Source organism: Streptomyces changchenzhani, from assembly GCF_039766235.1.
In the GTDB taxonomy this organism is placed as follows: domain Bacteria; phylum Actinomycetota; class Actinomycetes; order Streptomycetales; family Streptomycetaceae; genus Streptomyces.
Genome location: NZ_JBDHNH010000010.1, coordinates 171525 through 228989, shown reverse-complemented (window position 1 = coordinate 228989; position 57465 = coordinate 171525). Strand labels below are relative to the sequence as shown.

The following is a 57465-nucleotide window of genomic DNA, read 5'->3' as shown; positions in this document are numbered from 1 at the left end:
CCATGGACGTACGCGAGGGGCCGGTCGCCGTCTTCGAGCAGGTGCTCGCGATGGCGGCCAAGCTCAAGGCGTCCGGCCTCGCGGAAGGCTTCGACGGAGCCGGCATCGGAGTGCCGGGCCCGGTCCGCTTCCCCGAGGGCGTGCCGGTCGCACCCCCGATCATGCCGGGCTGGGACGGCTTCCCCGTACGTGAGGCACTCAGCCAGGACCTGGGCTGTCCCGTCATGGTCGACAACGATGTGAACCTGATGGCTATGGGGGAGCAGCACGCGGGCGTCGCCCGCTCCGTGGGCGACTTCCTCTGCATCAAGATCGGTACCGGCATCGGCTGCGGCATCGTCGTCGGCGGCGAGGTCTACCGCGGTACGACGGGCAGCGCCGGCGACATCGGCCACATCCAGGTCGAACCGGACGGCCGGGCCTGCGCCTGCGGCAACCGGGGCTGCCTGGAGGCCCACTTCAGCGGCGCCGCGCTCGCCCGTGACGCCGAAGAAGCGGCCCGCGCGGGCCACTCCGTCGAACTGGCCGCCCGGCTCGACGCGTCCGGACGCCTCACGGCCGCCGACGTCGCCGCCGCCGCGGCGGCCGGCGACGCCACCTCCCTCGACCTCATCCGGGAAGGCGGCAACCGCGTCGGCCAGGTCATCGCCGGCCTCGTCAGCTTCTTCAACCCCGGGCTCGTGGTGATCGGCGGGGGAGTGACCGGCCTCGGCCACACACTCCTGGCCAGCGTCAGAACCCAGGTCTACCGACGGTCACTTCCCCTCGCGACCGGCAATCTGCCCATCGTCCTGGGCGAGTTGGGGCCCGCCGCCGGAGCGATCGGCGCGGCCCGGCTCATCAGTGACCACCTGTTCTCGCCGGCCTGACCCCAACAGGCCGACGACGTAACGCCGAAAGGCGCGCACCGCCCCGCACCACCGCACCCTGCTTTGCCCTGCCCGCCCACAGTCCGGCCTCACCCGCCCGCAGCCGACCAGGCGACGGCGCGAGGCCGGCACCGCCCGGCCGCACCCGCCGAGGGGATCCGTCATGGCACCGACGCAAGCAGCTCCACCTTCTCCACCGTCACTTCTCACGATGTCCGCCATCACCAAGTCGTTCCCGGGCGTGCGCGCCCTCGACGGCGTCGACCTGGAGGTCAGGGCGGGCGAAGTCCACTGCCTGCTCGGTCAGAACGGCGCCGGCAAGTCCACCCTCATCAAGGTGCTCGCCGGAGTCCACCAGCCCGACGACGGCGAAATCACCTGGCAGGACAGGGCAGTGACGCTCAAGTCGCCGATCGCCGCCATGCGTCTGGGCATCGCCACCATCTACCAGGAGCTCGACCTGGTGGAGGGGCTTTCGGTGGCCGAGAACATCTTCCTCGGACACGAGCCGACCGTCGCGGGCTTTGTCGTGAAGGGCCGGACGGCCAGGACCTCGGCCACCGCCCTGCTGAAGCGCCTCGGCCACCCCGAGATCGACGCGGCCGGCCTGGTCGGATCGCTCTCCGCCGCCCAGCAGCAGATCGTCTCGATGGCGCGAGCGCTCTCCCACGACGTACGTCTGATCGTGATGGACGAGCCGTCCGCCGCCCTGGACCCCGACGAGGTCGACAACCTCTTCCGGATCGTGGCGACACTCACCGCCGACGGGGTCGCTGTCGTCTACATCTCCCACCGGCTTGAGGAGATCCGCCGCATCGGTGACCGGGTGACCGTCATCAAGGACGGCCGCACCGTCGCGGTCGGACTGCCGGCCAAGGACACCCCCACCCGCGAGATCGTGGCCTTGATGACCGGCCGCGACGTCGAGCATGTCTTTCCCCAACGGCCCTCCGAAAGCGTCTCGTTGAGCGAGCCGGTGCTGCGCGTCGAAGGCCTCTCCCGGGACGGCGAGTTCGCGCCGCTGGACCTGGAGATCCGCGCCGGGGAGATCGTCGGCCTCGCCGGACTCGTGGGGTCGGGGCGCTCCGAGATCCTGGAGACCATCTACGGCGCACGCAAGGCGACCACCGGCCAGGTCATCGTCGCCGGGACCCGGCTGCGTACCGGCAGCGTCCGCGCCGCGGTCCGGGCCGGCGTCGGGCTCGCCCCCGAGGAGCGCAAGGCCCAGGCCCTGCTGATGCTCGAATCCGTCACCCGCAATGTGTCGGTCTCGACCCTGTCGCGTTTCTCGCGCGGCGGCTGGCTGGACCGCGGGAAGGAGCGCGCCGCCGCCCAGGCCGCGACCCGCGAACTCTCCCTGCGCCCCGACAACCCCGAAGCCCGCGTCCGCACCCTCTCCGGGGGCAACCAGCAAAAGGCCGTGCTGGCCCGGTGGTTGCTGCGCGGCTGCCGCGTCCTGCTGCTCGACGAGCCGACCCGCGGCGTCGACGTCGGGGCGCGCGCCGAGCTGTACGCCGTGATCCGCCGGCTGGCCGACGAAGGCCTCGCCGTACTGCTGGTATCCAGCGAAGTCCCGGAAGTCCTGGGCCTCGCCGACCGGGTGCTCGTACTCAGGGAGGGGCGCGTCGTACACACGGCGCCTGCCCAGGAGCTGGACGAGCACCGTGTACTCGACCTTGTGATGGAAGGGAGCCCGACGCCATGACGCAGTCCTCAACCCCGGCGCAGCACAGTGGGCCGGAGCCCACGGCTGCGCGTCCCCCCGGCAAACAGCGACAGGGGATACGGCCTCCGAAACTGAGACTCGGGCTGCGCGCCGACATCAGGACCCTGTCGCTGGTCGGTGTCCTCGCCGTACTCATCCTGATCGGCGGTATCACAAAGCCGGACGAGTTCCTGGCGACCAGCAACCTCCAACTGGTCCTGATCCAGGCGTCCACCATCGGTGTGGTCACCGTGGGCATGACGTTCGTCATCACCAGCGGCGGCATCGACCTCTCGGTCGGCGCGATCGTCGCGCTGGCCTCCGTCTGGGCCACGACGGTCGCCACCCAGCAGTACGGCTTCGCCGGCATCCTGTTCACCGCCGTGGTTGTCGGTCTGGCCTGCGGTCTGGTCAACGGGGTGCTGATCGCGTACGGCGGCATGGTGCCGTTCATCGCGACGCTCGCGATGCTCGCGGCGGGACGCGGCCTCGCCCTGCAGATCACCGAGGGCAGGACACAGTCCTTGGACCCCGAGTGCTGCTCGTCGGTCCTCGACCTCGGCGGCCGGGACGCGTACATCCTGGGCATCCCGCCCCTCGCCATCATCTTCGTGGTGGTCGCGGCCATCGGCTGGCTGCTGCTGAACCGCACGACGTTCGGCCGCCGCACGGTCGCTGTCGGCGGCAACCCCGAGGCGACCCGGCTCGCGGGCATCGACGTACGCAGGCAGCGGCTCTACCTCTACCTGCTGTCCGGCCTGTGCTGCGGCATCGCCGCCTTCATGCTGATCGTCCTGTCCGGCTCCGGCCAGAACACCAACGGCAACCTCTACGAACTCGACGCCATCGCCGCCGCCATCATCGGCGGGACCCTGCTGAGCGGCGGTCGCGGAACCATCGTCGGCTCGGTGCTCGGTGTCCTCATCTTCACCACGATCACCAACATCTTCATCCTCAACAACCTACAGAGCGCCACTCAGCAGATAGCGAAGGGCGCGATCATCGTCGCCGCGGTGCTCGTCCAGCGCCGCACCGCGTCCTCCGAGCATTAGCTGAGCACCAGCTCAGCACTCGGACAGACCTGCCTGCGCAGAAATACCTGACGACACAGACAAAGGGGTCACTGTCATGCCAGAAATCTCCCGAACCAGTCGCAGAGGACTGCTCTTCGGCACCGCGGCCGTATCCGCCGGCGCCCTCCTCACCGCCTGCACGAGCAACGAGCCGGCCGAGAAGGACAAGGCCGCGGCGAACGACCAGCCCGTCTCCGACGACAAGCCCGGCAAGCAGGTCACCATCGGGTTCGCAGGACCGCAGGCCGACCACGGCTGGCTCAACGCCATCAACGTCAACGCCCGCGAGCGCGCCAAGCAGTACAAGGACGTGACGCTGGACATCACCGAGGGCTCCAACGACACCGCGGCCCAGATAGGCCAGATCGACACCCTGATCAACAAGAAGGTCGACGTACTGGTCATCCTGCCCGCCGACGGCAAGGCCATGACGCAGGCCGGTCTGAAGGCGATGCGGGCCGGCATCCCGGTGGTCAACCTCGACCGCATCTTCTCCTCCCCGCAGGCGTACCGCTGCTGGATCGGCGGCGACAACTACGGCATGGGGCTCAGCGCCGGGAACTACATCGGCGAGCAGCTCAAGGGCAAGGCCGACGCGAAGGTCGTCGAGCTCGCGGGCCTGGACAACCTGGAACTGACCAAGCAGCGCAGCCAGGGCTTCGCGGACGCCCTCAAGAACTACCCGAACATCAAGCTGGTGGCCCGTCAGGCAGCCGACTTCACCGTCGAGTCGGGACAGTCGAAGATGGCCTCGCTGCTCCAGGCGCAGAAGAGCTTCGACGCGCTGTGGAACCACGACGACGACCAGGGAGTCGGCGCGCTGCGGGCCATCGAGCAGGCCGGGCGTGACGAGTTCCTGATGGTGGGCGGCGCTGGCGCGCTCTCCGCCTTCAAGGCGATCAAGTCCGGCAAGGGCGTACTGAAGGCCACCGTCCTCTACCCGCCCACCATGGCCGCCTCCGCGATCGACCTGGCGCGCGCCCTTGGCCAGGGCAAGGGCGTCGGGGGCCTGTCGGAGTTCGAGATCCCGGTCTCCTTGACGCTCTACTCGGCCGTCGTCACCAAGGAGAACGTCGACGAGTACATGCCCACGGGCTTCAGCTGACCGCCCCACCCCCGCCGACCGCCGCACCCCGCCCCCCACCGAGTACTCGACGCGTTCGAGTCCGACAAGGAGGACCCGTATGGCCCGCAGGGAAGAGACCCGGACGGAGCAGGAGGCCGGCGCACCGCCGACGCTCGGCGTCGGGATGGTCGGATACTCGTTCATGGGCGCCGCCCACTCGCAGGGGTGGCGCACCGCGGGCCGGGTCTTCGACCTGCCGGTGCAACCCGTCATGGCGGCCGTCTGCGGCCGTGATCCGCAGGCGGTACGGGCCGCGGCGGACCGGCACGGCTGGGCCGCCGCGGAGACCGACTGGCGGGACCTCATCGCCCGCGACGACGTACAGATCGTCGACATCTGCACGCCGGGCGACAGCCATGCCGAGATCGCCATCGCGGCGCTGGAGGCAGGCAAGCACGTGCTGTGCGAGAAGCCACTCGCCAACTCCGTCGCGGAGGCGGAAGCCATGGCGGCGGCGGCCGAACGGGCGCGCGCCCGCGGCCAGGTGGCGATGGTCGGGTTCAACTACCGCCGGGTGCCCGCCATCGCGTACGCCCGCCGCATGATCGAGGAGGGCAGGCTGGGGGCCCTGCGGCACGTCCGCGTCACCTACCTCCAGGACTGGCTGGTCGACCCGGACTTCCCGCTCACCTGGCGCCTGGAGCGCGAGCACGCCGGGTCCGGGGCGCTCGGTGACCTGGGGGCGCACATCGTCGACCTCGCGCAGTACCTGGCGGGGGAGCCGCTTGCGGGGGTGTCGGGGATGACCGAGACGTTCGTACGGTCGCGTCCGCTCCTCGCCGAGGCGTCCGCCGGGCTGTCCGGCTCGGGGCGGGCGGCCGAGCGCGGAGAGGTGACCGTCGACGACGCGGCGCTGTTCACCGGCAGGCTCGCGTCCGGGGCGCTCGCGTCCTTCGAGGCGACCCGTACCGCCGCCGGCCGCAAGAACGCGCTCAGCCTTGAACTCAATGGCGAGCGCGGCTCGTTGGCCTTCAACCTGGAGCGGCTCAACGAGCTGTCGTTCCACGACCACACCGAGCCCGCCGTCACCGCCGGATTCCGGCGGATCCTGGTGACCGAGGCCGAGCACCCGTATCTGGAGGCGTGGTGGCCGCCCGGCCACGCCCTCGGCTACGAGCACACCTTCGTCCACCAGGCGCGCGACCTGATCCACACCATCGCCAACGGCACCGACCCGGCGCCGTCCTTCGCCGACGGGCTCCAGGTGCAGCGGGTGCTGGCGGCGGTGGAGGAGAGCGCCGAGAAGGACGCCGTGTACACCCCCGTACTCCCCGTACGCCCGTAGGAGGTCGTCAGGTATGGCACGTCCCTTCACCCTCTTCACCGGCCAGTGGGCCGACCTGCCGCTGGAGGAGGTCTGCCGCCTCGCCCGCGACTTCGGCTACGACGGCCTCGAACTCGCCTGCTGGGGTGACCACTTCGAGGTCGACAAGGCCATCAGCGATCCCGGCTATCTCGACTCCCGGCACCAACTGCTCGACAAGTACGGCCTGAAATGCTTCGCCATCTCCAACCATCTGGTGGGCCAGGCCGTCTGCGACAACCCGATCGACGAGCGGCACCAGGCCATCCTGCCCGCCCGCATCTGGGGCGACGGTGAGCCCGAGGGCGTTCGGCAGCGAGCGGCCGAGGAGATGAAGGACACCGCGCGCGCGGCAGCGGCCTTCGGGGTGCGGACCGTCATCGGGTTCACCGGATCGTCGATCTGGCACCTGGTGGCGATGTTCCCGCCGGTCCCGCCGCACATGATCGAGCGCGGCTACGAGGACTTCGCCGAGCGCTGGAACCCGATCCTGGACGTCTTCGACGCCGAGGGGGTGCGCTTCGCCCACGAGGTGCACCCCAGCGAGATCGCGTACGACTACTGGACCACGCAGCGCGCCCTGGAGGCGGTCGGCCACCGGCCCGCGTTCGGGCTGAACTTCGACCCCAGCCACTTCGTCTGGCAGGACCTGGACCCGGTCGGATTCCTCTACGACTTCCGCGACCGGATCTACCACGTGGACTGCAAGGAGTCGCGCATGCGCCTGGACGGGCGCAACGGCCGGCTCGGCTCCCATCTGCCATGGGGCGACCCGCGGCGCGGCTGGGACTTCGTGTCCGCCGGGCACGGGAACGTCCCCTGGGAGGACATCTTCCGGATGCTGCGCTCGATCGCCTACGACGGGCCCATCTCCGTGGAGTGGGAGGACGCCGGAATGGACCGCCTCACCGGCGCCCCGGAAGCGCTTGCCGGGCTGAAGCGCTTCGACTTCGACCCGCCCACCGCCTCGTTCGACGCCGCGTTCGGGGGAAATGATACGTAGTACGCCCAGGTGGGAGCTCGGCGGTGCAGGCCGCCGCCGGGCCTGTCCAGGCTGCCCGGATCCGGCTTTGTCCTGCGCCGGGGGAAAGTTGAAGTTCCCTGCTGCGCAAGGCCTTTCCGATCCGGACGAACGCGGCTACCGTCCCTGAGATGTACAGGACATGAGCGGTTCCGGGGTGACGGCGCACTCCGGATACCGCGATCCGAGAGCCTCACGCCCCGGCGCGGCGCCCGACAAGCACCGTCCGTAAGCACCGTCCGTGAGGCGAGCGCGGCAGTCCCCGCGCGGCACGGCAGCACCCGCCCGTTCAACCGGCTCCCTTCCGGAGGACACTCGTGCACAGACAACGGCTCAGAGCCCGAAAAGCACTCGCCCTTCTCACCGGCAGCCTGCTCGCCGGCGCATCACTGGCCTTCACGGCTCCCCAGACCATCGCCGCCGAGAAGCCCGTCTCGGGCGGCGCCGCCGACTCGGCGGTCGCGGCCGAGGACTTCCAGCAGGTCACCCTCGCCAAGGGCGAGCCCGAGACGGGCGAGCCGATGTCGCTCGCGGTGCTCCCCGACCGCACCGTGCTGCACACCTCGCGCGACGGTGAACTGCGGAGCACCGACGCCGCGGGCAACACCCGCGTCATTGGGGCGATCCCCGTCTACTCGCACGACGAAGAGGGACTCCAGGGCATCGGCATCGACCCGAAGTTCAGCGAGAACCGGCAGATCTATCTCTATTACGCACCCCCTCTGAGCACCCCTGCGGGCGACGCCCCCAATGAGGGCACCCCGGCCGACTTCGAGAAGTTCGACGGCGTCAACCGCCTCTCGCGCTTTGTCCTCAAGGCCGACGGAAGCCTCGACAACGCCAGCGAGAAGAAGGTCATCGACGTCCCCGCCACCCGGGGCATCTGCTGTCACGTCGGCGGCGACATCGACTTCGACGCGCAGGGCAACCTCTACCTGTCGACCGGCGACGACTCCAACCCCTTCGCCTCCGACGGCTTCACGCCCATCGACGAGCGCCCCGGGCGAAACCCCGCCTACGACGCGCGGCGCACCTCGGGCAACACCAATGACCTCCGCGGCAAGATCCTCCGTATCAAGGTGAACGCGGACGGCTCGTACGCGGTTCCCGACGGCAACCTCTTCGCCCCGGGCACCGACAAGACGCGGCCCGAGATCTACGCGATGGGCTTCCGCAACCCCTTCCGCTTCAGCATCGACAAGCCCACCGGCGTCCTGTATATCGGCGACTACGGCCCGGACGCGGGCGCCGCCGACCCCAAGCGCGGTCCGGCGGGACAGGTCGAGTTCGCCCGGGTGACCAAGCCCGGCAACTTCGGCTGGCCCTTCTGCACCGGCAAGAACGACGCCTATGTCGACTACGACTTCGCCACCAAGGAATCCGGTGCGAAGTTCGACTGCGCCAACCTGAAGAACACCTCGCCGTACAACACGGGACTGACCGACCTGCCGCCCGCGCAGGAGGCCTGGATCCCGTACGACGGCGGATCCCTGCCCGAGTTCGGCACGGGCTCGGAGTCCCCGATGGGCGGTCCCGTCTACCGCTACGACGCGAACCTGGACTCGCCGGTCAAGTTCCCCGAGGCGTACGACGGTGACTTCTTCGCCACCGAGTTCGGCCGGCGCTGGATCAAGCGTATCGAGCAGGACGCCGACGGCAACGTCCAGTCCATCAACCCCGTGCCGTGGACCGGCACCCAGGTGATGGACTCGGCCTTCGGCCCGGACGGCGCGCTGTACATCCTCGACTACGGCACCGCCTGGTTCGGCGGGGACGAGCACTCCGGTCTCTACCGCATCGAGAACGCCACCGGCGGTCACTCACCGGTCGCCGAGGCCGCGGCCGACAAGACATCCGGGCAGGCCCCGCTGCGGGTGAAGTTCTCCTCGGCCGGCACCAGTGACTCCGACGGCGACGCGCTCAAGTACTCCTGGGCGTTCGGCGACGGCGGAACGTCGACGGCCGCCAACCCCACGTACACGTACAAGAAGAACGGCACCTACACCGCCACGGTCACCGCCAAGGACTCCACCGGCAGGACCGGCTCCGCGAGCGTGCGGGTCGTCGTCGGCAACACCGCGCCCAAGGTGACGCTGGAGCTGCCGGGCGACGGCCAGCTCTTCAACTTCGGCGACGACGTGCCCTTCAAGGTGAAGGTCACCGACGCGGAGGACGGCGCCATCGACTGCACCAAGGTCAAGGTGACGTACGTCCTGGGCCATGACAGCCACGGCCACCCGATCACCTCGGGCAAGGGCTGCTCCGGCATCCTCAAGACCCCGGCCGACAGCAGCCACGACCCCAACGCCAATATCTTCGCGGTCTTCGACGCGGAGTACACCGACGGCGGGGGCGGCGGCCAGGAGGCGCTGACCACTCACTCCCAGAAGGTGCTCCAGCCCAAGCAGCGCCAGGCCGAGCACTTCTCCAAGTCCAGCGGCGTCAACGTATTCGACAAGGCGACCGCGCACGGCGGCAAGACCGTCGGTGACATCGGCAACGGCGACTGGATCGCCTTCTCGCCCTACCTGGTCGCCGACGCCACCTCGCTGACCGCCCGCGTCTCCTCCGGCGGGACCGGCGGCACCCTGGAAGTCCGCACCGGCTCACCGGACGGCAAACTCATCGGCTCCACCGTCGTCCCGGTGACCGGCGGTTGGGACACCTTCCAGGACGTCACCACCACCATCAAGAAGCCCCCGGCCAAGAGCACCACGCTCTACCTGGTGTTCAAGGGCGGCGACGGCGCCCTCTACGACGTGGACGACTTCATCTTCTCCACCGCCAAGAGCGACGCCACACCCAAGAAGCGGCTCCTGGTCTTCTCCAAGACCGCGGGCTTCCGCCACGACTCCATCCCCGAAGGCGTCAAAGCCCTCAAGGAACTCGGCGCGCAGCGCGGCCTGGCCGTCGACGCCACCGAGGAGGCCCAGCAGTTCACCCCGCAGAACCTGGCACGCTACGACGCCGTGGTTTTCCTCTCCACGACCGGTGATGTGCTGAACGCCAACCAGCAGACGGTCTTCGAGCAGTACGTCGCGGACGGCGGCGGCTACATGGGCGTCCATGCCACGGCCGACACCGAGTACGACTGGAAGTTCTACGGAGGCCTCGTCGGCGCCTACTTCGACTCGCACCCGCAGATCCAGCCGGCGACCGTACGCGTCGAGGACCACGACCACCCCGCCACCGCGCACCTGGAGAACAGCTTCCAGCGCACCGACGAGTGGTACAACTACCGCACCAACCCGCGCGAGCAGGCCCGCGTCCTGGCCACCCTCGACGAGACCACCTACACCGGCGGCAACATGAAGGGCGACCACCCGATCGCCTGGTGCCAGCCGTACGAGGGCGGGCGCTCCTTCTACACCGGCGGCGGCCACACCAAGGAGTCGTACGCCGAACCGGCATTCCGCAAGCACCTGTTGGGCGGAATGCTGTACGCCGCCGGGATCGCCAAGGCCGACTGCCGTCCCTCCAAGGACTACCGGCCGCTCTTCAACGGCGAGACCCGAGAGGGCTGGAAGCAGGCGGGCCCCGGATCCTTCGAGATCAAGGACCGCACGCTGAACTCCACCGGCGGCATGGGCCTCCTGTGGAACCAGTCCAAGGAGCTCAAGTCGTACTCCCTGAAGGCCGACTGGAAGATGACCGGCGACAGCAACTCCGGGATCTTCGTGGGCTTCCCGGCCTCCGACGACCCGTGGTCGGCCGTCAACAAGGGCTACGAGATCCAGATCGACGCGAGCGACGCACCGGACCGGACCACCGGCTCCGTATACGGCTTCAAGGCCGCGAACATCGCCGCACGCGACGCCGCGCTCAACCCGCCCGGCGAATGGAACAGTTATGAGATCCGGGTCGAGGGAGAGCGGCTCCGCGTCTTCCTCAACGGGGTGAAGATCAACGACTTCACCAACACCGACCCCGCCCGCAGCCTGGCCCAGGGGCACATCGGCCTCCAGAACCACGGTGCGGACGACAAGGTCTCCTTCCGCAACATCAAGGTCAAGGACCTGCCCGCGAAGGCGGGCACTCCCTAGACCCGCAGGAGACCCGCAGGACCGGCGGCGGGCGGGAGCACGCCGAGCCCCGCCCGCCGTCTCTGCTACCAACTTCTTCGTATTTCTCCATCTCAAGAATTTTTGGCAGGGAGGCAGCCCGTGATCACCGGCCGCGACGAGACAAACACATCCACGGCACGAACCGGAGTGTGGTTCGTCGGAGCACGCGGCTCCGTCGCCACGACCGCCGTCGCGGGCTGCGCCGCCCTCGCCGCGGGACTCCATCCGGCCGAGGGAATGGTCACCGAGACACCTCCCTTCGCCCACAGCGGCCTGCCGTCCCTGCCGTCACTCGTCTTCGGCGGACACGACACCATGAGCTGCCCGCTGCCCAAGCGGGCCGAGGCGCTGGAGACCGGTGGCGTCCTGCCGCACGGCCTGGCATCGGCGGTACGCGCCGAACTGGCCGAGGCCGACCGGGAGATACGGACCGGAGGGCCGCTGGCCGGGGAGACCCGCAGCGACGAGGAACTCATCTCGGCCTTCACCGAGGACCTCCGCGACTTCGCACGGCGCCGGCGACTCGACCGGGTCGTCGTCGTCAACGTCGCCTCCACCGAACCGGCCCCCGACGACCAGGCCCCGTCCCTGCCGGCGAGCTCCCTGTACGCGGCGGCCGCATTGCGGGCCGGCTGCCCGTACGTCAACTTCACCCCCTCCACCGGGCTGCGCGCCGCAGCCCTCCAGGATGCCGTTGCGGCGAGCGGACTTCCCCACGCGGGCCGCGACGGCAAGACGGGCCAGACGCTGCTCCGTTCCGTGCTCGCCCCGATGTTCGTGCAGCGTGCCCTGACCGTACGGGCGTGGTCCGGCACGAACCTGCTCGGTGGTGGGGACGGGGCGGCGCTGGCCGACCCGGCCGCCGCGGCTGCGAAGAACGCGGGCAAGAACCGCGTCCTTGCCGAGACGCTCGGGGCGCTGCCGGAAGGCGAGGTGCACATCGACGACGTGCCGGCGCTCGGCGACTGGAAAACGGCCTGGGACCACGTCGCCTTCGACGGATTCCTCGGCTCCCGGATGATCCTCCAGACGACCTGGCAGGGCTGCGACTCGGCGCTGGCGGCGCCGCTGGTGCTGGACCTGGCCAGGCTGGTGGCCCGCGCGCACCAGGTGGGCATCTCGGGGCCGCTGCCCGAGCTGGGCTTCTACTTCAAGGATCCGGACGGCGGACCTGCGGCGCTGGCCGAGCAGTATGTGGCGCTGCTGTCGTTCGCGGACCGCCTGGGGGAGGCCCGATGACGCCCGGCCCGACAAGGAGCAACCCCCTGGGCGCATGGGCGGAACTCCTTCGGGTCTCGGCACTGTTCACCGTGCCGGGCGACGCCCTGGCGGGCGCGGCCTCCCTGGGCGTACGCCCCCACCGGGGCACCGCGCTGGCCGTCGGCGCTTCGCTGTGCCTGTACGAAGCGGGTATGGCCCTCAACGACTGGGCGGACCGGGACGAGGACGCGGTGGACCGCCCGCACCGCCCGCTCCCCTCGGGCCGCATCACCCCGGGTGCGGCCCTGACCGCGGCGACGGCCCTGACGGCAGTCGGCCTCACCCTGGCGGCCGGGGCGGGCCGCCAGGCGCTGGGGGTCGCGGGCGCTCTGGCCGCCACGATCTGGGCGTACGACCTCGGCCTGAAGCACACCCCGGCAGCCTCGGCCACCATGGCGACGGCCCGGGCGCTCGACCTGCTCCTGGGCGCGACGGCAACGGCGGCGGGGCTGCCGACGCGACCGACCACTGTGCGGAGGGACGCTGGACGCCCGGGAGGTGTGCGGAACGCGCTGACCGCCGCGGCGATGCTCGGCGCGCACACCTACGCGGTGACGGCGGTGTCGCGGCGCGAGGCGCACGGCGGGTCGACGGCGGTGCCACTCGCCGCCCTGGCCACGGCCGCGCTGCTGGCGGGCGTGGCCGGCCGCACACCTCCGGGGCGGCCGCACCGGCCGATCAGGTCGGTGGGTGCGGACTCCGGCTCCGCTCCCCACCGGGCCATACGTATGGCCGCACACCTCGCAACCCCCGCCGCCCTCGCGGCCGTCGCCTACTTCCGCACCGCGGCCACACCTCTGCTGCACGCCGCGCTCAACCCGTCCCCGCCCCTCACCCAGCGTGCCGTCGGCGGCGGGATCCGGGCCATGATCCCGCTACAGGCCGCACTGGCGGCGCGCGGCGGGGCGGTCGGCACCGGGGTCGCGCTGATGGGACTCGTACCGATCGCCCGGAAGCTCTCGCGGAAGGTCAGCCCCACATGAGCCGCACCCCGGACACGGCCCGCTCCTCGGACACGGCCCGCACACCACAACGGGGCGGCACGCAGGACCCGGCCGCCACCCCACTACCTGGCGGCACCCAGACCTCTGGCGGCACCCAGCCCCCTGGTCGCACTCAGGAGCCGGGCGGCGCACCGATCCGCTTCGGCTACGGCACCAACGGGCTCACCGATCTCCGCCTCGACGACGCACTCTCCCTCCTCGCCGACCTCGGCTACAACGGGGTCGGGCTGACCCTCGACCACATGCACCTCGACCCGCTCGCCCCCGAACTCGCCGCCCGCACCGCCCAGGTGGCGCGCCGACTGGCGCAGCTCGGCCTCGGTGTCACCGTCGAGACGGGCGCACGGTACGTCCTGGACCCGCGCCGCAAGCACGGCCCGTCACTGATTGACCCGGACCTCGAAGGCCGCACCGCCCGAGCCGAGTTGCTCATCACAGCTGTGCGGGTCGCCGCCGATCTGGGCGCCCACGCCGTGCACTGCTTCAGCGGGATCGTCCCCGAGGGGACCCCACCCGAGACCGCCTGGAAGCGGCTCGCGGAGTCGATGGCACCCGTCGTCGACGCCGCTGCCAAGGCCGGCGTACCGCTCGCCGTCGAGCCCGAGCCCGGTCACCTCCTCGCCACCCTCGCCGACTTCCACCAGCTGCGCCGCGCCCTCGGCGATCCCGACCCCCAGCTCCTCGGCCTCACGCTCGACATCGGCCACTGCCAGTGCCTGGAACCCGCCTCGCCCGCCGACTGCGTACGCGAGGCCGCACCCTGGCTGCGGCACGTACAGATCGAGGACATGCGCCGCGGGGTCCACGAGCATCTGCCCTTCGGCGACGGCGAGATCGACTTCCCGCCGATCCTGCGAGCCCTCACCGACACCGGCTACCAGGGCCTGACGGTCGTCGAACTGCCCCGCCACTCCCACGCGGGCCCCGACCAGGCCGAACGGTCGCTGCGCTTCCTGCGCCGAGCCGAGGCGGAGGCCCACACCGCCCCCGCACCCCATGCCGGGCCCGAGTCGCCCACCGCACCCGCACCCGCACCCGCACCCCCAACGCACCCCGAAGCGGACGCGCACCCGCACCCCGCCCGCCCCGCCGCAGCCGCAGGAGGCGCGTCGTGCTGACCGACCTGATCCACAGCGCGACGGCGACCACCCCCGCCCTGCAATCCGCACTCGAAGCCCGCCTGGGCGTCGCCGGCCGCGCCTGGCTGCACGAGGCACTGGCCGAGGCACTGGCCGAGGCCGCGTCACCCGGGCCGGCCGACGACCGTGCCCAGTGGGCCCTCCCGGCCTGGGAGATCCGCTTCGCCGAGGCCGGCCGCCACTGCCACCCCGCCCCGGACCCGGACGCCGCCGCCCTCGACGGACCCGACCTCACGGACGCGGCCCGCGTGCTGCTCCTGCATGCCGTGGGTGCCGACCACACCACCGCAGACCGGCTCTACGCCCACGGCACCGCCGCCGAACGACGCGCCGTCCTGCTCGCGCTGCCCCACCTGAGCGGCATCGGCGCCGACGCCCTGCCCCTCGTCGAGGACGCGCTGCGCACCAACGACACGCGTCTGGTCGCCGCCGCCGTGGGCCCGTACGCCTTCGAGCACCTGGACCAGCACGCCTGGCGGCACGCCGTACTCAAGTGCCTCTTCACCGGCGTCCCGGTCGCTGCCGTCGACGGCCTCGCCCTGCGCGCCCAGGCCGACTCCGAACTGGCCAGGATGCTCCGCGACTACGCCGAAGAGCGCACGGCCGCAGGCCGCCCGGTCCCGGACGATCTGCACCGCGTCCTGTCCCTCACGGCCCTAGGGTCTGCCTGGAGTTTCCCGTCTGCGCCCCGGCGCCCGGCACGCACGCCCGGCGCACGGCGTCGCTGGACAGGTGGCTCCGCCACATGACCAGCGACGCCGCACGCCGATCGCACGCACCAGACGCCGCTGCGCCCGCGCTTCGCGCGGACGACGGGAAACTCCAGACAGACCCTTGCCGCCCCCACAGAGGAGTCCTGATGCGCATCTTCGACCCCCATATCCATATGACCTCCCGCACCACGGACGACTACGAGGCGATGTACGCCGCCGGGGTCCGCGCCGTCGTCGAGCCGTCCTTCTGGATGGGCCAGCCCCGCACCTCGCCCGCCAGCTTCTTCGACTACTTCGACGCACTCCTCGGCTGGGAACCCTTCCGCGCCGCCCAGTACGGCATCGCCCACCACTGCACGCTCGCCCTGAACCCCAAGGAGGCGAACGACCCCCGCTGCACCCCCGTTCTCGACGCGCTGCCCCGTTATCTCGTCAAGGACTCCGTCGTCGCCGTCGGTGAGATCGGCTACGACTCGATGACCCCCGCCGAGGACACCGCCCTCGCCACCCAGCTCCAGCTCGCCGCCGACCACGGCCTGCCCGCGCTCGTCCACACCCCGCACCGCGACAAGCTCGTCGGTCTGCGCCGCACCATCGACGTCATCCGCGAATCGCACCTCCCCCCGGAACACGTGCTGCTCGACCACCTCAATGAAACAACCGTAAAGGCCGCCACTGACAGTGGCTGCTGGCTCGGCTTCTCCATCTACCCCGACACCAAGATGGACGAGGACCGCATGGTCGCCGTCATCAAGGACCACGGCACGGACAAGGTCCTGGTCAACTCGGCAGCGGACTGGGGCAAGAGCGACCCGCTCAAGACCCGCAAGGTCGGCGACGCACTGCTCGCCGCCGGCTTCACCGACGACGACGTGGACAAGGTGCTGTGGCGCAACCCGGTCGCCTTCTACGGGCTCAGCGGCCGCCTTCAGCTCGACGTCCCCGCCCCCGACGCCCTGCACGAGGGCAACTCCATCCTGCGCGGCGGGGAATAGGGGGAGAGGAGAGCCACCATGCGCTTCCGCCACCCCGACGGTTCGACCGTCCACCTCGCGTACTGCACCAACGTCCACCCGGCCGAGACGCTCGACGGCGTACTCGCCCAGCTCCGCGACCACTGCGAGCCCGTCCGCCGGCGCCTGGGCCGCGACCGGCTCGGCATCGGCCTGTGGCTCGCCAAGGACGCGGCGCACGCCCTGATCACCGACCCGGCGGCGCTGCGCGGCCTGCGCGCCGAGCTGGACCGGCGCGGCCTCGAAGTGGTCACCCTCAACGGTTTCCCGTACGACGGATTCGGCGCCGAGGAGGTCAAGTACCGCGTGTACAAGCCGGACTGGACCGACCCGGCCAGGCTCGCCCACACCACCGACCTGGCCCGGCTGCTCGGCGCGCTTCTGCCGGACGACGTCACCGAAGGCACCATCTCGACCCTCCCGCTCGCCTGGCGCACCGACTTCGACAACGACGCCGCCGACGCCGCCCGCAGCGCCCTCACCACGCTCTCCGAGCGACTCGACGCCCTGGAGGAACTGACTGGGAAATCGATACGCATCGGCCTGGAACCCGAGCCCGGCTGCACCGTCGAGACCACCGCGGACGCCATCGCCCCGCTCACCGCCCTGGCGAGCAGGCGCATCGGCATCTGCGTCGACACCTGCCACCTCGCCACCTCCTTCGAGGACCCGGCCACCGCCATCGGCGCACTCACCGCGGCCGGTGTCACCATCCCCAAGGCGCAGCTGTCCGCAGCCCTGCACGCCGAACACCCCCACCTCCCCGAGGTGCGGGAGGCGCTCGCCGCCTTCGCCGAACCCCGCTTCCTCCACCAGACCCGCACCTCCACCAGCGCGGGCCTGCGCGGCACCGACGACCTGGACGAGGCACTCGCGGGCGGCGCCATCCCGGACGGCGCCCCCTGGCGCGCCCACTTTCACGTCCCCCTGCACGCCCCGCCCGCCGCACCCCTCACCTCCACGCTTCCCGTGCTTCAGGACGCCCTGACCCAGCTGGTCGGCGGCCCCGTGCCGCTCACCCGCCACCTCGAAGTCGAGACGTACACCTGGCAGGCACTCCCCGCCGAACTGCGCCCCAGGAACCGGACCCAGCTCGCCGACGGGATCGCCGCCGAACTCACCCTCGCCCGCGACCTCCTGGTCGACCTCGGCCTCAAGGAACTGCCGTGACCGACACGCCCACTGCCACCACCTCTCCCACCCCCCTCCTCGTCCTGGACGTCGTCGGCCTGACCCCTCAGCTGCTCGCCCACATGCCGCGTCTCCAGCAGCTGGCCCGGTCCGGCTCCCAGGCCCCGCTGAGCACCGTCCTGCCCGCCGTGACCTGCGCCGCCCAGTCGACCTTCCTCACCGGAACCACCCCCGCCGAACACGGCATCGTCGGCAACGGCTGGTACTTCCGGGACCTCGGCGAAGTCCTCCTGTGGCGCCAGCACAACGGCCTCGTCACCGGCGACAAGATCTGGGACGCCGCCCGCCGCGCACACCCCGGCTACACCGTCGCCAACATCTGCTGGTGGTACGCGATGGGCGCCGACACCGACTTCACGGTCACACCCCGGCCCGTCTACTACGCCGACGGCCGCAAGGAACCCGACTGCTACACCCGCCCACCGGCCCTGCACGACGAACTCACCGAGGTATTCGGTACGTTCCCCCTCTTCCACTTCTGGGGTCCGGGCGCCGACATCGTGTCCTCGCAGTGGATTGTCGACGCGACCCGCCACATCATGCGCACCCGCCACCCCGACCTGGCCCTGTGCTACGTCCCGCACCTGGATTACGACCTCCAGCGCTACGGTCCCAACGACCCCCGCGCCTACCGGGCCGCCGCCGAGCTCGACGACGTACTCGCGCCGCTCCTCGACGACGCGCAGACCGAGGGCCGCACCGTCGTCGCGCTCTCGGAGTACGGCATCACCAAGGTGTCGCGCGCCGTCGACATCAACCGGACGCTGCGCCGGGCCGGGCTCGTCGAGGTGCACACCCAGGACGGCATGGAGTACCTGGACCCGATGACCTCGCGGGCGTTCGCGGTCGCCGACCACCAGATCGCGCACATCTACGTACGCCGCCCCGAGGACCTCGAAGTGACCCGCGCGGCCCTCGACGGCCTGCCGGGCATCGCCGAACTCCTCGACGACGAGGGCAAGAAGGCCCACGGACTCGACCATCCGCGCTCGGGCGAACTGGTCGCCGTCGCCGAACCGGATTCCTGGTTCACCTACTACTACTGGCTCGACGACGCGAAGGCCCCCGACTTCGCCCAGCTCGTCGAGATCCACCGCAAGCCCGGCTACGACCCCGTCGAGCTCTTCATGGACCCCCTCGACCCGTACGTACGCCTCAAGGCCGGAGCGGCGCTCGCCCGCAAGAAGCTCGGCATGCGCTACCGCATGGCGGTCGTACCGCTCGACCCGTCACCTATTCGCGGCAGCCATGGCCGCCTCCCCGCGAGCGACGAAGAAGGTCCGCTCATCCTGTGCTCCACCCCCCGCGCTGTCACCGGCCGTGTCGCGGCCACCGACGTGAAATCCCTACTCCTCCAGCTTGCCGGACTGCACTGACAAAGGAGTTTTTCCATGAGCCCCCTGAGCCGCAAGAACACCCCCGTCGACCCCGAGCTCGACCGCAAGCTGTCCAGACGCGGCATGCTCGGCGTGGCCGCCGGCGCGTCCGTCGCCGCCCTCCTCGCCACCGCTGCCCCGGCCACCGCCGCCACCCCCACCGCTGCCGCACAGAGCAAGGGCCGCGGCACGCCCGTGCTGCCCCCCGGCCGCCTCGGCGTCCAGCTGTACTCCCTGCGCGACAAGGTTTCCAGCCTCGGCTTCGCCAAGGTATTCGCCGAGCTGCAGCGCTACGGCTACGACGAGGTCGAGTACGCCGGCTACACCCAGGGCTCGGTGGGCGCCATCACTCTCGCCCAGCTCCGACAGCTCACCCGGGACCACGGCCTGCGCGGTATAGGCAGCCACGTCAACTACTACGACGACAACAACCCCGGCGCCTACAGCTTCGCGCAGAATCTCGACAAGGTCCTCGACGACGCCCAGGCGCTCGGCCTCAAGCACATCGGCACGGCCTCGGGCCCCTGGCGCTACGGCGCGACCGTCGACGGCTGGAAGCGCTGCGCGGAGGACTTCAACCACTACGGCGCCGAGGCCCGCAAGCGCGGCATGAAGTTCTACCAGCACAACCACGCGGAGGAGTTCTCCTTCGCCACCGACCGGCCCAAGGTCAGGCTCTACGACGTCCTGCTCGCGGAGACCGACCCCGACCTGGTCTTTCTGGAGATGGACATCTACTGGGCGTACGCCGCCCAGTTCCGCTTCGGCAAGCGTGTCGACGGCACCCCGGCGCCCTTCGACCCGCTGCGCTACGTACTGAAGCAGCCCGACCGCTACCCGCTCTTCCACGTCAAGGACGGCGAGCACGACGAGACCGCCAGGGATGGCTACCGGATGGTGGACGTCGGCGACGGGGACATCGACTACAAGCGCTTCATCTCCGCGGTCTCCAAGACCCGCGGTGGGCGCCGTGACCACCACTGGCAGGTGGAGCACGACAACCCCGTCGAGTCGTTCGCCTTCGCCCGCAAGTCCAGCGCGCACCTGCACTCGCTGCGCGAGAAGGACTGCTAGTACCTGACGAGCACTTGACGGAGGCCCGCGCCGACTCCGGTCGGTGCGGGCCTCCGTCAATGTGTCTGCCGAGACGTCGTCACCTCATGCGGCGTCCCTGCCGATGGGGTATGGATTGGGCACGATGTCCTTCGCCCGTGGCCGTCCGGGGGCCTTCAGGAAGCAGGCGAGGATCGCCGAGCCGAACCCGATGAACCCCGACAGTGCGAAGGCACCTCCGTAACCCCACGAGCTCACCACGATCGCGCCCACGCCGGAGCCGACAAGACCCGAGATCAGCTTGGAGCTGTAGACCATGCCGTAGTTCGACGCGTTGTTGTTCTCCCCGAAGTAGTCCGCGGTCATCGCCGCGAAGAGCGGGAAGATCGCGCCACCGCCGAATCCGGAGACCATCGAGCAGAACAGGAAGAACGGCATCGAGCCGATGTCGCCGGAGTAGAAGACACCGAACTGCGCGGAGCCGAGCACGAGACAGACGAAGACCAAGGTGTTCCGGCGTCCGTACCGGTCGGATATCCAGCCGATGACGCCCCGGCCGGTGCCGTTCACAATCGCCTTGAGCGACATGGCGGTTGCCACGATGCCGCCGGCGAAACCCATCTCCTTGCCGAAGGGCACCTGCATGGCGATGCCGAAGATGTTGATGCCCGCCGTGCACAGCAGACAGAACCACATCATCCACAGCACCGGAGTGCGGGCCGCCTCCCGCGGGGTGTACTGCCGGACCGCCGGTGGGTTCTTCGCCAGCGACCGGACGATCCGCGGGTCCTTCGAGGTCTTCAACGGGTCGACGTCTGCGGGCCACCAGTTCTTCGGCGGGTCCTTGAAGAACCAGCCGGAAACGGCGACGGCCACGCAGCAGACGACACCCGCGAAGATCAGCACATTCTTGTAGTTGGTCAGGTCCATGTACTGGGTGAAGAGGAAGACGAAGGGCACCGAGCCATAGGCGAAGCCGCCGTTGACCATGCCGGTCTTGCCGCCCTTGCGCTCCGGATACCACTTGCCCACCATGTTCACGCAGGTCGCGTAGACAAGGCCGGCGCCGATACCGCTGAACATGCCGAAGCCGATGTAGGCGACGAACACATGCGGCGCGTACGCCAGTGAGAGATAGCCGAGCAGCGTGCCGAGCGCGCCGAGCATCATCGCGCTCTTCGCCGGCAGTCTCCCGCTCTCGCGCAGCTTTCCCGCGGGGAAGGCCACGGCCGCCTGGAAGAAGATCCAGACACCCATCAGCCAGAAGATGTGCCCGTTGGCCCACATGTGCGCGTCGTGCAGAGTCTCTTCCGCCGATGTGAAGGCGTACTCCGATGAACTGATGCCCATCATGCCGATCCATGGGAGAAGCACCATGTACCAGCGTGGCCGCCCCATGATGTCCCGGTCGGTCTCGCCGAGCCTGTACACGCGTCCGTTGCGGTCCGTCACCTCCCTGAAGGCGACGGGCTTAGAGAAGTCGGTGGTTGTCATGTGAGTCGCACCCCTTACGTCGAAAGAGCTGGCCAGCGCCCCCTGTCCAAAACCTTTCGTGTCCTTGGGGTTGGGGGCGGCGCACGGCCGCCCCCACCTCGGTCACCTCATCGGCCACCACCCAACAACCCGGCCGCGCGCGCCCACTTGTACTTCGCGCCGAGCACCTCCACAGGCTTCTCCGTGGTGTACGGATACGCGACGACACCCCGCTCGAAGAGGTACGCGCACGCCTCCTCGACCTCCACGTCACCGGCCAGCGAAGCGACCACGGGCTTCTCGATGCCGCGCGCCCGGAACTCCTCGACCACCCGGGCGGTCAGCTCCGCGAAGACCATCGGCGGAGTGACGATCGTGTGCCAGTAACCGAGCACCAGTGCATGGATGCGCGGGTCCTCCATGCCGAGGCGGATCGTTGCCTCGTACGTCGAAGGGGGCTCGCCACCCGTGATGTCGATCGGGTTGCCGGCCGCTCCGAACGGCGGGATGAACGCCTTGAATGCCGCGTCCAGATCGTCCGGAATCTCCATCAGCGAGAGCCCGTTGTCGATGATCGCGTCGGAGAGCAGCACCCCGGAGCCGCCCGCCCCCGTGATGATGACGACGTTGTCGCCCTGGGGTGTCGGCAGTACCGGAAGGGCCCGTGCGTACTCAAGCATCTCGTTCAGCCCGGGAGCCCTGATCACCCCGGCCTGCCGCAGGATGTCCTCGTACACCGCGTCATCACCCGCGAGGGCCCCGGTGTGCGACCCTGCCGCCTTGGCGCCCGCGCTCGTACGGCCCGCCTTGAGTACGACGATCGGCTTCTTGCGTACGGTCGCCCGCGCCGCATCGACGAAGGCCCGGCCGTCCTTGAGGTCCTCCAAGTGCATGGCGATGCATGTGGTGTTGGGGTCCTCGCCGAACCACGTCAGCAGGTCGTCCTCGTCGAGGTCCGACTTGTTGCCGAGACCGACGATCGCCGAGACCCCCGTCTTCGTCGTACGCGCGAAGCCGAGGATGGCCATGCCGATGCCGCCCGACTGGGAGGTCAGGGCCACCCCGCCCCTGACGTCGTACGGCGTGCAGAAGGTGGCACACAGATCGTGCCAAGTGGAGTAGTAGCCGTAGATGTTCGGCCCCAGGAGCCGTACGCCGTACCGCTCGGCGATGGCGACGATCTCGTCCTGGAGCCCGTGCTCGCCGGTCTCGGCGAAGCCCGAAGGGATGAGCACGGCGTTCGGGATTCCCTTGCGCCCCACCTCCTCCAGAGCCGCGGCCACGAACTTGGCGGGGATCGCGAAGACCGCCACATCCACCTCACCGGGTACATCCGTCACACTCTTGTACGCCTTGCGGCCCAAGATGTCATCGGCCCGGGGATTCACCGGATGGATCTCGCCCGCGAAGCCGCCGTCGATCAGGTTGCGCATCACCGAATTGCCGATCTTGCCCTGCTCGTTGGAGGCGCCGATGACAGCGACCGAGTCCGGCTGCATCAGCCGGCCCATCGAGGTGAGGATCTCCTCGCGGCTGTACTTGCGCCGGGGTGCGGGGGAGGGGCCGCCGAGCAGGATGCGTACGTCGGCCGCCATCACCCCGCTCGCCGTGGCGAACACCGGGTTGAGGTCGACCTCCGCGATCTCCGGGAAATCGGCGGCCAGTTGAGACACCCGGACGATGAGCCGGGCCAGCGACGTACGGTCGACGGCTGCCCCGCCGCGTACACCGCGCAGGATCTCGGCGGCCCGGATCGAGTCGAGCATCGAGAGCGCGTCGTCCTCGGAGGCGGGTGCCAGCCGGAAGGTGATGTCCTTCAGCACCTCCACCAGCACCCCGCCGAGCCCGAACGCCACAATCTTCCCGAAGGTCGGATCGGTGACGGAGCCGATGATGATCTCCGTCCCGGCCGGCACCATCTGCTGCACCTGGACACCGAGCAGACGCGCTTCGGGGTCGTACGCACGGGCGTTGGTGACAATCTCGGTGAACGCGACCCGTACGTCACCGGGCGACTTCAGCCCGACCCGCACCCCGCCCGCGTCCGTCTTGTGCACAATCTCGGGCGAGACGATCTTGAGTACGACGGGGAAGCCGAGCCGGTCGGCCAGGGCGACCGCCTCGTCCGCGCTCTCGGCGAGCGCCTCCGCCGGGACCGGGATCCCGTAGGCGTCGGCGATCCGCTTGGCCTCGGGTGCCGTCAGCGCGGAGCGGCCCTCGGACCGCACCGCATCGAGCACCATCCGTACAGCAGCGGTGTCATGAGGATCCGTCAGGCCCATCAGATGACTCCATTCGTCTTGAGCAGCCGCAGTTCCTCGTCGCCGAGCCCCAGCTCCCCGACGTACACCTCGGCGTTGTGCTCACCGAGCAGGGGCGAAGTGACCACGTCGAAGGTGGAGTCGGAGAGCTTGATGGGATTGCCGACCGTGGTGAAGGTGCCGCGCTCGGGATGCGGGACCTCGACGACCATCTCGTTGGCGGCGAGCGACGCGTCCTCGAAGATCTCCTTCGTCGAAAGGATCGGCCCGCAGGGGATGTTGTGGGAGTTGAGCTGTTCGAGGACCTCCCACTTGGGAAGGGTCGACGACCACTCCTCGATCAGCTGGAACATCTTGCCGAGCTGCGGCAGCCGGTCCGCCGGCGTCGCCCACCCGGGGTCGTCCGCCAGCTCGGGACGCCCGATCAGCCCGGACAGCGGGCGCCAGCCGACGGGCTGGACGATCACGTACACGTAGTCGTTGGGGCCGCCCGGAGCGCACTTGACCGCCCAGCCCGGCTGCCCGCCGCCGCTCGCGTTGCCGCTGCGCGGCACCTCGTCGCCGAAGTCCTCGTTGGGATACTCGGCGAGCGGTCCGTGCGCGAGGCGCTGCTGGTCGCGCAGCTTGACCCGGCACAGGTTCAACACGGCGTGCTGCATGGCGACATTGACCCGCTGCCCGCGCCCGGTGCTCTCGCGCTGGAAGAGCGCGGCCAGGATGCCGGCCACGGCGTGGATGCCGGTCCCGGAGTCGCCGATCTGCGCACCGGTGGCGAGCGGCGGCCCGTCCTCGAACCCGGTGGTGGCCATGGATCCGCCCATGGCCTGGGCGACGACCTCGTACGCCTTGAAGTTGGTGTACGGGCCCTCTCCGAAGCCCTTGATCGAGGCGTAGACGATCCGCGGGTTGATCTCCTGGATGCGCTCCCAGGTGAACCCCATGCGGTCGACGGCGCCGGGCCCGAAGTTCTCCACCATCACGTCGGACCGGCGGATGAGTTCCGTCAGGATCTCCTTGCCGCGCTCCGACTTGGTGTTGAGGGTGATGCTCCGCTTGTTGCAGTTGAGCATCGTGAAGTACAGGGAGTCCACATCGGGCAGGTCGCGCAGCTGCTTGCGTGTGATGTCGCCGCTCGGCGCCTCCAGCTTCACCACGTCCGCGCCCAGCCAGGCGAGGAGTTGGGTGGCGGAAGGGCCGGACTGCACATGCGTCATGTCGAGGACGCGCACGCCCTCAAGTGCCTTGGTCATGATCGGCCTCCGCTACTTGTACATGGTCTGGTTCATGGTTCCGGGGGCGTACACATCAGGGTCGACCCACACATTGATCAGTGAGGGCAGCCCGGACTCGCGGGCCCGGCGCAGGGCCGGTGCGATGTCGGCGGGGTCGCGGACCTCTTCGCCGTAACCGCCCAGCATCTGGGCGAACTTGTCGTAGTGGACGTCACCGAGGGTGTTGCCGACGCGCTCGCGCTCGTCGCCGTACTTGGCCTTCTGGCCGTAACGGATCTGGTTCATCGAGGAGTTGTTGCCGACGATGCCGACGAAGGGCAGGTTGTAACGCACGAGCGTCTCGAAGTCCCAGCCGGTCAGGGAGAACGCGCCGTCCCCGAAGAGCGCCACGACCTCGCTGTCGGGCCGGGCCTGCTTCGCGGCGAGCACAAAGGGGATACCGACGCCGAGCGTGCCGAGCGGTCCCGGGTCCATCCAGTGGCCGGGGGACTTGGGCTGGACGACCTGGCCGGAGAAGGTGACGATGTCGCCGCCGTCGCCGATGTAGATGGAGTCCTCGGTGAGGAAGTCGTTGATCTCGCTGACCAGACGGTACGGATGGATCGGCGACGAGTCCGACTTGAGGTGCGGCAGCCGCTTGTCGATGGCCGTCTGCTCGGCCGTACGCAGCTCATCCAGCCAGGCTTTGCGCTTGACCGAACCGCCGTTGAGCCGGCCGGACGCCGACTGGGTGACGGACGCGAGGATCTGTCCGGCGTCGCCCACGATCCCCAGGTCGATGTCCCGGTTTCTGCCGACGGTCCGGTAGTCCAGGTCGATCTGTACGACCGTGGCGGCCTGCGAGAGCCGCTTGCCGTAGCCCATCCGGAAGTCGAAGGGCGTGCCGACGATGATGATGAGGTCGGCGTTGGCGAAGGCGTAGCGCCGGGACAGCTGGTAGTGGTGCGGGTCGCCCGGCGGCAGGGTCCCGCGCGCGGCGCCGTTCATGTACGCGGGCACATTGAGCGTACGTACCAGCTCGATCGCCGCGCCGGTGGCCCGGGTTGTCCACACCTGGCTGCCGAGCAGGATCACCGGCTTCTCGGCGTGCACGAGCAGATCGGCCAGCTTCTCGACCGACTCCGGATCGCCGGCCGCGCGGGTGGAGGCCCGGTACATCCCGGCCTTGGGCACCCGTGCCTTGTCCACCGGCACCTTGGCGTCCAGCACATCGCGCGGGATCTCCAGGAAGGAGGGGCCCGGCGCACCGTTGTAGCACTCGCGGAACGCCATCGACACCATGTCCGCGACCCGTGCGGTGTCCGGCACGGTCGCGGCGAACTTGGTGATCGGCGTCATCATGTCGACATGCGGGAGGTCCTGCAGCGACCCCATCTTGTGCTGTGCCAGCGCCCCCTGACCACCAATCAGCAACATGGGGGACTCGGCGCGGAACGCGTTGGCGACGCCCGTGACGGCGTCAGTCGTACCGGGTCCGGCGGTGACGACGGCGCAGCCCGGCTTGCCGGTGATACGTGCGTAGCCGTCGGCGGCGTGGGCGGCGACCTGTTCGTGGCGTACGTCGACGACTTCGATGCCCTCGTCGACGCAGCCGTCGTAGATGTCGATGATGTGGCCGCCACAGAGGGTGTAGATGACATCGACGCCCTCTGCTTTGAGCGCTTTGGCGACCAAATGCCCACCGGAAATGAGTTCTTGGCTGTCGTCGGGCATGGCGAAGTCCGTTCCCTTCGTAGGGGTGCTGGAGCTGTTGAGCGGTAGATTGCATACAGTCGACGAATACTGTATGAAGCTTGTTATCCCGCATTCAGTGGGGTGGTGTCCAGGGGGCGTGCGGAAGTCTTTTCGGCCGGAGGGCCGGGAACGCCCCCGGGGGAGCCCGGTCCGACTGAGGATTGAGGAGCCGGTATGGACTTGTACGAGCACCAGGCAAGGGAACTCTTCGCGCGCTACGGCGTATTGGTGCCGGAGGCCGAGGTGGTGGCCGCTCCGCGCGACGCACGCGCGGCGGCGGAGCGCCTTGGTGGCCGCGTTGTCGTCAAGGCTCAGGTGAAGACCGGAGGCCGCGGCAAGGCGGGCGGTGTGAAGATCGCCGCCGACTCGGCGGCAGCCGAACTGACCGCTCGCCAGATCCTCGGCATGGACATCAAGGGCCACACGGTCCGCAGTGTCATGCTGGCCCAACCCGTCGCTATTGAGGCCGAGTTCTACGTCTCATACGTTTTCGACCGTGCCGCCGGCCGCTTCCTCGCCATCGCGTCCGCCGAGGGCGGCATGGACATCGAGGAGGTCGCGGCGCACCGCCCCGACGCGGTGGCCCGCATCTCCATCGACCCCGCGGAGGGCGTCACCCCAGCGAAGGCCGCGGAGATCGCCGAGGCGGCGAAGCTCCCGCCGGAGGTGGCCCCCGTACTCCAGCGGCTCTGGCAGGTACTGACCCGGGAGGACGCCCTGCTCGTGGAGGTCAATCCGCTGGTACGTACCACCGAAGGACGTATCGTCGCCCTCGACGGCAAGGTGACTCTTGACGACAACGCGCGCTTCCGCCAAGCGCGTTGGGGAGCCGAAGCGGCGGACCCGCATGCGGACCCCCTCGAAGCGGCGGCCGCGGCCAAAGGCCTCAACTACGTCAAGCTCGACGGCGAGGTCGGCGTCATCGGCAACGGTGCGGGCCTGGTCATGTCCACCCTCGATGTCGTCGCCGGCTGCGGCGCGCGCCCCGCGAACTTCCTCGACATCGGGGGAGGGGCCTCCGCCAAGGTGATGGCCGACGGGCTGTCCGTCATCCTCTCCGACCCGGCGGTGAAGTCCGTCTTCGTCAATGTCTTCGGCGGCATCACCGCCTGCGACGCGGTGGCCGACGGCATCGTCCAGGCCCTGGAATCGGTCCAGTTGACGCGGCCTCTGGTCGTGCGCCTCGACGGGAACGCTGCCGCTCGGGGCCGGGCGATCCTCAACGACCGGGCGCACCCGCTGATCCAGCAGGCCACCGCGATGGACAGCGCGGCCGACCGGGCGGCGCAACTCGCGCACGCGGGGCAGCGGACTGCGAGCTAACGGTCTGTCGGATATCGGTCTGTTGGACCACGAGCCAAGGAGAGAGTCATGGCCATCTTCCTGACCAAGGAGAGCAAGGTCCTCGTCCAGGGCATGACCGGCGCGGAAGGCATGAAGCACACCCGCCGCATGCTCGGCGCGGGCACCCAGATCGTGGGCGGCGTCAACCCGCGCAAGGCGGGCCGGATCGTCGACTTCGACGACCGGACGGTCCCGGTCTTCGCGAGCGTGGCCGAGGGCATGGCCGCCACCGGGGCCGACGTCACGGTCGTCTTCGTCCCACCGCCGTTCGCCGGGGCCGCGGTCACCGAGGCCGCCGACGCGGGCATCGCCCTGGCCGTCGTCATCACCGAGGGCATCCCCGTCCATGACGCGGTCGCGTTCCAGGCGTACGCGAAAGAACGCTCCACCCGCATCATCGGCCCCAACTGCCCGGGGCTGATCAGCCCCGGGCAGTCCAACGCGGGCATCATCCCCGCCGACATCGCCACGAAGCCGGGCCGCATCGGGCTCGTATCGAAATCGGGCACACTCACCTACCAACTGATGTACGAGCTACGGGAGATCGGCTTCTCCACGGCGGTCGGAATCGGCGGCGACCCGGTAGTCGGCACCACTCACATCGACTGCCTGGCCGCGTTCGAGGAGGACCCCGACACCGAACTCATCCTGCTGATCGGCGAGATCGGCGGCGACGCGGAGGAGCGCGCGGCGGCGTACATTGCCGCCCACGTCACGAAGCCGGTCGTCGGCTACATAGCGGGCTTCACTGCTCCCGAGGGCCGGACGATGGGACACGCGGGAGCGATCGTCTCAGGCTCCACGGGCACGGCGAGGGCGAAACAGGAGGCGTTGGAGGCGGCCGGTGTACGCGTCGGAGCGACCCCCTCGGAGACGGCCCGCATCGCGTCACGTGACGTCACTCATAGTTAGCGCCGGACCGGTGCGAATCGGCTGCATCGTCGCTACCGTCCAGTAGGAACGCACGTCTGCGGGACGGCCCACGCCGGGGCCCGGTACGACGGCCCGCATCCGGGCCCTACGCGAAGGTCCCCGCACCCAGGGCCCCGCACCCAGGGCCCCGCACCGCAGCCCGCACCCAGGGCCCCGCACCCCGGGCCCCCACCCAAGCCATGTACGCGCACCGCACCTCGCACCCCCCCCCACCCGAGCCATGCAAGCACCCCCGCCCCCGGCCCCCTTCGAGCGGAGACCCTCAATGGCGCCCACTCTCACACCCACCCGCACCCTCAAGCCCGGCACCGCCTGGTCCGACGCGTGGCAGCGCTGCCTCGCCGTGGCCCCCGAGGCCTTCCGGGACGACCGCGTACTCAACCTCTGGGCATCCGCCTGGCAGCCCGACGGCCGCGTCCTGTCCGCCACCAGCCCGGTCGACGGCAGCCCCATCGCCGGCCCGCCGCGCCTCGACGCGGCCACCGCGGGGCAGGCCGTCAGGGCCTCCCTGGACCAGCACCGCGCCTGGCGGCACGTCCCGTTGCCCGAGCGCCGTGCCCGCGTCGCCGCCACCCTCGACGCCCTCACCGAGCACCGCGAACTGCTCGCCCTGCTTCTGGTCTGGGAGATAGGCAAGCCCTGGCGCCTCGCCCAGGCCGACGTCGACCGTGCGATCGACGGCGTGCGCTGGTACGTGGACGGCATCGGGCCGATGGTCGACGGCCGGACGCCCCTCGAAGGCCCGGTCTCCAACATCGCCAGCTGGAACTACCCGATGTCCGTCCTGGTCCACGCCATGCTCGTGCAGGCACTGGCCGGCAACGCGGTCATTGCCAAGGCCCCGACCGACGGCGGCGTCGCCTGCCTCACCCTGGCCTCGGCGCTCGCCGCCCGCGAGGGCATCCCCATCACGCTCGTCAGCGGGAGCGGCAGCGAGCTGTCCTCGGCCCTCGTCCGCTCCCCGGAGATCGGCTGCGTCTCTTTCGTCGGCGGCCGGGACACGGGCGCCCGCATCGCCACGGCCGTCGCCGACCTCGGCAAGCGCCACATCCTCGAACAGGAGGGCCTGAACACCTGGGGCATCTGGAACTACTCGGACTGGCCCACCCTCACCTCCCTCATCCCCAAGCTCTTCGACTACGGCAAGCAGCGCTGCACCGCCTACCCGCGCTTCGTCGTCCAGCGCACGCTCTTCGACGAGTTCCTGGCGGCGTACCTCCCGGCCGTACGCTCCATCCGCACCGGCCACCCGCTCGCCGTCGAGCACCCCGAAGACCCGCTCCCCAGCCTGGACTTCGGCCCGCTCATCAACGCAACGAAGGCCAAGGAACTCGCCGACCAGGTCGCCGAGGCCATCGACCGCGGCGCCGTCCCACTGCACCGGGGCTCACTCGCGGACGCCCGGTTCCTGCCCGGCCAGGACACCAGCGCCTACCTGCAGCCCGTGACTCTCCTCAACCCGCCACCGTCCTCACCCCTGCACCACGCGGAGCCCTTCGGCCCGGTGGACACGATCGTCCTGGTCGACACGGAGGCCGAACTGCTCGCCGCGATGAACGCCTCCAACGGGGCATTGGTGGCCACCCTTTCCACCGACGACCCGCTGACCTACGAACGCCTGGCCCCCCAGGTCCGCGCCTTCAAGGTCGGCCACGGAAAGCCCCGCTCACGCGGCGACCGCGACGAACTCTTCGGCGGCTTCGGAGCGTCCTGGCGCGGCGCGTTCGTGGGCGGCGAACTGCTCGTACGGTCGGTCACTCAGGGCCCGTCCGGCGAGAGGCCCCCCGGCAACTTCCCCGACTACCAGTCGATGCCGTAAACCCATAGCCCGCAAGGGACTTCAGCCGATTCCCTGACGATCACTCAGGAGCGCGAACTCCCTGTCCGCCGCCTCCGGTACCGTACGCTCCACAGCCTGGACCAGGAGTTCACGGTGCCGGAGCAGCGGCCTGCGCCGGTCCACCGGATCGACCGGCGCGAGATGCAGCAGATCCTCGATGCCGGCCATCATGCGCCGCGACACCTGCGGATTGCCCGGCGCACACCCGCGGATCTCGGTCAGCCCCAGATCCACCAGGTCCACCCAGCCGGGAACGTCCTGCACCAGCCGCACTTCACCCTGCCGGTCCCGATGGTGCAGCGCGCCCAGCGGCAGATCCACCGAGGCCGCCAGGAACTGGATGATCCGGTCCAGTGCCTGCACGGCGGTCGTCGGGTCGTGCACTGCGGGCGACAACGCCCGCAGCGCGATGTCGGCGAGCTGCCGCAGCCCGAACCCGAGATCCTGGTGGAAGGTCCGCTCCACCCCGACGGACACGGTGTACCGCAGGGCGCTGCGCGGCGGCGCCTGCCCACCGTGCACGGCGAGCACCGGCGTCCCCGGCACCACGAAGTCCCCGATCCGCGGAATCAGCCGCAACACCACCCCGCGCCGCCGGGCCGCCCGTACGAGCCGCGCGATATTCACGTCCCGCAGCACACCGGCGCGCCCGTCATGGGCGATCTGCCCGGTCTCCGGCCCCAACTCGGCCTCCTCCGCGAACTTCCGCTCCTGCCGGGACAGCACCCAGAAGGACTCGTGCGTGATGTGGTCGATGACGTGGCTGACGCGCATCAGCCGCAGCGTCGAGTTCACATACGCGATGAACAACAGCAGGCTGAGCCCCACCATCGCCATCGTCAGCAGGCTCTGCACCAACGGCACGGACACGACCAGCCGGGGGTCGGTCTCGCTCTCGTACTCGGCCATCACCAGCAGCGACAGCACAAAGGTCGCCAGGAACACCGCGAAGGTGAGCTTGGTGATCCGGCTCCTCACGAAGATCCGCACCACACGCGGGCTGAACTGTCCGCTCGCCATCTGCACGGCGACGAGCGAGATGCTGAACACGACACCGATGAAGGTCATCATGGCCGAGCTCACGGTCGTGATGATCGTCTTGGCGTCCTCGGTGATGCCGACCAGCTCACCGACCTCGTCGTACGCCCCGTCCTCCTGCAGCGCCGAGATGAGCGCGGCATCCAGCGAGGACGCCGCCCACCACAGCAGCGCCACAGTGACGAGCCCCGCGGTCGGCGCGAACCAGAACGTGTCCCGCAGATGCTCACGCAGCGGCGACAGGGCCCGCGGCCTTCGGTAGCGGGGGCGGCCGAATCCGTATCCGTATCCGTGGCTCATCCGGCGAACGCTAGGTCGGCCCCGCCCCCTAAGGGCCCCACGACCCTCCGTGCCCCCGAGGTCGTACACACAACGGTCCCGCGGGCTGACCCGGACGGCCGAAAACGCGCCCGACGATGGAAGCACCCCGGACCACCGCACTCCCAGGAGCACCCATGTCCACCAAGACCATCGTCCTCACCACGGTCGGCGCCGCAGTCGCACTCGGCTTCATCGGCGTGGTCGCCGCGCCCGCCGCCTTCGACTGGTACGACGGCCGCCACGAGGAGGCCTCGTCCTACGTCACCGGAGCCACCGCCAAGGAGGACCGCGCTTCGGTCCCGCGCTGGCTGCCCGACGAGGCGAAGGACGTCTCGTACGTGATGACGACAACGGGCGGCGACCGCCTCCTGAAGGCCACGCTCCCCGCCACCGAGCCCCCGCCCATCTGCAAGCCCGTCAAGCCTGCGACCACCCCCGGCAAGCCGGCCCTGAAAGCCACCTGGTTCCCGAAGGACACGTCGGCCAGGGCCGCATACCACTGCGACCTCTACTACGCGTACACGGAAGGGCACACGCTGTACGCATGGCAGCAGAACGACGACTGGATCGCTTCGAACAAGGCCGCCACGGGCAACTGACCACAAGCCACTGACCACGGGATACTCGGGTGAAACCGACCCCGAACCCCTGGTATTGTTTCCTATGTCGCCACGGGAAACCGCGGCCGACCACCTGGTCCGAGTGGCGGAATGGCAGACGCGCTAGCTTGAGGTGCTAGTGCCCTTTATCGGGCGTGGGGGTTCAAGTCCCCCCTCGGACACGCGATTACGCACATAGTAGGCGCGGGTTGTGACTCTACGGTCACAGCCCGCGTTTTTGCGTTGTAGACGAGTTGGATGCCGAAATCGGCGTAGAGGGCCGCTTTCCTTTCGGGCTCGGCGGCCTGGAGACGGTCGCTCATGTCGCCGAGAGCCTTGATCATGTCGTGGATCTGGGGCTCGGTGAGGACGTCCCGGGTAGCACGGCCGGCGGCGGCCAGTTGCTGACGGGCGGCGGCTTGTTCGGCCTGGGCCTGGTTGATCCACGTGGACACGAGGGCCGGGTCGGCCCCGGCGTCGAGTGCGGCCCGGTACTGGCTGATGCGACGCTCGCAGGCGGTGACGGTGCTGCGAGCGGGTTCCTGGTGGGCGGCCGGGGCTTCGGTTTCCGGTGGCTGTTGAGCCTGGTGGAGGTCGCGGAGGGTCTGGCCGAGCCGGCCGGGGGCGAAGATGCGGGCGATCCAGGCATCGAGCAGTGGCAGCACGGAGTCCTGTCGGACGTAGACGGTCAGTGGGTGGTCGAGGGTGGCGCTTTTCGCGTACTCGGCCGGGTAGCGACACCGGTAGTGAGGGTGGCCATTGTTGTAGTTGCCCTGCATTTTGCGGCGGCAGATCCCGCAGCGGAGCAGGCCGCGCAGTGGGTAGGGGCGGTCGGTGGTGCGGGGGCTGCGTTCGCGAGTGGCGAGGGTGGTGTTGCGGGTGGCTCTCTGGGCCTGGGCCTTGGTGAAGGTCTCTGGGCTGATCAGCGCGGTGTGCACGGGGTGGAGGGACCAGACCCACTTGTCGAGGGGGTTCCAGGTGAGTTTGGTGCGGTGGCCGAGGGTGACGTCGTTGATGTCGAGGAGGACTTCTTCCTTGCGCTGCTTGTTCCAGACCTGATGGCCCGTGTAGCGGGGGTTGGCCAGGATGGCGCGCACCGCGCCCTTGGACCAGGCGTGGCCGGCGCGGTGGGAGTTGCGGGCACGGTCGTGGGCGGAGGGGCAGGGGATCGCGTCGCGGGTGAGGCCCTCGGCGATGGCGTAGTGGCCCTTGCCGCGCAGGTACTCGGTGAAGATCCGGGTCACGACGGGGGCGGTCTCGGGGTCGGGTTCGAGGGCGTGGAGACGTTTGCCGTCGGCGGCTTTTGCGGGGTGGGGGTGCGGGCCCGCGTCGGCGATGCGGTAGCCGTACGGGGGTCGGCCGCCCAGGAAGCGGCCCTCGATCTTGGCCTGGGAGGCCATGGCGGTACGGACGCGGATCTTGATGCGGTTGCGTTCGCCCTTGCTCATGCCGCCGAAGACGGACATGACGAGGTCGTGGGCCTCGTTCTCCGGGTCGATCGCCCCGCCGATCTCGGGCACCCACAGGGGTACGCCGAAGTGGACGAAGAGCGGGAAGGTGTTGCCGAACTGGGTGCCGTAGAAGGTGCGCTGCGGTCCATCGGAGCATTCCTCCAGCACCTGGAAACCGTCCGCGGCAACACCACCGCGACCCGCAACGCCCGCCTGGCCGCGATCCGTTCGTTCTACCGCTACGCGGCCCTGCGGGCCCCCGAGCACGCGGCAGTGATCCAGCGCGTCCTGGCGATCCCGCCCAAACGCTTCGACCGGGCCATCGTCAACTACCTGACCACCGCGGAAACCGACGCCCTGGTCGCCGCCCCGGACCGCACCACCTGGACCGGACGCCGTGACCACGCCCTGCTGCTGACCGGCGTTCACACCGGACTACGGGTCAGCGAACTGACCCGCCTCACCCTCCAGGACGTCCACCTGAGCACCGGCCCTCACCTGCGCTGCCACGGCAAGGGCCGCAAAGACCGGTGCACCCCGCTGACCACCAGCACCGTCAAAGTACTCAAGATCTGGCTGCGAGAACGAGGCGGCGAGCGCGACGATCCGCTGTTCCCGACCCGCCGCGGCACCCCGCTCAGCCGGGACGCCGTCGAACGACTCGTCACCAAGCACACCCGGACCGCCGCAGACACCTGTCCGTCACTGGCCAGCAAACACGTCACTCCGCACACTCTGAGGCACAGCACCGCGATGGCGCTTCTCCACTCAGGAGTCGACATCTCAGTCATCGCACTCTGGCTCGGTCACGAATCAACCGAAACCACTCAGATCTATCTGCACGCCGACATGAGCATCAAGGAACGCGCACTCGCCCGCACAGCTCCCAACGGGAGCCCACCCGGGCGCTACACCGCCCCGGACACCTTGCTGGCATTCCTCGGGACGCTCTGAGCGACGGGCAAAGATTATGCCGACTGCTTTGGTCCGGGTGTCCACTCCATCGGGCTCCCACCATGACGGTCGGCATAACCCGGCATGCGGCATAAGCGGACGATTTCGTCGTGCTGGTCAGGGGCGACCGTCACCACGTCGAGGCGCTGAGAACGGAGATCGGCGAGGCTCTCGCCCCGCTCGGACTGCGCTTGTCGCAGTCCAAGACGCGCGTGGTGCACATGGCCGACGGGTTCGACTTCCTCGGCTTCCACATCAAGTGGATGCGCAAACGAGGAACGGACAAGTGCTACGTCTACACGTTCATCGCGGACAAGCCGGTCCGCGAACTGAAGCGGAAGATCAGGGCACTGACCCACCGGAGGTCACAGGTCCCGTTCGCCGCCGTACTGTCGAGGATCAACCAGATCCTGCGCGGCTGGGCCAACTACTTCAAGCACGCCGTCGCCAAGCACACGCTGAACGCCCTGCGTTCGTTTGTGTGGTGGCGCGTGGTCAACATGATCACCTATCGGCGGCGCATGACGTGGACGGCCCTGCGCCGACAGTTCAAAGGCCCTCAGGGCTGGCGGCAGATCGCCTTGGACGGAGTCGAGTTGTTCAACATCGCCGCGGTGGCGGTCACCCGCTACCGCTGGCGCGGACTGAGCATCCCGACGCCGTGGACCGCATAAGGTCATCGACCCAGCGGCAGTCACCCGTGGAGAGCCGGATGCGGTGAGAGTCGCACGTCCGGTTCGGTGAGCGGTCCGGGGAAACGGAGCCGGGGAGACCTGGCCGCCGCGCCCCGGGCCGACTCTCCAGTTTCGGCTGGATCATGATGCACCGCCGTCTCGCCCGGGACTACGAGACCAAACCTGAGCACTCCGAGAGCATGATCCGACTCGCGATGATCTCCAATCTCGCAAACCGAGCAACCGGCGAAACACCCACAACTTGGCATAATCCATGAACTATCGCGTCTTCGGCCGGAACGTCTTCTTAGGAGCATCTGGGTGATGTGGACACTGTGGTGGAACTGTCCTGGTCCGTGAGGTCTCTTGGGTGGCATCAGCAACGCACCTACTTGGGAGGTTCGTGTGGATTCCTGGCAGCACTCTCCGTCCGCGACGACAGTCGCGCACTTCGTTGTCGACCCGTACCGCTTCCCCGGTGCGGGCGCATTCGACGCCGCGGGATCCTGTTCCACCGCCTGTGGCGGACTCGGCGGTGGTGACTGGCCTGCGCCTTGGCCGGCCTCCGATGCTGGGCCGGCCGGCCTGTCGGCTCCGGACCCGCGTGAGCGCTTGGAGACGTTGCTGCCCCCGGTGGACCGGCGCCGCCTGGACCTGAACGTGGCCTTGACCGCGGCGGGTATCGCCCCGGCGCCCGGTGACCGTCAGGCCATCGAGGCTCTGTCCCTTCTCGACGACGCGACCCACGTCGCCCTTCGGCGGTGGCTCACCGCTACCCACTGAGCCCGGCGAAGGGAACGAGCCACGGCGGGCCTGATGGCGCGAAGGGGCAGGAGCTTGCGGGCCCCTATGTAGTTCGTCAAGGAAATCGGGCTGTGTCGGAGTGGTTCTCCGGGGAGCATGGCGGGGTGTCGGATCTGTTGTGGGATGACGTCAGGAGCTCTTTCGACCTTGAGCGGGTGCTGTCAACTTGGGTGTGGGGTTTTCGGTTCGGCATGACCGTCGGGTTGGTCGCCGTCGGGGAAGGGCTGCTCGTGGACGCGCCGTCGTACAAGGGTTTCCGGTACCCGGCGGAGGTCATCAGCCATGCGGTGTGGCTGTATCGCCGGTTCCCGCTGAGTTTCCGCGAGGTCGAGGAGATGCTGCTGGAGCGAGGGATCGTGGTGTCGTAGAGACGATCCGACAGTGGTGCGCGAGATTTCAGGCGGTCCACCATCACCGACGGCAAACGGTCCGCCCGGTCGCTCACGGCGAGCCGGTCACGGAACTCGCTCAGCACCGAATGATCGAAGCCGATGTCGGACAACTCGCCGGCCAGACAGCACTTCCAGTCGATGCGGCATCGGACCGCCTGCGCGGCCTGCCGATCCGTCAGGTTCTCCTCGTACTGCAGCACCGACACCATCGCCGGCCCCCGCCGGGTCCGGCTCCACCGATCGATCTGGCGTAGCGCTGTCCGGAGACATGACGGGGCCCTGGGATCTGCCATGAGATCCCAGGGCCCCCGTTCGATTGCGTTTGATTCAGTAGTTGTGGGGAGCTGCGCTGGGGTGGGCTCAGATGTGGTTTCGGCCGTAGTACTGGCCGATCTGGTCGCGGTAGGTGTTGTCGCCGCGATGCTGGTCCTTGTCGTATTCGGGCGCGTCCTTGATCTGGTCTTTGGTGCGGCTGACGTGGATCTTCTCTTCGTTCATGTCGATGCGCGCGATGGTTCCGGCGGGCAGCAGGACGTGCTTGCCGAAGATCCACGGGCCGGTGTCGACGACGATGTGGGAGGAGCCGACTTCCTCGGTGGCCTCGTCGACTTTGCCGATGTGCCCGTCGGTGGCTTCGACTTTGAAGCCGGTCAGGCTGCTGCCGGGCGTGTACTGGGACGCGGGCGGGTAGCTCCACATGTCAGTCACAGGGGTTGTCTCCTTCTGGGGCGGGTGGCCGTTTTGATCGGCAGGTCAGGTGTGCAGGAGGCTGTTGCGGCCGTCGTGGCCGTCGGCTCCCTCTTCATCGAGCCAGTGGCCGCCGGACGCGAGGTAACGGAAGCCGTGGCGCTCGTTCACCGGCAAGGTGACCGTGACTGCCCGGGTCCCGTCGGGGCGTTCGGCCATCGGGTGGGTGCAGGGCCGCCAGTCGTTGAAGTCGCCGACCACGCTGACCTCACCTGCCGGATGGCCGGCGGGCAGGACGAACGTGACCTCAGTGCGGTTCTTGCGCCGGGTGCGCTCCAGCATGGAACGTCAGCTCCTCACATCAGGGGGCAAGTGGCTTCGCGATCCCTGCCCGCTACGCGGCGCGGGCAGCACGGGACTACGCCACCCGCCACATCTGTCACCCAGACGGCCTCACGCTCGGACGACGGGCCCATCGAGGCCCGACATGCACAGCGAGCACGCGCAGAGTCCTGTACGACCCCGAGGGACGCATCGAAGCCGAGCTCCCGCTCGACCGCGCTCCGTACGAGTGCCACCTATGGAAGAGAAGGAGGTTCTCAGCCGTGAAGCATCCGCGTTCGCGCTCTCGGGCCAGGGACGGGAAGAGCGGGTGTGAACACCATGACGTGCATCCGGCCATGGGTGCTGATCGCGTTCACGGGAGAACCGGTTGCTGACCGTCGCACGATCGGGGGCGCGGCCCCTGGTGCCCTCGATACGGCCAGTGCCGCCCCCAGCTTCCTGCGCGCCAGCGAGGAGGCCCGGCTGGTACGGGAGCAGCGCTGACCAGGGCAGTTGATATCGAGGCGCCTAAGGACCAGTTCGAGGAAGCGCAGCGGCAACGCCGGATTCCGTCGCGCAGCCGAACCGGTGAGGTGAGCGTGCGCCCGGGCCTTGGCGGGCGCCGCGGCGTCCGGGTGGTGATGCGCGGTTGTTTCGTGTGGTGACGGGGTGTGATGAGGTGTAGCGTTTGCGTTAGTCGTCGTGGTTCGGAGTTCTCCCTTTGCCCATGCCTTCGGTGTGGGTGTTTTGCTGTGCTGTGCCGCAGGGACCAGGGCGATCACCTCCGTCTTCCGTTTGGGGGAGGCGTTCATCGGCTGGAAGGGCATGAGGATGGCTACGGGAAGTGTGAAGTGGTTCAACGCGGAGAAGGGCTTCGGGTTCATCGCGCAGGACGGTGGCGGCCCGGACGTCTTCGCGCACTACTCGGCGATCAATTCCTCGGGCTTCCGTGAGCTGCAGGAGGGCCAGGCCGTGACGTTCGACGTCACGCAGGGCCAGAAGGGCCCGCAGGCGGAGAACATCACCCCGGCCTGACCTTCATAGTCCTGCCCAGGCCGCGCCCACCGCGCTCGGCGAGGTCCCCGCTCCCTGCAGCCGGTGCTGTTCGGCTGGTTCACCCGAACGGCGGGGACCCGCCTTCGTGCAGGGGTCGTTGACAGGATCTGCGGTGCACAGGATCAGGGCTGCGCAGCAACGGGCTGCGCGGCCCTGCTCTGTTGACGTGTGATCGCTGGTGGCCCGGGTGACAGAACAATCACGGGTTGCTCGGTGGTCGTTGCCGGGGAGCGGTGGGCTCATTGGAGCCCTCGTGGACGCTGCGGACGACGGAGCGCCGGTGGTCTTCGCCCGGCTGCCAGGTGCGTACTGGCTGGACCGCGAGAGCGATGACTGCCCGTGGTGCTGCGCGCTCCTGGCGGGCGGAGACCAGGAGGTGGCCGTACCGGCAGGCAGGGGTGCCCGCGCGGCCCGCGATGCCGTGTCGGCTTTCACCCAGCGGGCAGGGCAGTGATGCTGCCGGTCGCGGTGACCACCGTGGTGTCCGCGCTGCTCACAGGCGTGCTCACCTGATCGCTCGCGGTGGCAATCTTCCCCTATGGGCGTTGCGGGTAGGTCATTGCGTAGCTCTTCCGCTGTCGGCGGCGGAAGAGCACAGAGCGCGCCTGGGCCCGACATGCGCATGGCCAGCCGGATGGGGCCGCCAGCGGCAGAAGCACACCTCACAGCACCACCGTGAAGCCGAGTCCACATTACAAAATGCGACGATCTGCTTTGCGCTCACATCGACGGGCCGCACAGGTACTGTGCGGCCCCTCGACGGTGTCCTCGGGGGGCCACCACCCGAGGTGGTAGAGGGCCCCCAGGCGCAGGCCAGGTCGGCGTTCGCGCGTCTCGTGACGCCGCGCGGCCTCCCCCGTTCGGAGCTTCAGGAGGCCCCGGTTCCCGCGGTGTTCGGGGCTGGCCGGAGACCACGGTGGGCAGGTCCGCGCGGACCTGCCCACCACCAGGACCGTTAGCCGACGTCCGGTGCTCCCGTTATTCCACCCGTCCTCACGGAGCGGCTCGCCCTGGTTGCTTTCGTTGTGGGCCGGGGCCGTCTGCGGCAGCGGGGGAGGGTCTGCGGCGAGAGTGGTCAGACGCAGATGCTGCCGGCGCAGATGTTGAGGTTGACGGGCAGGACGGTGATGCCGAACTTCTGAAGGTAGGTGGTGATGGTGGTGTTCTCCAGGTTCAGCAGCTGGACGGTGACCGGGAGGTTGACGCTGTTGTCGGCGACGTTCGCCAGCGCGACCTGAAGGTCGTTGAGCTGGGTGCCGGAGAGGACGTTGATGTCACCGACGTTCACGGTGGTGCCGTTGAGGACGTTGTTGACAGTGATCAGGCCAGGGCTGATGCGTTCTCAGCTGGCGAGATGAGCTGATCGCCTGTGTACGTGGCGGTTCGGGTGGTTGGCCCGGTTGGGGAACGAGAAACGCGACCCCCGATGATCAAGGTCCTTGAAGCCTTTGATCATGAACAGGGGTCGCGTTCGCGTGCCATCCTCCCTGATCGGTGTCCTGCATCGCCACCGCAAGGACGCCGGCCTGCCCTGCCCACTGCCTGACGGTCCTGAACTCTCCTCGCTGGCCGACGTCTTGGACCGGCTGCCCGATCCCCGGCGTGTTCGCGGCCGCCGCTACCAGTTGGGCGCACTGCTCGGGTTGTGTCTGCTGGCGGTCCTGGGTGGCGCCACCACGCTGGCCGGCATCGCACGGTTCGCCATCGACAGTCCTTGCGAGGTCCGGGCACGGCTCGGACTGACCCGTCTCCCGCGCGCCACGACGCTTGGCCGTCTGCTGGCCCGGATCGACGGCGACGCGCTCGATGATGCCGTCGGTGCCTGGCTGGAACGCTTCTCACGCGACCCCGTCGAGAACGCCGGCCCGGAGCTGGCCGGGCTGGCGGTCGACGGCAAGGCAGTGCGGGGCAGTCGCGACGGGACCCAGTCGGCCGTTCATCTGCTCGCCGCCGTCCTGCACGAGGGCCAGGCGGCCATCGCCCAGCGACAGATCGCCGCCAAGAGTCGAGTAGCCGGGGGGAGTTTCACCCCCCGGCTCTCGCAGAACCGTGCGTAAAGATCTCTCTTTACACGGCTCTTGCCGTTCTGATCACCAGGCTGAGGACGCTGCGGTGGTCACCTTCCAGTGCGCGAACATACGGGGGTATCGCTGGGCGATGTCCCGCATCTTCGAAAGGGCCTTGCGCAGCGCCGCGAGCCGCTTGTACTTCTTGCGGATCCATCGCACCAGGTAGGCGTTGATGCGCTGTAGGAGGGGGGTCAGGGCCGATTGGTAGAAGCGGCCGTAGTAGTTGACCCAACCCGCCACGATCGGGTTGATCCGTCGGGCGAGTTCCACGAAGGAGAGATCGGACCGTCGGTGAAGACGCCAGCTGCGCACTTCCCCGCTGATCCGTTTCAAGGCGTCCTTGCTGATTGCAGGCTCGAAGGACAGGAAACGCCTGCCCCACTTGTCCTGCGACTTGCGCGCGCGGAACGTGTACCCGAGGAAGGTGAACTCCATGTGCTCATAGGAGCCCTGGCGTTGCCCGTCCCGGCAGTAGACGATCCTGGTCTTGTCGGGGTGCAGTTGCAGCCCGACCTTCTCCATCCTGTCCGTGAGCGCGGCCAGCACTTCGCGGGCCTGACGCTCAGTGACGCAGTGCACGACGGCGTCGTCTGCATACCGTTCGAACGTGACGGTGGGATGCTCCCGGGCCAGCCACATGTCGAACGCGTAGTGCATGAACAGGTTCGCGAGCACGGGCGAGACCGCTGATCCCTGTGGGGTTCCACGGTCCCGCTGTTGCAAGGTCCCGTCGGGCAGTTGAAGCGGCGCTTGGAGCCATCGCTTCACATATAAAATCACCCAGACGGCATCGGTGTGCGCTTCCACTGCCTTGACGATGAGGTCCCATCGGACGCTGTCGAAGAACTTCTGGATGTCAAGCTCGATCACCCAGTCCTTCTTCCAGCAGCGTCGTCGGCAGGACTCCACCGCATCCAGCGCCGAGCGCCCCGGCCGGTAGCCGTAGGAATCCTCATGAAAGACGGGCTCGGCCCGGTCCATGAGGTGCCTGGCGGCTACGGTCTGGGCAACTCTGTCGGCCACCGTGGGCACGCCCAAGATCCTTGAGCCGCCGCGGGGCGACGACTTGGGGATCTCCACCGCACGTACCGGCGGCGGGAAATACGTCCCGGACGACATACGATTCCAGATCTTGTACAGATTGTTCTTCAGATCCTTGTCGAAGTCCTCAAGGGACTGCCCATCCACACCGGGCGCACCCTTGTTCGCCTTAACTCCCTTGTATGCCTCCCAGACTTCCCGCTTCGAGATCTCAAACGGCTTGCCTGTTGACTTCAACGTGTCCATATAGTTCCTCCCGGAGAGCGTCCGGTTGTCTAGATACACAACGTCACGAATAGCCCGACCCCTTCGCTCCACCTCTATTACAGAGGCTTCATCACTACTACGAGCCGGTCCGCCGGCGCGCCTCGTATCGGTACTCGATCCCTCGCGGTTTCAGCCGCTTGGGACACTCCCTCTCGCCACCCCTACCAGGGCAGACAGTGCCGAGGAGCGCCTTCTCCTGTTCCGTACGGAAGCGGCAGATCAGGCTCACGTCGTCTTCATGCCGGACACCGCCTGGCCAATAAGCGGGCACCCGCCAGGCTCATCCCGGAACCCGTTGTACGTCCCGGTTCTGATGTCGTCTAAGAATCTTTCGACACTTCAGCAACGATTCACTTGCGTTCGTCTTCCTGATCCCCACCTGACGCCTCTTACGACGCCTTTTCCTCAATCGCTCACCACGACAGTCATTAGCTAGCGCAGCATGAGGCGGTTTGAAGCCTCCCCCGCAGGGCGGCTCCGAAGGGCCAAACACCTTCATCTCCCGTACAGCACTACTTCAAGGCAGCTTTCCTACAACCAGCTCCTCTACGTATTCAGGACACACGCAACGAAATCCCCGCGTTCGCCCCGCTGCTGGAACGGCTCGACCTGCGCCGTTACATCGTCACCGCCGATGCGATGCACACCCAGACCGGCCACGCGGAGCAGATCCGAGAGCGAGGCGGCCACTACATCCTGATCGTGAAGGGCAACCAGAAGAACCTCCGGCGCCAGATGCGCCGGCTGCCCTGGCGCGACATCCCGCTCCAGCACCGCGTCCGCGAGAACGGGCACGGACGCCGCGAGATCCGCCGGCTGAAGGTCTGCACCGTGAAGCCCGGACTGTTCTTCCCTCACGCTGTCCAGGGAATCGAGGTCAAACGCCGCCGCACCAGCCGCACCACCGGCAAGACCACGATCACAACGGTCTACGCCGTCACCAGCCTCGCTCCCGAGCAGGCCGACCCGGACAGGCTCGCCGAGCTCGTCCGCGGACACTGGCAGGTCGAGGCCCTGCACCACGTCAGGGACGTGACGTTTACCGAGGACGCCTCCCGCGTCCGTACCGGCACCGCACCACGCGCCATGGCCACCTTCCGCAACCTCGCCATCGGCCTCATCCGGCAGAAGGGAGGAGCGAACATCGCCGCCGCGACCGACCACTACCGGTCACGACCCGACCACGCACTCCAACTACTCGATCTCGAAATCTGAGAACGCATCAGCCCTGGTGATCAGGCCGGAGCAGTTGACCGTGTGATTGGGACCGCCGCCCTGGTTGGAACACGTGCAGTTGTGCGGGGACTGCGGCGAGACCGGTAGCGGCGGCGAGTCGCGCAAGCTTGGACATCGTCTTCCCCTCTGGATGTCTGCACAGCGGAAAGCCGGGGCAACAGGAGCCATCCGGATTTCGGCCTTGGATTTCGCTCCGCAATTCTTGGCCAGACACTTCTCCTTCCCAAGGTGCTATTCAGCTGGATAGCACTCTCGCTGACTGGACGAGTGCCGACGTCATGTTTTCCCCTGGTCATGTCCCACAAGAAGTTTCCGTCGCCCCTCGATCCGCAAAGTCGATTTTTCAGCCGCAGCAAGCGGCACTGTCCCCTCGGGGGTGAGGAATCTGCAGGTGAGGCCGCACGGCCGGTACGCTGTCAACGGTCATTGAGATGCCCAGGTAGGTGGCCGTTGGAGGCCCAGACTGGTGGCCATCAGAAACCCAGGCGTGTGGCCAGTGGTGTTCCTGGGGTGGGGGGTCAGTTCAAGGGGACCACTCCCTTCCCGGCGAGGGCCTCAGCGAGGCGATGTGAGTCGCCGGAGGTGGTCACGAGGTGAGCGTGATGCATGAGGCGATCGGTGCTCGCGCCCGCGAGAGTCTTCGGCATGATCGTGTCGAAGCCCGAGGGATGAATGTTGCTGGTCACCGCGATAGAACGGCGCTCATAGGCGGCATCGATGATCCGGTAGAACGCCTCGGCGGCGTCCTCGCCGACTGGAAGCAGGCCAATGTCATCAATGACAATCAAATCGGCCCGGCAGATCCGGGCGACGGTCCGTGCGGTGGACCCGTCGACCTTCGACTTGCCGATCGCGGTGCTCAGCGTCTCCAGGGTGAACCAGGACACCCGCATGTCCTTCTCGATCGCGGCCTGGGCCAGGCCCTCGGTGAAGTGGCTCTTGCCCGTCCCCGACGGGCCGGCGATCACCAAGTTCTCGGCGCGGCCGATCCATTCCAGGGTGGTGAGGGAATTCTGGGTGGGTTCGGGGATGGTGGAGTCCTCGGCCCGCCAGGAGCCCAGGGTCTTGCCGGTGGGGAAGTTCGCCGAGTGGCGCCGCAGGCGCCGGGTGGCCGCGTCGCGGCCGGTGACCTCCTCGGCTATCAGCAGCCGCAGCACCTCGGCAGGGTCCCAGCGTTGAGCTCGGGCGGTGGCCAGAACGTCCGGGGCCGCCTTGCGCATATAGAAGCTGTTGCTAAAAGGGTCTTGAGGGTTGCGTTTCCGCTGGTCAGGTATGAAGTGGGCTGAGCGCGGAAGGGTTCGGGCGTCATGATTGTCCGAGCGTGGAGGTGCGGGGATGCCGTCGGTGAAAGGGCTGTTCGAGGAGCGGGAACGTGCGGCGAGGCAGCGGGTGGAACTGCTGCGCGAGGAGGCCGAGCGGGTCCTGGCCGCGCTGCGGGAGGCCGAGACGTTCTGGGAACGGAAGGTCGTCGCGTTGGAAGAGCTCGATGACGCCTTGAGCGTGGACCACGGGTCCGTGGCGGTCGAGGTGGGAGGGGAGTCGCGGCCCGACCCGTCGGTGACGGTGTCGGGTTCGATGGTGCCGCAATGGCGGGCGGACCTGTCGGCCTCCGCGCTCCCGCCGGACTATCAGCGCATCATCGGTGTTCTGGTCGGCCGGGAGGCCGGCGGGGCGGATGGTGACCGGTCGATGATCTGCAGGGAGATCGCCGGTGGGCTGGGCCTGGAGTTGGTGCCGGCGAAGGTGGAGGGGGTGCGGTCGAAGGCGAAGAAGATGGTGGCCCGTGGATGGCTGACCGAGGTGCGGGCGGGACGGTTCACGCTCGCGGACGGCCAGCGAGGCGACGGCTCATGACCATGGTCATCGACCACAGGATCATCGCTTCGGCGCTGACGGTCGTGGTCTCGAAGTCGCGGGCCAGACGGCGCGAGCGCATCAGCCAGCCGAAAGACCGTTCCACCACCCAGCGGCGGGGAAGGATCTTGAAGCCCTTGGTGTCGTCACTGCGCTTGACGACCTCCAGCACGATGTTCAGCGCCTTCGCCGCACCGGCGAGGACAGGGCCGGTATAGCCGCCGTCGGCCCAGATGAGACGGAGCCGGTGAAATCTCTTGCTCAGGAAGGGCAGGAGGGCCTGGAACGCGTCACGGTCACCGATGTCAGCAGGGGCGACGTGGACGCTCAGCAGCAGACCCAGGACGTCGGTCACAATGTGCCGACGCCTCCCGTTGATCTTCTTGTTTCCGTCGTAACCCCGTGAGGCGGCCGGAACGTTGGCGGCGGCCTTCACCGACTGTGAGTCCACGATTCCCGCGCTCGGCTCCACGTTCCTGCCCGCCCGCGCCCTCACCTGCTCGCGCAGCCGGTCGTGGAACTCCGCGATCAACCCCTGCTCCCGCCACCGGCGGAAGAACGCGTACACCCGCTCCCAGCAGGGGAAGTCTGCGGGCATCGCCCGCCACTTGACACCGTTGTCGACGACGTAGCGCACCGCGTCGACCATCTGCCGGTGGCAATAAGACTCCGGCCGGCCCGCCTGCTTGCCCAGCCACGCCGGGACCGGCAGCAACGGGCGCACCCGCGCCCACTCCGCGTCCGTCATGTCCGTCGGGTACCGACGCTCACGGCCGGGCTGATCGGCCGCGTTTCCGTACACGTGCGCGAGACAGTCACACGACCGCGCCGAACCACTGGCCACCGGCCCCATCGATGCGGTGAACTGGAACAACAGGGCCTCCTGGAAACGGTGATCTCGACAACCACTCGCTTCCAAGAGGCCCTGCTTTCATGCCCCGCCCCATGAAGATCACCTATCCGGGATCGACGCGAGGAACATCAGATCGACCGCCAGGCCACATGATCGATTGAACTACGGCTTCTAGGGCAGACGCATGCGGCGCATGAGCTTGTCGAGTTCCTCGGGGATCGCGGGCGGGTTGGGAAAGCTCATGGGGGTGCCGTTCTCTTATGAGACGTTCGGTCAGGATTCGCTGGTGGGTGATGTGTTGGGTCAGCGGCCCAGGGCCTGCCAGCCACTGGTTCCGTTCTGGACGGAGTGGGCTTCGTCCGCGCGGACGACCTCTCCGGCGGGCTTGCTGTCGGCGATGTGTCCCAGGATCGAGAGCAAGTCGTCGTCGGCGAAGCGCCCGGCTGTGGCCGCCAGCCCCAGGGCCTGGTCGACTCTGTCGTTGCCCAGGACGGCGGCCAGCTCGACCGCGCGGGCCATCTTGGCGCGGATGCGGGTGGCGCCGGCGGGTCCGGCTTCCTTGAGCCAGCGCCCGGCTCCGGGGCCGATGCCCACGAACGCGATCTCCGCTTCCGAGCGGGGCCGCAGCCTCGGCTGGTGGATGCTGCGTCCGTCGGGATGGTCGGGGTAGTGCTCGTCGATGATCTGCGGAACACCCGGGGTGGAGAGCTCGTGGCGCCAAATCTCCGAGAGATCACCGGAGTTGGTGCGGGCGGTGATGGACAGTTCCTCGCCGACCACCCGGCACCACACCCTCGCGCCGGTATATCCCGGCGGGGTCGAGTAGCGCACCGAGTTGAAGCTGATAGTGCGGTCCGAGCCGACCAGCCGTTCCTCGCCCAGCGCGAGCGCGAGCGGCTCGATGGGCAGGACGTGCAGCGTGGTGCGTTCGACGTCCAGACGGTCCGCAGGTATCTGCCCAGTCGCCCGGTGGCGGCGCGAGTTCACCGCATCGCACCAGGTCAGGCAGGCATCGGCGAGCTCGGAGAAGGTGTCGTAAGCGGCCAGCAGGTTCGCATCTGTGGGCACCAGGTCGGCTTTCGCGATACGAACCGTCGCTTCCGCGCCGCCCTTCGATTCGGGGTCGTAGGGCACGCAACTGACCACTTGGCAGCCGTAATGCCGGCCCGCGGCGACCATCTGCGGATGACGTACCGGGATCCCGGCGATGTGCTCGACGGTCACCGTCTTCGCGTTGTCGGTCAGCACGTAGGTCGGCGCCCCGCCGATCCGCCTGAGCGTGGTGTCCAGGCAGGCCACCAGCGTGCCCAACGTGCAGTCCCAGACCGGGATCACGACCCGAAACCGCGACCAGGACAGCCACGCGCAGAACAACCAGGTCCGACGGCCGTCGATGCGCGGACCCTCGCCCCAGTCGAACTGGAGCCACCGGCCCGGCTCGGGAATCCACGGCCGGTACGTGCGGCGCTTGCCCGCCTTCCACGCGCTCTTCGCCGCGTTCACCGCCCGCCGCGTCGAGCGTTCGCTGCCCCGGTAGCCCATCTTCACGAGCTTCTCGTGCACCACATCGGCTCGGATCGTCGCCTTCGACTGCTCGACCCACTCCTCGACCTTCTCCCCGAACGCGTCGATCATCTTCGGCCGCGGCTCTCGCTCATAGGGATTGCGCCCGCCGTTGCGGGCCTCGACATACCTCTTGACCGTCTTCGGGTCGTGCCCCGTCAAGGTCGCCGCCGACCAGACCGTCCCGGTCAGGTCGTACGCCTCAAGGATTTCCATAATCTCCGTGTCAGACTTCGTCACAGGACCTCTCCGGCCGGTAGCTGATGCGTGCAAACACCAGCAAACGGGCGGAGGGGTCTCCTCCAGTTAAGGAAGTGATCAGGAACACCACTGGTCAGACGGCCATCCACCTGGACTTCCGGTGGCCATCAGCCTGGACTCGGCTGGCCGCACATCTGGACTTTGCCACGGCCGCCGTCATACGCGAAGGATGGACCGAAGTGCGCCATGCTTGACAGGTGAAGCACGTCCTGAATCCGCAAGGCACCCGTGCGGCGAAGACGGATGTTGACGGCGACAACTGTCCAATGGCGAACAGGAAAAGGCGTCGTATCTGAGGAACCCCCCACTTTTTGGCACGGCCGATAGGCGTTCCTGGCTGGGGCGGCTTGCGCATGGACAGGTCAGCCGGCGGCTGGCACTGCGGTTGCGAGATCCGTCGGGAGCGCCCGCCCCGGGCTGTGTACGTGGGCGACGGGTGTGGGCGGCCAGCCGGCTCACCGCTCAGCCGCAGCAGTCGCGCCGCGTCGTGGGCGGTGATCGTGCAGCGTCACCGCAACTACGGGAGGTGTGCGTGGGGCCGACCCGCTCGGGAGGTCTTCGCGCTTCCCTGCGCGGAAGCGAGCCGGCCCCGGCCCTGGACGACTACCCGGCGACCGGGTGTCGTGCACCCCTGCCCCTGCACCCATCGCGATCGCCCCCACTTGGGCGCTGCAGTCGCCGATCAAAGTCACCATGAGCTCCCACCAACGGCGCTGCCGCAGGTCTTCGCGGCATGCTGGCGGGGCGCGTTCTGCGGTGGGAGAGGAAGCGCCGAGCTTGGGGGGATGCCGGGTGGCGGTGCCGTGCCCGGGCCCGCCGCGGCGGCTTCCTCTACGCCAGTCCCGTATCGGGGAGCGCGACCCAATAGGCGTCGACGTGACGGACGTTGGCGGCCCGCCGCCCGCCGACGTCCTCCCAGATATCGAACTGCACCCTCTCGCCCCGGAACAGCTCGCGGCTGCCGTGGACAGTGCAGCGGTGTACGCACACCTCCCGGCCTGAGCCATCAGGTGTGATGACGCCGATGCCTTCTACGGGGTCATACCACTTCACGCCGCCAACAGGCATGCACCCGTTACCTTCCCTCGCACATCGCGGCGGACAGGGGAACCATAAGGGGACTGGGAGATTGCGCACCACTGCCCCAGCCTCTGCCGCTCCAGGACGTTGCTACTCGGGCGCTACGGCGTCGTGTATGAGGTATTCGAGGGTGGGGAGGTCGTTGAGGAATCCGCTCCCGTCGGGAGCGGTCAGCCACCGCAGGCGTGCGGTGGACCGAAGCGGCAGAGGGATGGTGATCCAGGACCCGGCGCCGGCGCAGCGGATTCCTGAGGCGATCCAGCGGGTGGTGGTACCCGGGGGCACGAAGAAGCCGGTCCGTCTGGTGCAGGCGTCGAGGAGAACCGGGCCCGGCCGCACGTGGCGGGCGCTTATCCCACTCAGCATTCCAAAGCCCAGGTGTTCGGGCGTGATCACCACGTCCCGTCGACGCCCGGCCGGGAGCAGAGTGACACCCCTCTCCTGACAGTTCCAGGCGCGCTTGCACGCTGCGGGATCAAGTGCCGCACTGGCAAGCCAATCCACTGCACCTGCGTTCTCCATCCGGACCGCCCCTGCCTGCCGGGCCGGTCGGAGCATGCTTGCACAGCGCCCCGACCAGCGGTCATCCACTATCTGCATACATGTTGTCACCCACTGCTACCGGCGCCGCAAGGGTTGTGCACCGAATGTTTGGGCCAGAACCACGGCCTGGGCGAGGCGTTCGAACCATCTGCTCACCAATGACGGGAACGCCCTTTCGGTGACCATCAGCCACGGCAGGGGCCGGCGGCGGGGGTTCTTCGTGAGCACGACCCGAAGGCGTACTGGATCCCGAGCAGCAATGCCAGGGGCTGCCGGTGAGTGAACCCTCCAAGCTGGCGCAGTCGCACGAAGGGCCACTCCGTGCGGCATCGCCCGTGTGGCGGCATGACGGAATCGAGGCAGGGTGCAGTGGGAGTCGTTCACCCGTGCAATGACCGGCGCTCACCTCCAGCTTGCGTGATTACCTCCGTTTCCTCACCCGCGTCAGGCCGGGCGTCACGGAAGGGGCGGTGGCCGGCGTCTGCAACTACCCCTCTGCTCTTCACCAGTACCACCGGATTGGTTGGGCATCCAGCCAGATGCGGGGGTACCCGGCCGTACGCATATGAACGGGGAGCGAGGCGCGGATCGAGGACTGACGGCATCCGAAGCCGGCATCCAGGAAGATGCTCCCGCCCAAGATCCCCTGATCGAAGCTCCATCCGGCCGACCCGCGCAGCACCCGGACGCTGAGTCGTCGGCTATCCGCCTCTCACCACACGGATCAGGCCGACCCTCTGCCGGATACGGGCCGGGTGCGCGATGGTCTCCCTCCATCGACGGCACGGGCGAAGGGGCGGACATGGGCGAGGGCAGGCGGATCACCGGCGCGGCGCGCGACAAGCTGGCCGCCCAACTCAAGGCGGGCTACGAAGCCGGGGCAACCATCCGAGCCCTCGCCGAAGCCAACGGGCGGTCCTACGGCTTCGTACACGCCCTCCTCCTCCAGGCCCGCGTCACCCTGCGCGGCCGGGGCGGAGCCACCCGCCGTCAGAAGGGAACGCCGGGGTGATCGGACCGTGAAGCGGCATGGCCTTGTCCTCGGCCGTCTTCACTCCTGAGCCTGGTGGCAGAAGAGCGGCCACGCTGAGTGCTCCGCTCCAGTGCACGCATCATGGCCCGGCCTGGCGCCTCACGGCCGGCACAGGCAAGCTGGTAGAGGGAGGGCACATCCCCTGCGCCGACCGGATGTGGCAAGAACCGCAGGCGTGGTGCCCCGAGAAGGTGATCGTGACATGAGACTCGTCGTTCTCCTGATCCTGGTGGCAGTCGTGCTGGGGATCGTTGGAGCGGCCGCCGAGGGGCTGGGCTATCTGCTGGCCATCGCCGTGCTGCTCTTCGTGGGCACCCTCTCTGCAGCCGCTGTGCGCCTGCCCTGGGGGCACGGGCGGGGGAAGCGGCGGCGCACGCTCCGGTGACCGCGTGCTCACCGACCGACCGCCAGAGCGATTCACACTGAGCAATGGGCAGGCATTGCTACACCATTGCGAGTGCTCCGAGAGCGCGAGCCCCGTTGAGGAGGTGGCTTCCGGTGACGGAGCCGACCAGTGCATCCGCAGGAAGGACCGAGCCCCGCGCAAGCAGCCCGCAGGTGGAGCGGACCGGACGAGGCGCTCCCCCCGGATCCCGGGGGAGGACGACGGTCGCGGACGGGGTGGTGGCAAAGATCGCGGGGATGGCGGCCAGGGACGTTGCGGGCATTCACGCCCTCGGAGGCGGGCTGACCAGGACCGTGGGCGCGGTACGCGACCGGGTTCCCGGCGGGCGCGCGAGCGTCACCCGCGGGGTCAAGGTGGAGGTCGGCGAGCGCCAGAGCGCCATCGATCTCGAGGTGGTCGTCGAGTACGGCATCGCCATCAGCGACGTCGCCGGCGATGTCCGCGAGAACGTCATCGAGGCGGTAGAACGCATGACGGGCCTGGAGGTGGTCGAGGTAAACATTTCCGTCAATGACCTTCACCTGCCGGACGAGGAAGACGAAGAAACCCCGGATACACGCCTCCAGTGACCGCACCGCCGACTGCGACAGCATCACCGCCGCACAGGCCAGGCCAACCGCAGGTGGGAGCGGTGCAGAGCCCCTTCCACAAGCCCGCTCGGGTTGATGGCGCTCTTTGAAAACGGCCAGGGCCGCTCGCGCTCCTCAGGTGGTTGTCCCAGCAAGCAAGTAAGGGGCGATCGTCGGCACTGGTGGCGTTGGGTCTGGGCGGACGCCTACATCTGCTCGAAGTGGAAGGAGCGGATGAAGCAGTCTCGCGGCTGGCCGATCGCGAACAGGACGCAGTCGAGCACGGATTGGGCGGTCAGCGGGTCGCCTGCAGTCCGGGAAGCCTGATCCCAGGTGGAGTGGAGTGGGTCGCCGTCCATGAAGTCCGGCGGGTAGAGCGAGATGACACGGATGCTCTCAGGGCGGAGCCGGTGGGAGAGGATGTCGGCGAAGCCGGCCTGGGCGGCTTTGGCCGCGTAGAACGCGGGGTGCGCCTGTGAGCGGTGGTTCCGGGCTTCCGCGGCCGAGGAGACCAGGTTGACCACGTCCGCACCAACAGAGGCGCGTAGCAGCGGGAGGAAGTGTTTGACCGTCAGCACTGTGCCGGTGGCTCCGGAGGCGATGGTGTCGGTGATCGCGTCGTCGTCGGCGTCCCACAGATCGGGACCTTCCAGGTAGCGGGCGCCATTGTTGATCAGTACATCCACCCGGTCGGCGTGGGCGGTGATTCCATCCGCGAAGGCACGTATGGAGGCCGGGTCAGCCAGATCGCAGGCGAACGCGTCAGTTTTCGCCCCACTGTCGGTCGCCACCTCATCGGCCACTCTCTGGGCTGCAGCCAGAGAACGCGCGGACACGAACACGCGCGCACCCAACCGACCTGTCTTCAAGGCCAACGCTCGCCCGAATCCACGCCCGGCCCCGGTAACCACCACCGTGCGTCCAGTGAGATCCACTCGCACACCTCCTTCTACCCTGTGTTGATCACCGTGAGCGTAGCCGTGCTGTCCAACCCGCTGAACCCCTCAGCCGAAGCACGAGTGGGGAGATCCACTGAGCACGTCTGGGTAGGACATGAGCATCACCTGGCCGTTTTCACAGAGCGCCATCAGGGTGGCGGCCGACCTTTCATCTTGTACGGAGAAGTGATGTCGCGTATCGCGAAGGCAGCCGCAGTCATCGCCGGCACGGGTGCCATCATGGCCGGTGGAGCCGGTATGGCCACCGCTGACGCCGGAGCGCAGGGTGTTGCCGCACACTCTCCCGGTGTCCTTTCGGGCAACCTCGTTCAGGTGCCCGTCTACGTCCCGGTCAACGTCTGTGGCAACACCGTGAACGTGATCGGTCTGCTCAACCCCGCGTTCGGCAACACCTGCATCAACGGCTCGAGCTACGACAAGCACCACGGCGGCTACGGCGGCTGATCCCTCCGGACACAACTGCGGCCTCCCTCCCTCACGCCCGGGGGAGGCCGCAGTTGTGTCCGGTCCGGCAGATCCGGTCGCTGGTCCGGCCCAGCGGATACGCCGACGTTACCTAGGCGTAGCGGTAGTACTTCGTGTGGTCGAGCAGTTGCGCGGGGGTCACGTTCCACGGGGGCATCGGATCTTGGAGGCTGAAGACACGGCCCTGCTCCGGGTCGGACTCCGGCAGCTTCCTGCGCGGCAGGTATCCGGCGCGGGGGTGCGCCTTCTGCCAGCGGATCCAGAGCAGGTCCATGAAGGAGTGGTGGAGCCAGAACACCGGGTCGTTCGGCGAGGTGGCGCCCATCATCTGGCCCCCGACCCAGCGGTGGACCCGGTTGTGATTGAGCCACTTGTCGGGCCCGCCGGGCCCCCAGCCCTCGATCTTGTTGCGGAAGCCCCTGGAGACGGTGCTGTCCCATGGGACGGCGTCGTAGACGGCGTCGCTCACTGCCTTGGCGACGTCCCGCTTGGTGGGCAGTGCGACCGGGTCGGCGGGCCGGCCGAGGTTGCGGGTGAGGAATTTGCCGTCGGTGACCCGGGTGTTGATGTTCCAGTTGCCGCTCGCGTGAGCGAAGGGCCCTGTCATCGCCTGCCGGTCGCCGCGCCTGCCGCTGCCCCCGAGGAAGTCCTTCGCCCACAGCGACGCGGCGGGGGTGTTGTCCGTCGTCCAGTCCCAGTAGGGAACGGAGACCGCCGGGTCGACGGCCCGCAGGGCCCGCTCGAACTCCAAAAGAAATTTACGGTGCCACGGGAAGAAGGAGGGAGTCATGTGCCCGACCCTTGGCCCGTCCTCACCGTCGGAGACGTAGTAGTGGCCGTGCATCGAGACGAAGTCGTCGTACCGGCCTGAGCGCTTGAGTTTCAGGAGCGCGTTGACCAGGCGCTTCTTCTCCGCGCTGGTCAGGTTGCGCTGATTCTTGCGAGTGTGCACCGGTGCTGGCCCTCCTGGCTCAGATTCTGTGCGGAGGCGACTTCGACAGCTGGGCGGACCTCAGCTCGTCGACTGCGGCGCGGGCCGCTTCGAGCAGTGTCGGGAACGACTCGTAGGCTCAGATAGCTGCCGCCGGCGCGCTTCATGATGTGCAGCGGCCGGCTGTCGATGAGGATCTCGACGTCCGGGCCGGCGACCGCAGTCATGGTGCCGCCGGCCCATTGGGTGCCGTCCGCCCTGCGGGAGCCCGCGGGCACCGCGGCCTTCTCGGCCCACTGGATGTGCCGGCCGCGGTACACCTCGGCGAAGCTCTCCGCCTTCGCCTCCAAGCCTCCGCCTCCTGCGGACCATGGCCCGGGGTCTCTTGGCGAGGATCGGCGCGAGTACCCCGGCGTGCTGCCCGCGACCATGCCCAGGGCAAAGGCCGCGCGCAGCACGATACGGCGAGTCGCCAGGCCCCCTCGCGCGAGCGTGGCACTGCTTCTGGTCCCCATGGCGTACGCCTCTCGCGTTGGCCCGCTCTCCCGACGTGCTCGTGCCTCAATGTTGACAACGACACGACGGCGAAACGGTTCTCGTCCGGGCATTTGGGTCGGGCGCCACGGCACGGGGCGGGTTCATCTCAGGGATATCCGCCATCGGCACCCCGCGCGGGCCGCTTGCTGCGTGCATGGCGTGGACCGCGTCAGTGGCAGGCACGGCCGACTCCGCCCCTTTCCGCGAACCGATATTTTGGTCTAAGCGTCAGCTCAAGTGGGAGTGGGGGCGCGTGTTGCACTCCCTGTTGCAGTGGCTGGCTTCTGGCAAGACCGGCGACGGCACGAGGCCCCGCAGCTTCTTCTCGCCGGGTTGTCCTGCGGTGGCACGCCTCGGATCCGGTTGCTGTTAGAGGGGGCGTTGGGCGTGAATGCTTTTCGCCGGGGCCGGTGGTGATGGTCAGGTGGTTGGTGAGGCGGCGAATCATGTGCCAGCCGAAGCCGCCGTTGCCGCCGTTGAGGGGTGCGCTCGCGGGGGTGTGCCGGGTTCGGGTCGCTGACTGCGGCGGTCACCGTGCCGGGGCCGGCGGAGAGGCGGAGGGTGCAGCAGCCGCCGCCGTGGCGCAGGGCGTTGGTGACGAGCTCGGAGACCACCAGGACGAGCGTGTCCGCTGTGTCCGGGCCGGGCGCCGGGGCGAGGCAGTCGGTGAAGGTGCGGGCGGCCTGGCGGGCCCGGCTGATGCCGGCTGCGCTGTCGCCGCGCACCACGGTCGGTACGGGGGGCGTCGAGCAGACGATTCCTTCGGCCGTCTCGATGACGACGACTATCCCGCCTACACCATGGGACGGGCCGCCGAGATGCTCGGCGCCACACCCGCCTTCCTCCGCGCCATCGGCGAAGCCCGCGCGGTCACCCCGCTGCGCTCCGAGGGCGGACACCGCCGCTACTCCCGTTACCAGCTGAAGATCGCTGCCCGTGTCCGCGAGCTCGTCGTCCAGGGGATCTCGGTCGAGGCGGCCTGCCGCATCGTCATCCTCGAAGACCAGCTCGATGAAGCACAGCGCATCAACGAAGAACTGCGTCGGCTCGCCCTCCACGCCCCGGCGCAAGGCTGACGCCTGACAGGGCCAGTCCACGCTCCGCGACTATGCTCAGAAATACGCCAAGCCGTACGGACACCGGTTCGGCCTCGCCGCCGACCACGATTTCTTCGCTGTGCGCTCGGCACACCGGCTTGCCCGCGCCTCCCGCGCGATGTACTGCGCCAGGGCCGCCACGCCCCGCGTGAAGGCCGCCGACGCCTTGGCCGGACCCGCCACCGCACTCTTCATCGCCGGGGCCGCAGCGGGCTTCACGCCCAGAGTGCTGACAGCCGTTCCTGCTGCTCGGGCGAAAAGCGCTGTCCAGTCACGGGCCTGCCGCTTTAGCCACTTTCCCATCCAGCGGCCACGGCCCGAACGCGGGTCGTCAGGCGCGGCGTCGGCGTTTGGTGAGGGTGTAGCCGATGGCCAGGCTGGCACCGACGGCAGTGAGACCGACGCCGAAGCTTGTCTCAAGGGTACTGGTGCTGGATGTGCCGCCGAGGCCTGCGGCGACTCCGCGGGTGGGCAGCGATGTTGGGGCGGTAGGAGGTGTGGAGGTGCTGGTGGCCCTTCGGGGGAGCACTTCGCAGGCGATGCCGTCGTCCGGCCCCTGGTCCTCGTCGAGCCGATTAGGGTCGCTCGGGCTCCTGTCGAACTCGGCCTGGGCGTCTTCCTGGAAGGCGAAGTCGCGACAGTCGAGGTCCGGCTGCGCATGCGCCACGCCTGACAGTGGTGCGAGCGAGGCGACGGCCAGAACTATGCCGGCCACAGCGTTACTGCAGTGCATGGTGAACCTCCTTGTGGTCTTGTGAGCATCGGCTCGACCGTATGGAGGGCCGTGCTTATCGGCGAGTGGTGCTAGGCCGACTGAGCGGGCAGACTTGACCTCGAAGATCAAGTACTCGGTGAACTGATGGGCGGCCTGGCGGACTCATCCGTCCGGCCGCTGCCTGTCACTCTGGAGTGTGCCGCTGCGGTGGCTAGCGGCCGATAGCCTTGCGCAGCTGGTCATTGTTTCATCGATGACCGAACCTCGACGTTCTTCTTTCTCGCCTCTTCGTGAGCTGATCCCGCGTCGGTCCCTGCGAGCCGCTGTGGGATCGCTCCCCGCCACGCTGCGATCGGATTTGGGGTCGCGGGTGGAGGTTTTGCTCGCGGACTTGGCTCACCCGGACGGGCCCGTTCCATATTGACGGTGCGCGACGCAAGCTCCTTCGCACGCCCTTCGGAGGCTCCCCGCTTCTCGGCGCCCTCCCTGATGTGCTCGTACTGCCTCTCCCGCTTCGGGCTGGCTACGGCCGGCATGACGCACTGCCTGCTGACGGCATAGGTGGACTCATCGTGTGCGTACCCGCGACCGGGGCGGTTCTCTTGCCCCGGTCGCGGCGCCCTCCCACTTCACCCCACAGCTCCCTGGGATCGAGCGAACGTTCTTGTTGGGGCGCTGAGCCAACACGAAAGTGCGTGCTGATTGACCGGAACCGTCGGCGGCAGCCGGGAAACTGGGTGTATATGGCGACAGTATTCTTTTCCATTTCGAGCGACTCTCGTGATTCACCTGAATGCGGTCCCCGTCCGCAGTGTTTTTGTGCGTAATATGCCAGCGACAGAATCGGCGGTTCTCAGACCGCGAACGGCCGGACATGACACCGTCTCCCCCTAGGAGTTGGCCTCTCAATGACGCCGAATTTTCTGCGCGCATCTCAACGGCGCAACATGCCGAAATGG

51 protein-coding genes, 1 tRNA gene and 6 pseudogenes (1 of these 58 cut by a window edge) are annotated in these 57465 nt (G+C 68.6%); 36 read left to right on the top strand and 22 right to left on the bottom strand.

Annotated features, from left to right (window positions below):
- The 15 genes from ABCR94_RS29510 to ABCR94_RS29440 form a co-directional block, all read left to right on the top strand.
- Positions 1-869, top strand: the 3' portion of a protein-coding gene (locus tag ABCR94_RS29510; RefSeq protein WP_347123418.1) for an ROK family transcriptional regulator. It extends 313 nt beyond the left edge of the window; only the last 869 of its 1182 coding nucleotides appear in the window; the start codon falls outside the window, past its left edge; it ends in the stop codon at positions 867-869.
- 211 nt (positions 870-1080) lie between these two features.
- Complete coding sequence (locus ABCR94_RS29505; RefSeq protein WP_347123417.1) at positions 1081-2574, top strand: sugar ABC transporter ATP-binding protein; 1494 nt, start codon at positions 1081-1083, stop codon at positions 2572-2574.
- Complete coding sequence (locus tag ABCR94_RS29500; protein WP_347123416.1) at positions 2571-3626, top strand: ABC transporter permease; 1056 nt, start codon at positions 2571-2573, stop codon at positions 3624-3626. The genes ABCR94_RS29505 and ABCR94_RS29500 overlap by 4 nt, the downstream gene beginning before the upstream one ends.
- A gap of 76 nt (positions 3627-3702) precedes the next feature.
- Positions 3703-4752, top strand: coding sequence for a substrate-binding domain-containing protein (locus ABCR94_RS29495; RefSeq protein WP_347123415.1), 1050 nt, complete (start codon positions 3703-3705; stop codon positions 4750-4752).
- A 79-nt stretch (positions 4753-4831) separates the two neighbouring features.
- Positions 4832-6058 carry a Gfo/Idh/MocA family protein gene (locus tag ABCR94_RS29490; RefSeq protein ID WP_347123414.1) on the top strand — a complete coding sequence of 409 codons (1227 nt, stop codon included), beginning with the start codon at positions 4832-4834 and terminating at the stop codon, positions 6056-6058.
- A gap of 13 nt (positions 6059-6071) precedes the next feature.
- Positions 6072-7079 (top strand): sugar phosphate isomerase/epimerase family protein, encoded by a 1008-nt coding sequence (locus tag ABCR94_RS29485; protein WP_347123413.1) that lies wholly within the window; start codon positions 6072-6074, stop codon positions 7077-7079.
- A 335-nt stretch (positions 7080-7414) separates the two neighbouring features.
- Positions 7415-11140 carry a ThuA domain-containing protein gene (locus ABCR94_RS29480; RefSeq protein ID WP_347123412.1) on the top strand — a complete coding sequence of 1242 codons (3726 nt, stop codon included), beginning with the start codon at positions 7415-7417 and terminating at the stop codon, positions 11138-11140.
- A 120-nt stretch (positions 11141-11260) separates the two neighbouring features.
- The gene (locus ABCR94_RS29475) at positions 11261-12400 is read left to right on the top strand and encodes an inositol-3-phosphate synthase (protein ID WP_347123411.1); all 1140 of its coding nucleotides are present in this window, start codon (positions 11261-11263) and stop codon (positions 12398-12400) included.
- Positions 12397-13404, top strand: a complete 1008-nt coding sequence (locus tag ABCR94_RS29470) for an SCO3242 family prenyltransferase (protein ID WP_347123410.1) — start codon at positions 12397-12399, stop codon at positions 13402-13404. The genes ABCR94_RS29475 and ABCR94_RS29470 overlap by 4 nt, the downstream gene beginning before the upstream one ends.
- Positions 13401-14543, top strand: coding sequence for a sugar phosphate isomerase/epimerase family protein (locus tag ABCR94_RS29465; protein WP_347123409.1), 1143 nt, complete (start codon positions 13401-13403; stop codon positions 14541-14543). Before ABCR94_RS29470 ends, ABCR94_RS29465 begins: the two co-directional genes overlap by 4 nt.
- Positions 14537-15313: an EboA domain-containing protein gene (locus ABCR94_RS29460; protein ID WP_347123407.1), complete on the top strand. Its 777-nt coding sequence runs from the start codon at positions 14537-14539 to the stop codon at positions 15311-15313. The genes ABCR94_RS29465 and ABCR94_RS29460 overlap by 7 nt, the downstream gene beginning before the upstream one ends.
- 110 nt (positions 15314-15423) lie before the next feature.
- Complete coding sequence (locus tag ABCR94_RS29455; protein ID WP_347123405.1) at positions 15424-16272, top strand: TatD family hydrolase; 849 nt, start codon at positions 15424-15426, stop codon at positions 16270-16272.
- 18 nt (positions 16273-16290) lie between these two features.
- Positions 16291-17460, top strand: coding sequence for a metabolite traffic protein EboE (gene eboE / locus ABCR94_RS29450; protein ID WP_347123404.1), 1170 nt, complete (start codon positions 16291-16293; stop codon positions 17458-17460).
- On the top strand, positions 17457-18857 hold the full coding sequence (locus tag ABCR94_RS29445) for an alkaline phosphatase family protein (protein ID WP_347123402.1): 1401 nt from the start codon (positions 17457-17459) through the stop codon (positions 18855-18857). Before eboE ends, ABCR94_RS29445 begins: the two co-directional genes overlap by 4 nt.
- Before the next feature lie 15 nt (positions 18858-18872).
- Positions 18873-19931, top strand: coding sequence for a sugar phosphate isomerase/epimerase family protein (locus ABCR94_RS29440; RefSeq protein WP_347123401.1), 1059 nt, complete (start codon positions 18873-18875; stop codon positions 19929-19931).
- An 84-nt stretch (positions 19932-20015) separates the two neighbouring features.
- Here ABCR94_RS29440 and ABCR94_RS29435 read toward each other — a convergent pair whose 3' ends face one another.
- The 4 genes from ABCR94_RS29435 to ABCR94_RS29420 all read right to left on the bottom strand — a co-directional run bounded on the left by ABCR94_RS29435 (position 20016) and on the right by ABCR94_RS29420 (position 26589).
- Positions 20016-21404: an OFA family MFS transporter gene (locus ABCR94_RS29435; RefSeq protein ID WP_347123399.1), complete on the bottom strand. Its 1389-nt coding sequence runs from the start codon at positions 21402-21404 to the stop codon at positions 20016-20018.
- Positions 21405-21511: 107 nt separating this feature from the next.
- Positions 21512-23665, bottom strand: a complete 2154-nt coding sequence (locus ABCR94_RS29430) for an acetate--CoA ligase family protein (RefSeq protein ID WP_347123397.1) — start codon at positions 23663-23665, stop codon at positions 21512-21514.
- A complete protein-coding gene (frc, locus tag ABCR94_RS29425) occupies positions 23665-24894 on the bottom strand; it encodes a formyl-CoA transferase (RefSeq protein ID WP_347123396.1) in 1230 nt (409 codons plus the stop codon). Before frc ends, ABCR94_RS29430 begins: the two co-directional genes overlap by 1 nt.
- A 12-nt stretch (positions 24895-24906) precedes the next feature.
- Entirely contained in the window at positions 24907-26589 is a 1683-nt protein-coding gene (locus tag ABCR94_RS29420; protein WP_347123394.1) for a thiamine pyrophosphate-binding protein, read from the bottom strand.
- A 195-nt stretch (positions 26590-26784) separates the two neighbouring features.
- Here ABCR94_RS29420 and sucC point away from each other — a divergent pair, with 195 nt between their 5' ends.
- The 3 genes from sucC to ABCR94_RS29405 all read left to right on the top strand — a co-directional run bounded on the left by sucC (position 26785) and on the right by ABCR94_RS29405 (position 30706).
- On the top strand, positions 26785-27933 hold the full coding sequence (sucC, locus tag ABCR94_RS29415) for an ADP-forming succinate--CoA ligase subunit beta (protein ID WP_347123392.1): 1149 nt from the start codon (positions 26785-26787) through the stop codon (positions 27931-27933).
- 48 nt (positions 27934-27981) lie between these two features.
- Positions 27982-28866 carry a succinate--CoA ligase subunit alpha gene (gene sucD / locus ABCR94_RS29410; RefSeq protein WP_347123390.1) on the top strand — a complete coding sequence of 295 codons (885 nt, stop codon included), beginning with the start codon at positions 27982-27984 and terminating at the stop codon, positions 28864-28866.
- A 286-nt stretch (positions 28867-29152) separates the two neighbouring features.
- Entirely contained in the window at positions 29153-30706 is a 1554-nt protein-coding gene (locus tag ABCR94_RS29405) for an aldehyde dehydrogenase family protein (protein ID WP_347123388.1), read from the top strand.
- Between the two features lie 21 nt (positions 30707-30727).
- On the opposite strand, the gene ABCR94_RS29400 is transcribed toward ABCR94_RS29405, so the two are convergent.
- Entirely contained in the window at positions 30728-32065 is a 1338-nt protein-coding gene (locus tag ABCR94_RS29400) for a DUF2254 domain-containing protein (protein WP_347123387.1), read from the bottom strand.
- A 155-nt stretch (positions 32066-32220) separates the two neighbouring features.
- Here ABCR94_RS29400 and ABCR94_RS29395 point away from each other — a divergent pair, with 155 nt between their 5' ends.
- Positions 32221-32685, top strand: a complete 465-nt coding sequence (locus ABCR94_RS29395) for a hypothetical protein (RefSeq protein WP_347123385.1) — start codon at positions 32221-32223, stop codon at positions 32683-32685.
- Between the two features lie 97 nt (positions 32686-32782).
- A tRNA-Leu gene (locus ABCR94_RS29390) sits at positions 32783-32867 on the top strand.
- Here the strand turns inward: ABCR94_RS29390 and ABCR94_RS29385 are convergent.
- Positions 32832-34304, bottom strand: a complete 1473-nt coding sequence (locus ABCR94_RS29385; RefSeq protein ID WP_347123383.1) for a recombinase family protein — start codon at positions 34302-34304, stop codon at positions 32832-32834. The genes ABCR94_RS29390 and ABCR94_RS29385 overlap by 36 nt on opposite strands.
- Here ABCR94_RS29385 and ABCR94_RS29380 point away from each other — a divergent pair.
- The 5 genes and pseudogenes from ABCR94_RS29380 to ABCR94_RS29360 all read left to right on the top strand — a co-directional run.
- The gene (locus ABCR94_RS29380) at positions 34224-35090 is read left to right on the top strand and encodes a tyrosine-type recombinase/integrase (protein ID WP_347123382.1); all 867 of its coding nucleotides are present in this window, start codon (positions 34224-34226) and stop codon (positions 35088-35090) included. The genes ABCR94_RS29385 and ABCR94_RS29380 overlap by 81 nt on opposite strands.
- Before the next feature lie 110 nt (positions 35091-35200).
- The gene (locus ABCR94_RS29375; RefSeq protein WP_347123381.1) at positions 35201-35764 is read left to right on the top strand and encodes a group II intron maturase-specific domain-containing protein; all 564 of its coding nucleotides are present in this window, start codon (positions 35201-35203) and stop codon (positions 35762-35764) included.
- 128 nt (positions 35765-35892) lie between these two features.
- Positions 35893-36042, top strand: a pseudogene (locus ABCR94_RS29370) (IS5 family transposase); the annotation flags it as partial.
- A 127-nt stretch (positions 36043-36169) separates the two neighbouring features.
- Positions 36170-36547 (top strand): hypothetical protein, encoded by a 378-nt coding sequence (locus ABCR94_RS29365; RefSeq protein WP_347123380.1) that lies wholly within the window; start codon positions 36170-36172, stop codon positions 36545-36547.
- Between the two features lie 212 nt (positions 36548-36759).
- Positions 36760-36965 (top strand): annotated as a pseudogene (locus tag ABCR94_RS29360) (hypothetical protein); the annotation flags it as partial.
- Between the two features lie 24 nt (positions 36966-36989).
- Here ABCR94_RS29360 and ABCR94_RS29355 read toward each other — a convergent pair.
- From ABCR94_RS29355 to ABCR94_RS29345, 3 genes and pseudogenes are all read right to left on the bottom strand, one after another.
- Positions 36990-37172, bottom strand: a pseudogene (locus ABCR94_RS29355) (transposase); the annotation flags it as partial.
- 148 nt (positions 37173-37320) lie between these two features.
- A complete protein-coding gene (locus ABCR94_RS29350) occupies positions 37321-37659 on the bottom strand; it encodes a PRC-barrel domain-containing protein (RefSeq protein WP_347123610.1) in 339 nt (112 codons plus the stop codon).
- A 54-nt stretch (positions 37660-37713) separates the two neighbouring features.
- Positions 37714-37989, bottom strand: coding sequence for an isoamylase early set domain-containing protein (locus ABCR94_RS29345; protein WP_347123379.1), 276 nt, complete (start codon positions 37987-37989; stop codon positions 37714-37716).
- Between the two features lie 312 nt (positions 37990-38301).
- On the opposite strand from ABCR94_RS29345, the gene ABCR94_RS29340 reads away from it, so the two are divergent.
- The 3 genes from ABCR94_RS29340 (at position 38302) to ABCR94_RS29330 (ending at position 39481) form a co-directional block, all read left to right on the top strand.
- Positions 38302-38475, top strand: coding sequence for a hypothetical protein (locus tag ABCR94_RS29340; protein WP_347123377.1), 174 nt, complete (start codon positions 38302-38304; stop codon positions 38473-38475).
- Between the two features lie 327 nt (positions 38476-38802).
- Complete coding sequence (locus ABCR94_RS29335) at positions 38803-39006, top strand: cold-shock protein (protein ID WP_347123375.1); 204 nt, start codon at positions 38803-38805, stop codon at positions 39004-39006.
- 274 nt (positions 39007-39280) lie between these two features.
- A complete protein-coding gene (locus ABCR94_RS29330) occupies positions 39281-39481 on the top strand; it encodes a hypothetical protein (RefSeq protein WP_347123374.1) in 201 nt (66 codons plus the stop codon).
- A gap of 621 nt (positions 39482-40102) precedes the next feature.
- Here the strand turns inward: ABCR94_RS29330 and ABCR94_RS29325 are convergent.
- Positions 40103-40315: a hypothetical protein gene (locus ABCR94_RS29325; protein ID WP_347123373.1), complete on the bottom strand. Its 213-nt coding sequence runs from the start codon at positions 40313-40315 to the stop codon at positions 40103-40105.
- Positions 40316-40502: 187 nt separating this feature from the next.
- Between ABCR94_RS29325 and ABCR94_RS29320 the strand changes: the two genes are divergently transcribed.
- Positions 40503-41084 (top strand): transposase family protein, encoded by a 582-nt coding sequence (locus ABCR94_RS29320; protein WP_347119468.1) that lies wholly within the window; start codon positions 40503-40505, stop codon positions 41082-41084.
- A 33-nt stretch (positions 41085-41117) separates the two neighbouring features.
- Here ABCR94_RS29320 and ltrA read toward each other — a convergent pair whose 3' ends face one another.
- Positions 41118-42383 (bottom strand): group II intron reverse transcriptase/maturase, encoded by a 1266-nt coding sequence (gene ltrA, locus ABCR94_RS29315; protein ID WP_347117696.1) that lies wholly within the window; start codon positions 42381-42383, stop codon positions 41118-41120.
- A 519-nt stretch (positions 42384-42902) separates the two neighbouring features.
- Between ltrA and ABCR94_RS29310 the strand changes: the two are divergent.
- Positions 42903-43619: pseudogene (locus ABCR94_RS29310) on the top strand (ISAs1 family transposase); the annotation flags it as partial.
- A gap of 539 nt (positions 43620-44158) precedes the next feature.
- Here ABCR94_RS29310 and ABCR94_RS29305 read toward each other — a convergent pair.
- A pseudogene (locus ABCR94_RS29305) lies at positions 44159-44863 on the bottom strand (ATP-binding protein); the annotation flags it as partial.
- A gap of 112 nt (positions 44864-44975) precedes the next feature.
- Here ABCR94_RS29305 and ABCR94_RS29300 point away from each other — a divergent pair.
- Complete coding sequence (locus ABCR94_RS29300; RefSeq protein WP_347117077.1) at positions 44976-45494, top strand: zinc ribbon domain-containing protein; 519 nt, start codon at positions 44976-44978, stop codon at positions 45492-45494.
- Here ABCR94_RS29300 and ABCR94_RS29295 read toward each other — a convergent pair.
- From ABCR94_RS29295 to ABCR94_RS29280, 4 genes are all read right to left on the bottom strand, one after another.
- Positions 45457-46242, bottom strand: a complete 786-nt coding sequence (locus ABCR94_RS29295) for an IS5 family transposase (protein ID WP_347117076.1) — start codon at positions 46240-46242, stop codon at positions 45457-45459. The two genes, ABCR94_RS29300 and ABCR94_RS29295, sit on opposite strands and share 38 nt — an antisense overlap.
- Positions 46243-46650: 408 nt before the next feature.
- A complete protein-coding gene (istA, locus tag ABCR94_RS29290) occupies positions 46651-48126 on the bottom strand; it encodes an IS21 family transposase (RefSeq protein ID WP_521976416.1) in 1476 nt (491 codons plus the stop codon).
- Positions 48127-49002: 876 nt separating this feature from the next.
- Positions 49003-49224 (bottom strand): cold-shock protein, encoded by a 222-nt coding sequence (locus ABCR94_RS29285; RefSeq protein ID WP_347123370.1) that lies wholly within the window; start codon positions 49222-49224, stop codon positions 49003-49005.
- Between the two features lie 117 nt (positions 49225-49341).
- The gene (locus tag ABCR94_RS29280) at positions 49342-49536 is read right to left on the bottom strand and encodes a hypothetical protein (protein WP_347123368.1); all 195 of its coding nucleotides are present in this window, start codon (positions 49534-49536) and stop codon (positions 49342-49344) included.
- Positions 49537-50596: 1060 nt separating this feature from the next.
- On the opposite strand from ABCR94_RS29280, the gene ABCR94_RS29275 reads away from it, so the two are divergent.
- The 3 genes from ABCR94_RS29275 to ABCR94_RS29265 all read left to right on the top strand — a co-directional run bounded on the left by ABCR94_RS29275 (position 50597) and on the right by ABCR94_RS29265 (position 51802).
- Positions 50597-50806: a helix-turn-helix domain-containing protein gene (locus ABCR94_RS29275; RefSeq protein ID WP_347123366.1), complete on the top strand. Its 210-nt coding sequence runs from the start codon at positions 50597-50599 to the stop codon at positions 50804-50806.
- 223 nt (positions 50807-51029) lie between these two features.
- Complete coding sequence (locus tag ABCR94_RS29270; protein WP_347123364.1) at positions 51030-51212, top strand: hypothetical protein; 183 nt, start codon at positions 51030-51032, stop codon at positions 51210-51212.
- A 113-nt stretch (positions 51213-51325) separates the two neighbouring features.
- Positions 51326-51802 carry an Asp23/Gls24 family envelope stress response protein gene (locus tag ABCR94_RS29265; protein WP_521978076.1) on the top strand — a complete coding sequence of 159 codons (477 nt, stop codon included), beginning with the start codon at positions 51326-51328 and terminating at the stop codon, positions 51800-51802.
- A gap of 206 nt (positions 51803-52008) precedes the next feature.
- Here ABCR94_RS29265 and ABCR94_RS29260 read toward each other — a convergent pair whose 3' ends face one another.
- Positions 52009-52737 carry an SDR family oxidoreductase gene (locus ABCR94_RS29260; RefSeq protein WP_347123608.1) on the bottom strand — a complete coding sequence of 243 codons (729 nt, stop codon included), beginning with the start codon at positions 52735-52737 and terminating at the stop codon, positions 52009-52011.
- Positions 52738-52929: 192 nt separating this feature from the next.
- Between ABCR94_RS29260 and ABCR94_RS29255 the strand changes: the two genes are divergently transcribed.
- Entirely contained in the window at positions 52930-53205 is a 276-nt protein-coding gene (locus ABCR94_RS29255; RefSeq protein WP_347123360.1) for a chaplin, read from the top strand.
- 112 nt (positions 53206-53317) lie between these two features.
- Here the strand turns inward: ABCR94_RS29255 and ABCR94_RS29250 are convergent, their stop codons facing one another.
- From ABCR94_RS29250 to ABCR94_RS29240, 3 genes are all read right to left on the bottom strand, one after another.
- Positions 53318-54178 carry a tyrosinase family protein gene (locus tag ABCR94_RS29250; protein WP_347123358.1) on the bottom strand — a complete coding sequence of 287 codons (861 nt, stop codon included), beginning with the start codon at positions 54176-54178 and terminating at the stop codon, positions 53318-53320.
- The gene (locus ABCR94_RS29245; RefSeq protein ID WP_347123356.1) at positions 54148-54507 is read right to left on the bottom strand and encodes a tyrosinase family oxidase copper chaperone; all 360 of its coding nucleotides are present in this window, start codon (positions 54505-54507) and stop codon (positions 54148-54150) included. The genes ABCR94_RS29250 and ABCR94_RS29245 overlap by 31 nt, the downstream gene beginning before the upstream one ends.
- A gap of 420 nt (positions 54508-54927) precedes the next feature.
- Positions 54928-55419, bottom strand: coding sequence for an ATP-binding protein (locus ABCR94_RS29240; RefSeq protein WP_347123606.1), 492 nt, complete (start codon positions 55417-55419; stop codon positions 54928-54930).
- A gap of 75 nt (positions 55420-55494) precedes the next feature.
- Here ABCR94_RS29240 and ABCR94_RS29235 point away from each other — a divergent pair, with 75 nt between their 5' ends.
- A complete protein-coding gene (locus tag ABCR94_RS29235) occupies positions 55495-55770 on the top strand; it encodes a MerR family transcriptional regulator (protein WP_347123355.1) in 276 nt (91 codons plus the stop codon).
- Between the two features lie 352 nt (positions 55771-56122).
- Here ABCR94_RS29235 and ABCR94_RS29230 read toward each other — a convergent pair whose 3' ends face one another.
- Positions 56123-56524 (bottom strand): excalibur calcium-binding protein, encoded by a 402-nt coding sequence (locus tag ABCR94_RS29230; RefSeq protein ID WP_347123353.1) that lies wholly within the window; start codon positions 56522-56524, stop codon positions 56123-56125.
- 193 nt (positions 56525-56717) lie between these two features.
- A pseudogene (locus ABCR94_RS29225) lies at positions 56718-57042 on the bottom strand (plasmid stabilization protein).
- Positions 57043-57465: the final 423 nt, after the last annotated feature.

Bases quoted from the DNA above. Each gene is read 5' to 3' on its own strand.
- ABCR94_RS29505 (WP_347123417.1), top strand. From the start codon at position 1,081: ATGTCCGCCATCACCAAGTCGTTCCCGGGCGTGCGCGCCCTCGACGGC.
- ABCR94_RS29500 (WP_347123416.1), top strand. From the start codon at position 2,571: ATGACGCAGTCCTCAACCCCGGCGCAGCACAGTGGGCCGGAGCCCACG.
- ABCR94_RS29495 (WP_347123415.1), top strand. From the start codon at position 3,703: ATGCCAGAAATCTCCCGAACCAGTCGCAGAGGACTGCTCTTCGGCACC.
- ABCR94_RS29490 (WP_347123414.1), top strand. From the start codon at position 4,832: ATGGCCCGCAGGGAAGAGACCCGGACGGAGCAGGAGGCCGGCGCACCG.
- ABCR94_RS29485 (WP_347123413.1), top strand. From the start codon at position 6,072: ATGGCACGTCCCTTCACCCTCTTCACCGGCCAGTGGGCCGACCTGCCG.
- ABCR94_RS29470 (WP_347123410.1), top strand. From the start codon at position 12,397: ATGACGCCCGGCCCGACAAGGAGCAACCCCCTGGGCGCATGGGCGGAA.
- ABCR94_RS29465 (WP_347123409.1), top strand. From the start codon at position 13,401: ATGAGCCGCACCCCGGACACGGCCCGCTCCTCGGACACGGCCCGCACA.
- ABCR94_RS29455 (WP_347123405.1), top strand. From the start codon at position 15,424: ATGCGCATCTTCGACCCCCATATCCATATGACCTCCCGCACCACGGAC.
- eboE (WP_347123404.1), top strand. From the start codon at position 16,291: ATGCGCTTCCGCCACCCCGACGGTTCGACCGTCCACCTCGCGTACTGC.
- ABCR94_RS29440 (WP_347123401.1), top strand. From the start codon at position 18,873: ATGAGCCCCCTGAGCCGCAAGAACACCCCCGTCGACCCCGAGCTCGAC.
- ABCR94_RS29435 (WP_347123399.1), bottom strand. From the start codon at position 21,404: ATGACAACCACCGACTTCTCTAAGCCCGTCGCCTTCAGGGAGGTGACG.
- ABCR94_RS29430 (WP_347123397.1), bottom strand. From the start codon at position 23,665: ATGGGCCTGACGGATCCTCATGACACCGCTGCTGTACGGATGGTGCTC.
- frc (WP_347123396.1), bottom strand. From the start codon at position 24,894: ATGACCAAGGCACTTGAGGGCGTGCGCGTCCTCGACATGACGCATGTG.
- ABCR94_RS29420 (WP_347123394.1), bottom strand. From the start codon at position 26,589: ATGCCCGACGACAGCCAAGAACTCATTTCCGGTGGGCATTTGGTCGCC.
- sucC (WP_347123392.1), top strand. From the start codon at position 26,785: ATGGACTTGTACGAGCACCAGGCAAGGGAACTCTTCGCGCGCTACGGC.
- sucD (WP_347123390.1), top strand. From the start codon at position 27,982: ATGGCCATCTTCCTGACCAAGGAGAGCAAGGTCCTCGTCCAGGGCATG.
- ABCR94_RS29405 (WP_347123388.1), top strand. From the start codon at position 29,153: ATGGCGCCCACTCTCACACCCACCCGCACCCTCAAGCCCGGCACCGCC.
- ABCR94_RS29400 (WP_347123387.1), bottom strand. From the start codon at position 32,065: ATGAGCCACGGATACGGATACGGATTCGGCCGCCCCCGCTACCGAAGG.
- ABCR94_RS29395 (WP_347123385.1), top strand. From the start codon at position 32,221: ATGTCCACCAAGACCATCGTCCTCACCACGGTCGGCGCCGCAGTCGCA.
- ABCR94_RS29350 (WP_347123610.1), bottom strand. From the start codon at position 37,659: ATGTGGAGCTACCCGCCCGCGTCCCAGTACACGCCCGGCAGCAGCCTG.
- ABCR94_RS29345 (WP_347123379.1), bottom strand. From the start codon at position 37,989: ATGCTGGAGCGCACCCGGCGCAAGAACCGCACTGAGGTCACGTTCGTC.
- ABCR94_RS29335 (WP_347123375.1), top strand. From the start codon at position 38,803: ATGGCTACGGGAAGTGTGAAGTGGTTCAACGCGGAGAAGGGCTTCGGG.
- ltrA (WP_347117696.1), bottom strand. From the start codon at position 42,383: ATGGACACGTTGAAGTCAACAGGCAAGCCGTTTGAGATCTCGAAGCGG.
- ABCR94_RS29300 (WP_347117077.1), top strand. From the start codon at position 44,976: ATGCCGTCGGTGAAAGGGCTGTTCGAGGAGCGGGAACGTGCGGCGAGG.
- ABCR94_RS29295 (WP_347117076.1), bottom strand. From the start codon at position 46,242: ATGACGGACGCGGAGTGGGCGCGGGTGCGCCCGTTGCTGCCGGTCCCG.
- istA (WP_521976416.1), bottom strand. From the start codon at position 48,126: ATGGAAATCCTTGAGGCGTACGACCTGACCGGGACGGTCTGGTCGGCG.
- ABCR94_RS29275 (WP_347123366.1), top strand. From the start codon at position 50,597: ATGGGCGAGGGCAGGCGGATCACCGGCGCGGCGCGCGACAAGCTGGCC.
- ABCR94_RS29270 (WP_347123364.1), top strand. From the start codon at position 51,030: ATGAGACTCGTCGTTCTCCTGATCCTGGTGGCAGTCGTGCTGGGGATC.
- ABCR94_RS29255 (WP_347123360.1), top strand. From the start codon at position 52,930: ATGTCGCGTATCGCGAAGGCAGCCGCAGTCATCGCCGGCACGGGTGCC.
- ABCR94_RS29235 (WP_347123355.1), top strand. From the start codon at position 55,495: ATGGGACGGGCCGCCGAGATGCTCGGCGCCACACCCGCCTTCCTCCGC.
- ABCR94_RS29230 (WP_347123353.1), bottom strand. From the start codon at position 56,524: ATGCACTGCAGTAACGCTGTGGCCGGCATAGTTCTGGCCGTCGCCTCG.